Source organism: Thermithiobacillus plumbiphilus, assembly GCF_038070005.1.
Classification (GTDB): Bacteria; Pseudomonadota; Gammaproteobacteria; order Acidithiobacillales; family Thermithiobacillaceae; genus JBBPCO01.
The window spans coordinates 56,404-112,556 of sequence record NZ_JBBPCO010000001.1 but is presented as its reverse complement, the minus strand read 5'-3'; the positions used below and the strand labels follow the sequence as shown (position 1 = coordinate 112,556).

52 protein-coding genes, 4 tRNA genes and 1 pseudogene (2 of these 57 only partly in view) are annotated in these 56,153 nt (G+C 60.9%); 13 read left to right on the top strand and 44 right to left on the bottom strand.

Annotation, left to right across the window (positions count from 1 at the left end; genetic code table 11):
• Both WOB96_RS00570 and WOB96_RS00565 read left to right on the top strand, forming a co-directional pair.
• A protein-coding gene (locus WOB96_RS00570; RefSeq protein ID WP_341369311.1) for an FIST C-terminal domain-containing protein crosses the window boundary here: on the top strand, window positions 1-1,023 show its 3' portion. The gene continues 57 nt to the left of window position 1, outside the view; 1,023 of the gene's 1,080 nt are visible here — the last part of the coding sequence; the start codon falls outside the window, past its left edge; it ends in the stop codon at window positions 1,021-1,023.
• Window positions 1,024-1,150: 127 nt separating this feature from the next.
• A complete protein-coding gene (locus WOB96_RS00565) occupies window positions 1,151-2,434 on the top strand; it encodes a L,D-transpeptidase family protein (RefSeq protein ID WP_341369310.1) in 1,284 nt (427 codons plus the stop codon).
• Between the two features lie 87 nt (window positions 2,435-2,521).
• On the opposite strand, the gene WOB96_RS00560 is transcribed toward WOB96_RS00565, so the two are convergent.
• The 7 genes from WOB96_RS00560 to minC all read right to left on the bottom strand — a co-directional run bounded on the left by WOB96_RS00560 (window position 2,522) and on the right by minC (window position 7,975).
• On the bottom strand, window positions 2,522-2,869 hold the full coding sequence (locus tag WOB96_RS00560; RefSeq protein WP_341369309.1) for an Lpp/OprI family alanine-zipper lipoprotein: 348 nt from the start codon (window positions 2,867-2,869) through the stop codon (window positions 2,522-2,524).
• 137 nt (window positions 2,870-3,006) lie between these two features.
• The gene (locus tag WOB96_RS00555) at window positions 3,007-3,651 is read right to left on the bottom strand and encodes a L,D-transpeptidase family protein (RefSeq protein ID WP_341369308.1); all 645 of its coding nucleotides are present in this window, start codon (window positions 3,649-3,651) and stop codon (window positions 3,007-3,009) included.
• A gap of 109 nt (window positions 3,652-3,760) precedes the next feature.
• Complete coding sequence (locus tag WOB96_RS00550) at window positions 3,761-4,525, bottom strand: PPK2 family polyphosphate kinase (RefSeq protein ID WP_341369307.1); 765 nt, start codon at window positions 4,523-4,525, stop codon at window positions 3,761-3,763.
• A 111-nt stretch (window positions 4,526-4,636) separates the two neighbouring features.
• Entirely contained in the window at window positions 4,637-6,109 is a 1,473-nt protein-coding gene (glgA, locus tag WOB96_RS00545) for a glycogen synthase GlgA (RefSeq protein ID WP_341369306.1), read from the bottom strand.
• Window positions 6,110-6,172: 63 nt separating this feature from the next.
• Complete coding sequence (gene minE / locus WOB96_RS00540; RefSeq protein ID WP_341369305.1) at window positions 6,173-6,457, bottom strand: cell division topological specificity factor MinE; 285 nt, start codon at window positions 6,455-6,457, stop codon at window positions 6,173-6,175.
• Complete coding sequence (gene minD, locus WOB96_RS00535; protein ID WP_341369304.1) at window positions 6,457-7,266, bottom strand: septum site-determining protein MinD; 810 nt, start codon at window positions 7,264-7,266, stop codon at window positions 6,457-6,459. The genes minE and minD overlap by 1 nt, the downstream gene beginning before the upstream one ends.
• A gap of 4 nt (window positions 7,267-7,270) precedes the next feature.
• Window positions 7,271-7,975 (bottom strand): septum site-determining protein MinC, encoded by a 705-nt coding sequence (gene minC, locus WOB96_RS00530; RefSeq protein WP_341369303.1) that lies wholly within the window; start codon window positions 7,973-7,975, stop codon window positions 7,271-7,273.
• A gap of 242 nt (window positions 7,976-8,217) precedes the next feature.
• Between minC and WOB96_RS00525 the strand changes: the two genes are divergently transcribed.
• A complete protein-coding gene (locus tag WOB96_RS00525; RefSeq protein ID WP_341369302.1) occupies window positions 8,218-8,826 on the top strand; it encodes a 3-deoxy-D-manno-octulosonic acid transferase in 609 nt (202 codons plus the stop codon).
• A gap of 46 nt (window positions 8,827-8,872) precedes the next feature.
• Here the strand turns inward: WOB96_RS00525 and WOB96_RS00520 are convergent, their stop codons facing one another.
• Window positions 8,873-10,114: a hypothetical protein gene (locus WOB96_RS00520; protein ID WP_341369301.1), complete on the bottom strand. Its 1,242-nt coding sequence runs from the start codon at window positions 10,112-10,114 to the stop codon at window positions 8,873-8,875.
• A 158-nt stretch (window positions 10,115-10,272) separates the two neighbouring features.
• Here WOB96_RS00520 and WOB96_RS00515 point away from each other — a divergent pair, with 158 nt between their 5' ends.
• Window positions 10,273-10,389: a DUF2442 domain-containing protein gene (locus tag WOB96_RS00515; RefSeq protein WP_341369300.1), complete on the top strand. Its 117-nt coding sequence runs from the start codon at window positions 10,273-10,275 to the stop codon at window positions 10,387-10,389.
• 38 nt (window positions 10,390-10,427) lie between these two features.
• Here the strand turns inward: WOB96_RS00515 and WOB96_RS00510 are convergent, their stop codons facing one another.
• From WOB96_RS00510 to WOB96_RS00500, 3 genes are read right to left on the bottom strand one after another with little or no spacing between them, the layout of a single operon-like run.
• Entirely contained in the window at window positions 10,428-13,118 is a 2,691-nt protein-coding gene (locus tag WOB96_RS00510) for a DEAD/DEAH box helicase family protein (protein WP_341369299.1), read from the bottom strand.
• A gap of 32 nt (window positions 13,119-13,150) precedes the next feature.
• A complete protein-coding gene (locus WOB96_RS00505; RefSeq protein WP_341369298.1) occupies window positions 13,151-13,336 on the bottom strand; it encodes a hypothetical protein in 186 nt (61 codons plus the stop codon).
• Entirely contained in the window at window positions 13,333-13,815 is a 483-nt protein-coding gene (locus WOB96_RS00500; protein WP_341369297.1) for an ATPase, read from the bottom strand. The genes WOB96_RS00505 and WOB96_RS00500 overlap by 4 nt, the downstream gene beginning before the upstream one ends.
• Between WOB96_RS00500 and WOB96_RS00495 the strand changes: the two are divergent.
• A pseudogene (locus WOB96_RS00495) lies at window positions 13,753-14,555 on the top strand (IS5 family transposase). The gene WOB96_RS00500 and the pseudogene WOB96_RS00495 overlap by 63 nt on opposite strands.
• Window positions 14,556-14,668: 113 nt before the next feature.
• Here the strand turns inward: WOB96_RS00495 and WOB96_RS00490 are convergent.
• From WOB96_RS00490 to WOB96_RS00480, 3 genes are read right to left on the bottom strand one after another with little or no spacing between them, the layout of a single operon-like run.
• Window positions 14,669-16,393 (bottom strand): site-specific DNA-methyltransferase, encoded by a 1,725-nt coding sequence (locus tag WOB96_RS00490; RefSeq protein ID WP_341369295.1) that lies wholly within the window; start codon window positions 16,391-16,393, stop codon window positions 14,669-14,671.
• 36 nt (window positions 16,394-16,429) lie between these two features.
• Window positions 16,430-18,706, bottom strand: a complete 2,277-nt coding sequence (locus WOB96_RS00485; RefSeq protein WP_341369294.1) for an AAA family ATPase — start codon at window positions 18,704-18,706, stop codon at window positions 16,430-16,432.
• Window positions 18,707-18,736: 30 nt separating this feature from the next.
• Complete coding sequence (locus tag WOB96_RS00480; protein WP_341369293.1) at window positions 18,737-21,619, bottom strand: SNF2-related protein; 2,883 nt, start codon at window positions 21,617-21,619, stop codon at window positions 18,737-18,739.
• 135 nt (window positions 21,620-21,754) lie between these two features.
• Here WOB96_RS00480 and WOB96_RS00475 point away from each other — a divergent pair, with 135 nt between their 5' ends.
• Together WOB96_RS00475 and WOB96_RS00470 are read left to right on the top strand one after the other, a co-directional pair.
• Window positions 21,755-22,027, top strand: a complete 273-nt coding sequence (locus tag WOB96_RS00475; RefSeq protein ID WP_341369292.1) for a BrnT family toxin — start codon at window positions 21,755-21,757, stop codon at window positions 22,025-22,027.
• Window positions 22,011-22,262 carry a BrnA antitoxin family protein gene (locus WOB96_RS00470; protein WP_341369291.1) on the top strand — a complete coding sequence of 84 codons (252 nt, stop codon included), beginning with the start codon at window positions 22,011-22,013 and terminating at the stop codon, window positions 22,260-22,262. The genes WOB96_RS00475 and WOB96_RS00470 overlap by 17 nt, the downstream gene beginning before the upstream one ends.
• A gap of 48 nt (window positions 22,263-22,310) precedes the next feature.
• Here WOB96_RS00470 and WOB96_RS00465 read toward each other — a convergent pair.
• The 6 genes from WOB96_RS00465 to WOB96_RS00440 form a co-directional block, all read right to left on the bottom strand.
• A tRNA-Leu gene (locus tag WOB96_RS00465) sits at window positions 22,311-22,396 on the bottom strand.
• Between the two features lie 18 nt (window positions 22,397-22,414).
• Window positions 22,415-22,488: transfer RNA gene (locus tag WOB96_RS00460), tRNA-Cys, on the bottom strand.
• A gap of 47 nt (window positions 22,489-22,535) precedes the next feature.
• A tRNA-Gly gene (locus WOB96_RS00455) sits at window positions 22,536-22,610 on the bottom strand.
• Between the two features lie 51 nt (window positions 22,611-22,661).
• Window positions 22,662-23,231, bottom strand: a complete 570-nt coding sequence (pgsA, locus tag WOB96_RS00450; protein WP_341369290.1) for a CDP-diacylglycerol--glycerol-3-phosphate 3-phosphatidyltransferase — start codon at window positions 23,229-23,231, stop codon at window positions 22,662-22,664.
• Window positions 23,232-23,242: 11 nt separating this feature from the next.
• Window positions 23,243-25,060: an excinuclease ABC subunit UvrC gene (gene uvrC, locus WOB96_RS00445; RefSeq protein WP_341369289.1), complete on the bottom strand. Its 1,818-nt coding sequence runs from the start codon at window positions 25,058-25,060 to the stop codon at window positions 23,243-23,245.
• A gap of 2 nt (window positions 25,061-25,062) precedes the next feature.
• Window positions 25,063-25,377 carry a gamma-butyrobetaine hydroxylase family protein gene (locus WOB96_RS00440; protein WP_341369288.1) on the bottom strand — a complete coding sequence of 105 codons (315 nt, stop codon included), beginning with the start codon at window positions 25,375-25,377 and terminating at the stop codon, window positions 25,063-25,065.
• 102 nt (window positions 25,378-25,479) lie between these two features.
• On the opposite strand from WOB96_RS00440, the gene efp reads away from it, so the two are divergent.
• Window positions 25,480-26,040: an elongation factor P gene (gene efp / locus WOB96_RS00435; protein WP_341369287.1), complete on the top strand. Its 561-nt coding sequence runs from the start codon at window positions 25,480-25,482 to the stop codon at window positions 26,038-26,040.
• A gap of 45 nt (window positions 26,041-26,085) precedes the next feature.
• The gene (locus tag WOB96_RS00430; protein WP_341369286.1) at window positions 26,086-27,537 is read left to right on the top strand and encodes an NOL1/NOP2/sun family putative RNA methylase; all 1,452 of its coding nucleotides are present in this window, start codon (window positions 26,086-26,088) and stop codon (window positions 27,535-27,537) included.
• Here the strand turns inward: WOB96_RS00430 and nagZ are convergent.
• The 12 genes from nagZ to WOB96_RS00370 all read right to left on the bottom strand — a co-directional run bounded on the left by nagZ (window position 27,534) and on the right by WOB96_RS00370 (window position 39,867).
• Window positions 27,534-28,565: a beta-N-acetylhexosaminidase gene (nagZ, locus tag WOB96_RS00425; RefSeq protein WP_341369285.1), complete on the bottom strand. Its 1,032-nt coding sequence runs from the start codon at window positions 28,563-28,565 to the stop codon at window positions 27,534-27,536. The genes WOB96_RS00430 and nagZ overlap by 4 nt on opposite strands.
• 11 nt (window positions 28,566-28,576) lie before the next feature.
• Complete coding sequence (locus WOB96_RS00420; protein WP_341369284.1) at window positions 28,577-29,386, bottom strand: ABC transporter permease; 810 nt, start codon at window positions 29,384-29,386, stop codon at window positions 28,577-28,579.
• Window positions 29,383-30,312 (bottom strand): nickel ABC transporter permease, encoded by a 930-nt coding sequence (gene nikB / locus WOB96_RS00415; RefSeq protein ID WP_341369283.1) that lies wholly within the window; start codon window positions 30,310-30,312, stop codon window positions 29,383-29,385. Before nikB ends, WOB96_RS00420 begins: the two co-directional genes overlap by 4 nt.
• 6 nt (window positions 30,313-30,318) lie before the next feature.
• Window positions 30,319-30,792 carry a L,D-transpeptidase family protein gene (locus WOB96_RS00410; RefSeq protein ID WP_341369282.1) on the bottom strand — a complete coding sequence of 158 codons (474 nt, stop codon included), beginning with the start codon at window positions 30,790-30,792 and terminating at the stop codon, window positions 30,319-30,321.
• Window positions 30,782-32,275, bottom strand: a complete 1,494-nt coding sequence (locus tag WOB96_RS00405) for an ABC transporter substrate-binding protein (RefSeq protein WP_341369281.1) — start codon at window positions 32,273-32,275, stop codon at window positions 30,782-30,784. Before WOB96_RS00405 ends, WOB96_RS00410 begins: the two co-directional genes overlap by 11 nt.
• The gene (rlmD, locus tag WOB96_RS00400) at window positions 32,272-33,597 is read right to left on the bottom strand and encodes a 23S rRNA (uracil(1939)-C(5))-methyltransferase RlmD (RefSeq protein ID WP_341369280.1); all 1,326 of its coding nucleotides are present in this window, start codon (window positions 33,595-33,597) and stop codon (window positions 32,272-32,274) included. Before rlmD ends, WOB96_RS00405 begins: the two co-directional genes overlap by 4 nt.
• 2 nt (window positions 33,598-33,599) lie before the next feature.
• On the bottom strand, window positions 33,600-34,415 hold the full coding sequence (locus tag WOB96_RS00395) for a 3'-5' exonuclease (RefSeq protein ID WP_341369279.1): 816 nt from the start codon (window positions 34,413-34,415) through the stop codon (window positions 33,600-33,602).
• Between the two features lie 4 nt (window positions 34,416-34,419).
• Complete coding sequence (locus tag WOB96_RS00390; RefSeq protein WP_341369278.1) at window positions 34,420-35,067, bottom strand: YdbL family probable chaperone protein; 648 nt, start codon at window positions 35,065-35,067, stop codon at window positions 34,420-34,422.
• Window positions 35,068-35,111: 44 nt separating this feature from the next.
• Complete coding sequence (locus tag WOB96_RS00385; RefSeq protein ID WP_341369277.1) at window positions 35,112-37,424, bottom strand: translocation/assembly module TamB domain-containing protein; 2,313 nt, start codon at window positions 37,422-37,424, stop codon at window positions 35,112-35,114.
• A complete protein-coding gene (cysM, locus tag WOB96_RS00380; protein ID WP_341369276.1) occupies window positions 37,376-38,266 on the bottom strand; it encodes a cysteine synthase CysM in 891 nt (296 codons plus the stop codon). The genes WOB96_RS00385 and cysM overlap by 49 nt, the downstream gene beginning before the upstream one ends.
• 50 nt (window positions 38,267-38,316) lie before the next feature.
• Entirely contained in the window at window positions 38,317-39,735 is a 1,419-nt protein-coding gene (locus tag WOB96_RS00375) for a M20 family metallopeptidase (protein WP_341369275.1), read from the bottom strand.
• 47 nt (window positions 39,736-39,782) lie between these two features.
• Window positions 39,783-39,867 (bottom strand) — tRNA-Ser (locus WOB96_RS00370).
• Window positions 39,868-39,974: 107 nt separating this feature from the next.
• Between WOB96_RS00370 and WOB96_RS00365 the strand changes: the two genes are divergently transcribed.
• Window positions 39,975-40,733, top strand: coding sequence for a BPSS1780 family membrane protein (locus tag WOB96_RS00365; protein ID WP_341369274.1), 759 nt, complete (start codon window positions 39,975-39,977; stop codon window positions 40,731-40,733).
• Here the strand turns inward: WOB96_RS00365 and WOB96_RS00360 are convergent.
• The 9 genes from WOB96_RS00360 to WOB96_RS00320 form a co-directional block, all read right to left on the bottom strand.
• Entirely contained in the window at window positions 40,730-42,520 is a 1,791-nt protein-coding gene (locus tag WOB96_RS00360) for a bifunctional diguanylate cyclase/phosphodiesterase (protein WP_341369273.1), read from the bottom strand. The genes WOB96_RS00365 and WOB96_RS00360 overlap by 4 nt on opposite strands.
• An 88-nt stretch (window positions 42,521-42,608) precedes the next feature.
• Complete coding sequence (locus WOB96_RS00355) at window positions 42,609-42,836, bottom strand: Rho-binding antiterminator (protein WP_341369272.1); 228 nt, start codon at window positions 42,834-42,836, stop codon at window positions 42,609-42,611.
• Window positions 42,833-44,101 carry a serine--tRNA ligase gene (serS, locus tag WOB96_RS00350; protein ID WP_341369271.1) on the bottom strand — a complete coding sequence of 423 codons (1,269 nt, stop codon included), beginning with the start codon at window positions 44,099-44,101 and terminating at the stop codon, window positions 42,833-42,835. Before serS ends, WOB96_RS00355 begins: the two co-directional genes overlap by 4 nt.
• 10 nt (window positions 44,102-44,111) lie before the next feature.
• On the bottom strand, window positions 44,112-44,429 hold the full coding sequence (locus WOB96_RS00345) for a DUF190 domain-containing protein (protein WP_341369270.1): 318 nt from the start codon (window positions 44,427-44,429) through the stop codon (window positions 44,112-44,114).
• A gap of 8 nt (window positions 44,430-44,437) precedes the next feature.
• Window positions 44,438-44,812 (bottom strand): fluoride efflux transporter CrcB, encoded by a 375-nt coding sequence (gene crcB / locus WOB96_RS00340; protein ID WP_341369269.1) that lies wholly within the window; start codon window positions 44,810-44,812, stop codon window positions 44,438-44,440.
• On the bottom strand, window positions 44,812-46,137 hold the full coding sequence (locus tag WOB96_RS00335) for a replication-associated recombination protein A (RefSeq protein ID WP_341369268.1): 1,326 nt from the start codon (window positions 46,135-46,137) through the stop codon (window positions 44,812-44,814). Before WOB96_RS00335 ends, crcB begins: the two co-directional genes overlap by 1 nt.
• A 5-nt stretch (window positions 46,138-46,142) precedes the next feature.
• On the bottom strand, window positions 46,143-47,336 hold the full coding sequence (locus WOB96_RS00330; RefSeq protein WP_341369267.1) for an OmpP1/FadL family transporter: 1,194 nt from the start codon (window positions 47,334-47,336) through the stop codon (window positions 46,143-46,145).
• Between the two features lie 50 nt (window positions 47,337-47,386).
• A complete protein-coding gene (lolA, locus tag WOB96_RS00325; RefSeq protein WP_341369266.1) occupies window positions 47,387-48,064 on the bottom strand; it encodes an outer membrane lipoprotein periplasmic chaperone LolA in 678 nt (225 codons plus the stop codon).
• A gap of 8 nt (window positions 48,065-48,072) precedes the next feature.
• Window positions 48,073-50,463 (bottom strand): DNA translocase FtsK, encoded by a 2,391-nt coding sequence (locus tag WOB96_RS00320; protein WP_341369265.1) that lies wholly within the window; start codon window positions 50,461-50,463, stop codon window positions 48,073-48,075.
• A 183-nt stretch (window positions 50,464-50,646) separates the two neighbouring features.
• Here WOB96_RS00320 and trxB point away from each other — a divergent pair, with 183 nt between their 5' ends.
• Window positions 50,647-51,591, top strand: coding sequence for a thioredoxin-disulfide reductase (gene trxB / locus WOB96_RS00315; RefSeq protein WP_341369264.1), 945 nt, complete (start codon window positions 50,647-50,649; stop codon window positions 51,589-51,591).
• Between the two features lie 2 nt (window positions 51,592-51,593).
• Window positions 51,594-52,205, top strand: coding sequence for a Smr/MutS family protein (locus WOB96_RS00310; RefSeq protein ID WP_341369263.1), 612 nt, complete (start codon window positions 51,594-51,596; stop codon window positions 52,203-52,205).
• On the opposite strand, the gene WOB96_RS00305 is transcribed toward WOB96_RS00310, so the two are convergent.
• On the bottom strand, window positions 52,206-53,648 hold the full coding sequence (locus tag WOB96_RS00305) for an Nramp family divalent metal transporter (protein ID WP_341369262.1): 1,443 nt from the start codon (window positions 53,646-53,648) through the stop codon (window positions 52,206-52,208).
• A gap of 80 nt (window positions 53,649-53,728) precedes the next feature.
• Window positions 53,729-54,637: a manganese catalase family protein gene (locus tag WOB96_RS00300; RefSeq protein ID WP_341369261.1), complete on the bottom strand. Its 909-nt coding sequence runs from the start codon at window positions 54,635-54,637 to the stop codon at window positions 53,729-53,731.
• 145 nt (window positions 54,638-54,782) lie between these two features.
• On the opposite strand from WOB96_RS00300, the gene WOB96_RS00295 reads away from it, so the two are divergent.
• Window positions 54,783-55,328 (top strand): pyridoxamine 5'-phosphate oxidase family protein, encoded by a 546-nt coding sequence (locus tag WOB96_RS00295; protein ID WP_341369260.1) that lies wholly within the window; start codon window positions 54,783-54,785, stop codon window positions 55,326-55,328.
• Window positions 55,329-55,901: 573 nt separating this feature from the next.
• On the opposite strand, the gene tilS is transcribed toward WOB96_RS00295, so the two are convergent.
• Window positions 55,902-56,153, bottom strand: the 3' end of a protein-coding gene (tilS, locus tag WOB96_RS00290; protein ID WP_341369259.1) for a tRNA lysidine(34) synthetase TilS. Its footprint extends 1,122 nt past the window's final position; the window shows 252 of its 1,374 coding nt (coding positions 1,123-1,374); the start codon falls outside the window, past its right edge — the gene reads right to left on this strand; the stop codon is at window positions 55,902-55,904.

The following is a 56,153-nucleotide window of genomic DNA, read 5'->3' as shown; positions in this document are numbered from 1 at the left end:
GCCCTGGCAGCGCTTGAGGAAGCTCTGGAAAAACTCGGCGAGCGCCAGGCGAACAGCATCCTGCTCTTGCTCACCCCGGATTTCCTGCCCATGCTGGATGCCACCCTGCGCAGCTGTGCGCGTCGGGCAAGCTGTACCCGGATCCTGGGCGCGAACTGCCGCGGGGTGCTCACCGAGGCAGGCGCCATCCTGGATCAGGCTGGCTGTGCGGTCATGGTGTTTACGGATCCCTACCGCCTCGATCCACCGCAGACCGGCAGCGATGGCGAGACCCAGCTCAGTTTCGCCACGGCGGATGCCTGTGACTGGGGATGGCTGCAACAGGGCCATCCACGCATCGGCATGCTGACCAGTCCCGGCCTGCGTGGCGGGCGGGCCTGGAGCGGTATCCGCAGTACCGCATCAGGACGCATACAGGCCCTGATCAGCGGCATCAGCGATTCCGGCACGGTATTGTCACGCGGACTTCGTCAGCTCACACCCCTGCTGCACGTGAGCCGGAGTGAGGGTAGCCGGATTCTCGCGCTCGACGGGCGCCCGGCACTTGAATGGCTGGCCCGCTGTCTGCCTTACAGTGCCCGGGAATCCGAGAAGATCCCATTGCACCATCTGATGCTGGCCTGCCCTTTGGACGAGGCTGGCACCTTGCAGAACGGCCGCTTTCGGTTGCTGCACATCACCCGGACCGATCCTGCGGATCAACGCCTGGAACTGAGTGAACCCGTGGAATCCGGCCAGGGTATCTATTTCGTCCTGCGGGACCCGGTTGTGGCTGAGCGGGATACCCGTAGCGGACTGGAACTGCTGCAGGCCCGCCTCCCGGAGCCAGCCTTTGCCTTTCTGTTTGCATCCTTTGGGCGGGGTCCTGAGTTTCATGCTGGCAAGAATCGGGATCTTGAACTATATAAGGATTACTATTCACATACGCCTTTGATCGGATCCTACGGGCTTGGGGAAATTGGTCCGCTGGAAAACGAGACCCATTTGTTCCAATATACGTCCGTGTTTTCCGCCTTCGTCTAACAAATACCCAGGTAGAAGAGCTGTTAAGCCACGCCTTGAGGAAGGGTCTTGCGTTATCACGCATCTCCACAAGATCACTGAAAAGGAACATACGTTGCTCGGACAGAAACTTTCACTTTCAATACGATTGTCGATAGCCTGCAGTCTGACGCTTGCCACACTGGCTGCCGTACCCGCTGATGCCGAAACCTTTGCCTTGCCACCGGCAGGCGAGGACGTCGTTGGCAAGCCGCAGATCATCATCACCCGCGAGAAGGACACCCTGCTCGATATCGCCCGCAGCTACGATCTGGGCTACGACGAAATCGTCAAGGCCAACCCCGGTGTCGATCCCTGGCTGCCCAAGCCTGGGACCCGGATCCTGCTGCCAACCCAGTTCATCCTGCCCGAGGGGAAACGCCAGGGCATCGTGCTCAACATAGCCGAGATGCGGCTCTATTTCTTCCCGAAGGCCAAGGCCGGGCAGACTCCGGTGGTCGTCACCCACCCGGTCGGGATCGGCCGCGAGGGGTGGTCGACGCCGCTTGGCGAAACCAAGGTGGCCTCCAAGCGGGCCAATCCCAAATGGTACGTGCCGCAGTCCATCCAGAAAGAGCATGCCGAGAAGGGTGATCCCCTGCCCCGCGTCGTACCGGCCGGGCCCGATAATCCGCTGGGCAACTATGCCATGCCACTGGGCATCCCGGGCTATCTCATCCACGGTACCAACAAGCCCTTCGGCATTGGCCGGCGGATCAGCCATGGTTGCATCCAGCTCTATCCAGAGGACATCGAGGGCTTGTTCAAGGATATCCCGGTGGGTACACCGGTACGCATCATCAATCACCCCTACAAGGCGGGCTGGCTGGGTGACAAGATCTACCTGGAAACACATCAGCCACTAGAAGAAGACGCGAAGAAGGGCGTCAATCTCACGCCGATGGTGAACATCATTCTGGATGCCGCCAAGGACCGCAAGGTGGTGAACTGGGACAAGGCAACGGAAGTTGCTTCCCGCCATATCGGCATACCCATGACGGTCTCCGTCAATACGCCGTCCATTGACGAGGAATTGCTGGCCCTGAACCAGCTCGAACCCTCTCCCAATCTGGCCAAGCGGGATGACGCGCATGAGCCGAGTCTGGCGGAGGTGACCGGCAAGTGGTTCATCAAGGTGGGGGGCCTGGATAATCAGGAAAACGCTTACAGGCTTGCCGCCATGCTCAGGCACCTGGGCCCGCCGATCCCGGCGATGGCCACTCAGGATGGCGGCGCCTATCAGGTCCTCTCAGGTCCCTACAGTAATCGTGCAGAGGCGCTGAAAGCCAGCCGTCGCATCAACACCAATCTGGAGGTAACGGCCCAGGTCATGGCCCCGCTGGGCGGCAACCAGAAAACCGGCCAGTCCATCGTGAAGGACAGGAAAGGCTGAGGCGCGCGGGCCTTCGGGCCCGCCTGCCGGACCCAAGGCACAAAAAAGCCCCGCAGAATCTGCGGGGCTTTTGCCGTTGTAAGCGGCTTACTTGCGCATGGAGCGGTCGAAGCTGCCTTCGGAACCGCCGCCCATGCTGCCACCCATGTTGCCACCCATCTGGGGCTGCGGCTGGGAAGCCATCTGCTGCTGAATCTGGTTGACCCGGTTCACTGCGTCATTGGCAGTGGTCTGGGCGGTGTTGGCGCGGTTCAGTGCCTCGTTGGCAGTGGACTGGGCGGTGTTGGCGGTCTGGTTGGCCTGCTCCGCCGTGGTCTTGGCGGTATTGGCAGTGGCTTCGACGCGGCGCAGATCACCCGTCGATGCGCATGCGGCCAGTCCCATGGGCAGGAGGATAGCAGACAGTTTCAACCCATTTACCAGCATTTTCCTCATGGTATTTCTCCTTATGTGTTAGCAGCAAGTTGAGTGTAGGCGCACAGCCTTCCTCTTTCCAGCCTTTGATTCTGACATCCGCCAAAGGTCTGAATCAATGAAGATACTGCAAATAGGGTCAATAGCATATCAACCCTTCATCGGATAACGACGGTGGTTCCGATCTCGACCCAGCTGGCAAGTTCCTCGACTTCCTCATTGTCCAGGGCAATGCAGCCATCCGTCCAGTTATAGCGGCGGTGGAGATTGACATCGCGTGGCCCCAGACCATGAATCCCGATCGACCCACCAAGTGCCGTATTCTGCATCGGAGCCATCCCCCTTTCAACCCGCATCATGTTGCGGCCATAGACCTCCCGGTTGATCATGCTGTTCTGGTAGGCACGCGCCAGATCGGCACCATTCGGAAAATCCAGACCGAAGAAGATGTGGAAGCGGCTGTCATCGTTGATCCAGGCGATATGATAGGTACCCAGCGGGGTTTTTCCATCCCCCATTCGACGCAATGGCGCAGCGCCACCACGCCCTATCGCCACATAGCCAAACCGTTTGAGCAGTGCCCTGTCTCGGCGTATCTCCAGAATCTGCTGACGGGTATCGATCAGGATCCAGGGCTTGCCATGGGCATCCGCAGGTACCTGCAGGTCCGGCCAGGGCAAGGGTTTGGCCGGCTCGACCGGCGGCAGCGTCACGGGCGCGACCTTTTGCACCATCGGCGTTTGCACCTGGGGAGTGGTCTCTGCATGCAAGGCAGTGGCGCTCATCAACAGCAGCAGGATCATCCCGAAAATATTATGAAGGAAAGCGGTATTCATGTGATCCATCGAGTCCCTTGAAAAAATGATTCATACCCATGCAGGCCGCGATCCGGACCAGCGTCATGGCGCTCACTCAGGGTACCGGGGCATCCGGCCAGCGCAGGTCGAGACTTTCCAGGGCCAGCGCCAGCTGACGGGCGATCACGCAGTTTCGGTACCACTTGCGGTCGGCCGGCACGATGATCCACGGCGCATCCGCGGTGTGCGTGGCCTGCAGGGCTTCATTATACGCCAGTTGATATTTGTCCCAGTGCGGCCTTTCGGACAGATCGGACGCGGAAAGTTTCCACATCTTTTCCGGATTGCGTATCCGGGCGGCCAGCCGCTCGCCCTGCTCCTCGCGGGATATGTGCAAGAAGAATTTCAGCAGCACGATCCGGTTCTGCACCAGGTAGGATTCAAAGTTGCGGATCTGCTCGAGTCGCTGATTACGCTCGGCCTCATCGATCTGCCCGTGCACATAGGTAATCACCACGTCCTCATAATGCGAACGGTTGAAGACACCGATGCTGCCACGGGGCGGCACGTTCCGATGAACGCGCCACAGGTAGTCATGAGCGCGTTCCTCATCGTTGGGCGTCTTGAAGGAAAAGACGCGGGTGCCCACGGGATTCAGGCCAGAAAGCACGTGACGCAGGGTGCCGTCCTTGCCCGAGGTGTCCATGCCCTGCAGGATGACCAGCACAGCGTAACGTCGGTCGGCATACAGCAGTTCGTGCAGATGCAGCAAGCGGCTGCGAAAGTCGGTAAGACAGTCCTGGGCCTCGGCCTTGTCCATATCCCCGGTAAATGCGGGGTCGATCTGGTCAAGACGTGGCAGAATCTCCGGCTTATCCATGCAGCACCATCTCCTCTGCTACAACGCATCAAGGCTCGCGTGCCTGGGCTTGGTTCAGACCTCCAAGAAATAGCCGGTTTTCGCTGAAATGCACAGCGTCTTTGGGCCTGCCTAGAAGCGGATGATCTGGCTATAGAGATGCGCGTACTGCTGGGCCGCGCGATCCCAGCTGAAATCCTGGGTCATCCCGCGCTGTTGCAACTGACGCCAGAGATCGGGTTTCGAGTAAGTCGAAACGGCGTGCGAAAAGGCCTCCAGCAGAGCGACGCTACTTGCATCCTCAAAAACGAAACCATTGGCGGTCCCATCAGCCAGGGCCACGGGACTGGCGTCGATCACGGTATCGGCCAGCCCGCCAGTACGCCGGACCAGCGGCAATGTGCCGTAGGCAAGGCTGTACATCTGGTTCAGGCCGCAGGGCTCGAACCGCGAGGGCATGAGAAAGAGGTCCAGCCCCGCTTCGATCCGGTGTGCCAGGCCCTCATCGTAGCCCAGCCTGACCGCAACCTGCTCCGGGTACTCCTGAGCCAGGGCCTGGAAACGACTTTCAAGCTCGCGGTCACCACTGCCCAGCAGCACGAACTGTCCACCGGATTCGCGCAGCATGGCAGGCAGGGCATCGGCAACGAGATCCATCCCCTTTTGCGTGACCAGCCGGCCCACTGATCCGAACAGCAGGCGATTCGCATCGACGGGCAGCCCCATTTCCTGCTGCAGGGCCGCCTTGCAGGTCTGCTTGCCAGCCAGGTCAGCCGCGCTGTAAGTGGCCGGCAGATTGGAATCCTGCGCCGGATTCCAGTATTCGGCGTCGATGCCGTTGAGAATGCCGGAAAGCACGCCTGATCGGGCCTGCAGCAGACCTTCCAGTCCCATGCCATAGGCCTTGGTCTGAATTTCGCGGGCATAAGTCGGGCTCACGGTCGTGATCCGGTCGGCGTAGAGCAGTGCGGTTTTCATGAAGGAGAACTGACCGTAGTACTCCGTGCCCAGCGGGTGGAAATCCGCTGGCGGCAGGCCCAGTTTTGCCACGCTAGAGGGCGGGAAGATGCCCTGATAGGCCAGGTTGTGCACGGTGAACAGTGTCGCCGGGCGACTCGCGCCCACACGCGCTTCGAGCTCCAGCAGATAAGGCAGCAATCCGCTCTGCCAGTCATTGGCATGCACCACCTGCGGCCGCCAGTCAAGCTCGCTGACCCGCGCCTGTGCTATCTCCTGACCAATCCGGGAGAGCAGCGCAAAACGCAGGTCATTGTCGGACCAGTCCTTGCCGAAAGGGTCCTGGTAGATATTGCCGTAACGCAGGTAATAGGGGGGATAGTTGAGCAGGTAGATCGGCACGCCATGCCTTGGATCGACGTACAGGCGCAGTTCCACCGGTTCCGAGAAGCCCGGCATCGGCAGAGCTGCCACCAGGTCTCCGGTACCGATCCCGGCCTGCAGCACCGAACCATAAAAAGGCGTGAGCACGCGAACGTCATGCCCAAGCCGCCGCAGCGCTGCCGGCAGTGAGAAGGACACATCGCCCAGGCCACCCGTCTTTGACAGGGGCATCATTTCAGAGCTGACAAAGAGAACGCGCAGCATAGCTGGTCCTTTTTCGGTTAGCGCAGGCTACCGGGCGCTGACTGATGCATCATGCCACCGGGATCAGCGACCGGACCGGGCCTTCTCTTCCGCGGCGGCATTCAGGGAAACATTCAGCTCGAAGATCTCCACGGACCCCTGGCGTGCCAGATTGATATTCACGTCATCCTTGCTGATGGGCAGATAGCGCGTCACGACCTCCAGGATTTCCTGCTGCATGCGCGGGATGAAGTCGGCGTCGATGGCACGATCCCCCACCCCGCGCTCATGCGCCAGGATGATCTGCAGGCGCTCCTTGGCCACCGTGGCCGTCTTTGGCTTCTGGAAAATGAAATCGAGGATACCCATCACTTACCCCACTTGAAGAGTCGGGAAAAGAAACCGCCCTCGACGTTCATGAAACGCAAGGGAACGTCTTCGCCGAGATAACGCCCGACGATGTCCTTGTAGGCCTCGCCGGCCTGGCTCTTGCTCTGCACCACCGGTTCGCCGGAATTGGAGGCCTGTAGCACGTCCGAGGATTCGGGGATGACACCCAGCAGCTTGATGCGCAGGGTATCGATGATATCGTCCGCCGACAGCATCTCCCCTTCGGCCACCCGCTTGGGCTGATAACGGGTCACCAGCAGGTATTCCTTGATTGGCGGCTCGCCCATCTGCGCCCGCCGCGACTTTGCCGTCAGCAGCCCGATCATGCGGTCGGCATCGCGCACGGAGGAAACTTCCGGATTGACGACCACGAAGGCGTCATCGGCATAGTACATGGCGTGCATGGCACCCTGCTCGATGCCGGCGGGAGAATCGCAGACGATGTAGCTGAACTCTTCGGCCAGTTCGGCAATGATGCGCCCTACACCATCGAGGGTCAGCACATCCTTGTTCTTGGTCTGCGAGGCCGGCAGGATGGCCAGATTCTTCTCGCGCTTGTCGCGGATCAGGGCCTGGCTCAGACGCGCCTCGCCCTGCAGGACGTTCACCAGGTCATAGACCACCCGGCGCTCGCAACCGAGCACCAGATCGAGATTCCGCAAACCGATGTCAAAGTCCACCACGCAGGTCGGATGCCCCCGCCGCGCCAGTTCAAAGGCTATGTTAGCACTGGTGGTCGTCTTGCCGACGCCACCCTTTCCCGATGTCACAACAATCACTCTTGCCATACTGTCAATACCCCAAAGGTTCGAATACAAGATCTTCCGACTGCAAGCGGATACTCACGCTCTTGCCCTCATGCTGCCCCACCAGCGGGTGGTCGGAAAGCATGAAGTTGCCGGCAATGGAAATCAGCTGCGGCAACGCGAGTTGGGTCGCGAAAATGCGTGCCCCGGCATCGCCGACAGCTCCGGCCAGGGCACGCCCTGCGAGACGGCCATATACAAAGATGTTGCCATCGGCGAGCACTTCGGCGCCGATGTTCACGCCCTGCAAAGCAACCAGATCCCGGCCCCGGGCATAAACCTGCTGGCCAGAGCGTACTGGCTGTTCGAGCACAAGCGCGCCCTGGACCGGCACTGGCGCTGCCGCCTGCGGCTCGGGCGCCACTTCCGGCTCGGCCTGGCGGGCGGCATGCAGCAGGGTGATGCCCTGGGCCCGAGCCCGCGCCGCCAGCGTTTCCGGGGCATTACGCAAGCCAATGATGTGCAGGCCCTCGGCCTCGATGAACTGCAGGAGGGTCGCAAAGCTCTGGGCATTGACACTCTGCCATTCGCCAAGATCCAGTACCAGACTGGCGCTACGCAGGAAGTCCCCGGCCATGGCCAGCTTTTCGCGCAGGGCGTCGCGCAGGGCGGCCATGTCGGCGGAGACAGGGAAAATCACAGGAAACAGGAAACGGTCTGCCTTGATGCGCAGGGGAGCTGCTGAAGACATGAAAATCCTTTTGACGATATCCTGACGGGCATCAGGCCCTCAGGACACAGGAACACCCTGGCACGGGTTCGCCTCAAGCGAGCCGAGCTGCCAGGAGTCATGGTGAAACACTGCACAAAATATAGCGGATTTCCGCCAGGGGGCAAGGTCCCGCCAGCAGTTGAAGCTGTACCCGTGTTATCCTAATGTACCTGCTTGCCGCTGGCATGAAAAGAAATCTATCAATTTTTTGACGGGGATCTATGGACCAAGCTCAGGAACAACGACTTGAGGGCCTCTGCAGCCGATTCAAGGAGCAACGAGATGCCAGGCGCTGGATCGGCTACTTTGCCAACCTGCACGAGGGGGAGGATGCCCTTGCCTATCGACTTTTCGGCGCGCTGATGCGCGTCAAGATGGGGCTGATGATCATCGCGCCTGACCGGGAGGAGCGGTTTGAACCCGTCTATCGTGACAGTCTGAAATACCATCTGCAGACCATCCGTCATGGACGGCTGGCAACCAGCTTTGCGCCCCTGAAAACCCGGGTCTATTTCATAGAGACGCCGGGCATGATTGAAGCTTTCTACCCCTGCGCGAACTTCTGCATTCCGGGTGGGACGCTGGCAGGCGGCGAAGTGGATCTCGTCTCGCCCATCGAGGCCAACTGCCCGCTGATACTTGGGCCGGCCATGCCGGAGAGCGCATTCAAGCGGGGCCTGCTGGAAGCCGGTGGTGCCGTGGCCGCCAACACGCTGGAGGAAGTGGTGGAGCTTGCGAGACCCTGGATCACCGATCCCGAAGACGCCAGAGCGCATGCCCGGCGCGCGGCGGAATGGCTGGCGAAGAACCCGCAACTGGCAGGCCGCTAAACCAGACAGCCCCCTTTCGGGGGCTGCTCATTTCCAGTCTCAGCGCTTACTTCTTCTGCATCTTCAGGTCGTTATAGAAGAAGCGGATCAGGAAACGCAGCACGTACTGGGTATCCTTGGAAAAGATCATCCGCATCAGGCCCATGAAGCCACCGGTCTTGTTCTCGATGCCCTTCATTTCATCCTGGGCCTGGGCCAGGGCGTTCATGGCGATGCCTACCTGCGGCTGATAGCGCGTGGCCAGCACCATGCCTTCATCGATCCAACGCTGCAGTTCGGCATCTGAAGGCATATAGGGCTGGATCGCGGTGATGGCGGTATTGGCGCGCTTGAGCAGACCGCTACGGTGCACGGCGCCGGCGATGTTGATCAGATCCGGCAGCATTTCGTCCAGATGGGCGGCACGCACCCCGGCCAGCATGCGGCGGACTCGCTCGGCCAGATCCGGGGCATCGCCAATCAGCAGGGTCTGGCCGTCCTGGGCAATCGCGAGCCACTCGGCAGAGGCGGTCTTGACCTGTTCCATGACAGTCGCGACGTCCAGGCTCTGCATGGCTTCCGGCGCCATGTCCTTGAGCGTGCCGAGCACGATGCCGAGCTGGGCGCTCCAGTAGTCTGCCTGATCCAGCAAGCCATTCATGCGGCCGGCCATGTCCTCGGCATCGCCCTGGGCCAGGGCCTTCACGCGCATGGCAATCTTGAGCCACTGGTCAGCAGCTTCCTGCAGCTCATCCACCTTATCGGGCAGGTTCAGGGCCACGACCTGATCCCCCACGACCGTGATCAACTGCTTGACGGTGTCGATCCAGTAAGGCGCCTGCGCCTGCAGCGCGCCGACCTTGTCGACCAGGGCCTGGAGTGACTCGCCCTGGGGCAGGCCGGCGCTTGCGCGCAACAGCACCTGTACCCGGCTGAGCATGCCGCTTTCGTGCAGGGCGCTCAGGGTATCGAGCAGTTCGGGCATTACGACATCGAGCTGGGCGCGCTTGAGTGAACGCAGCATTTCCTGCACGCGCTCATTGGCATGCGCGGCGTCATCGATGTGCAGCAGGTCCAGGGCTTCCTGGGCGGTTTCCCGCAGCGCCAGCAGCTTGGGCCGGAAGGCGGCAATGACCTTGTCCTCGTCCACCGCCTCGGGCAACTCGGTCAAAACGTCCTTGGCAAGCGTGAGCAGGCTATCGATATGAAAAGCCCATTCACTTACCTTGGCCAGCCCTTCCCACTGCTTGGGGCTTAGCGCATCCGTCGAAGAGTTCTGTCCATTGATGCTGACGATCGAATTGCCCATACCGAGTCATCACTCCGCTAGTTGGCCATAAAATAATTAAATGGCAAGATAACCAAATACTTAGATTGTATTGCCGAATGTTTCTTTTTAACATAAGCCCGGCTTTTTTCCTACTACGGGGCTTATGTCTTGAACAAGGCCGTGAACTTCCGTGGGGCGTGATCAGTGGCCGCGGGACCGGACTACACTGGGATGAACTGGACGAGGACATCAGCGTCGAGCACCTGCTCATGGGGATCGGCGACCGCACCCGCAGGGGACGTTCTGCGGCCTGATAGAGCATTTCATGTTGCCCTACTAATCCGGCCCCCGCCTAGGCTGGCGCCTCGAAGCGCAAATAGTCGGACAAGCGCTTCGACTCGCTGATCTCATCATGCGGCAGCAACAGATACTTCCAGGGCTTGCCACCGACCTCTGCCGTATACCTGGATGCCCGGCTACACCAGAGAGCTGCGGCAGCCGCCTTCGCCTGCACTTCCTGGGTATCGGTGTCGTTTCGCGCCTTGGTCTCCACCATCAGAATGCCTGAGTCCGTTTCGGCAACGAAATCCGGGATGTACTCCGGCTGACCGGTACCCAGCTTGTAGTAGATCTGGAACTGGCCCTTGGCGGGCTTGAACCACTTCACCGCATCCCGCTCCAGGATGATGGCGAAACGTCGCTCGGTATCCGAATCGAACTTCTGCAGCGGATACAGGCAGCGCGCGAAGCCGCCGAACAGCATCTGCTTGATGCGGCTCGTCTCAGTCACCGTCTCCCGGAAGTGGTGGGCCGTCTGGCCCGCAGTGGCCGTGTAGTTGCAGGACTTGAGTTCGGTAAAGCCGCGACTGACTTGCACCTCATAGTCCGTGGATTTTTCCCAGAAGTGCTCCATCATTCCCGCATGGATCAGGCGGGCCAGCTCCCCGCCGAAGGTATCCAGGATTTCATGCAGATCACTTTCCGAGTAGCTCTGGGACTGGTAATGCTCGACCGCCTGAGCAGCCAGATCATAAAGAAGCTCTGCCTGGGTGAAGTAATCGACGTCGTCAAAATCGATCAGTTTTTTGACGATGTAATCTTCCAGCCGCTGCTCCCGCACGCCACTTTCCCGGCTCAACATGAACTGCCGGTTGGTACGCAACTCCTGACCAAGAATTTCTCGCTGGCCCGGCTGAAAATTGGGCAGCATGCCCAATTTGAACGGATGGAAACCCGTCGTGACCTCGCCCGTGGGCACTACCGCGATGCGCGGGATGTCGATGGTCTGCTGCACCAGGACCTCGGTGGTCTTGGCCACCACGTCGGAAAGGTCCAGCGCAGGCGCCAACTCATCCGTATCCGCCAGTAAGCTATCCTGCATCGGTTTCAGCCGTGCGGCCACTTCCGCCACGATCTCCTGCCGCACTTCCGGTTTCAGCAGTGCGCTGCTTGTTGGCGCCAGATCGCGCCTGAGCTCGTATGTGCCGATAACATCCATGACCACACGCGCCGCCTGCTTCTCCGCCTCGGTGGTGAACACCGGCGCTTGCACGACGATGGCAGCCGACCCGTTGCCCGCACCTGATGCACCCGTCTGCATAACTGGCATGTCCGTCAAGCCGAGACGAGCCGCGGCCCCCGATTCAACCTGCACGCTGACTTTTTTGTCGTCACCACTTGGGGCATCGAGGATCACCTGCTGGAGGCGAATCGGCGAGTCGGCCCGGTTCGCTTCATCGATGATTTCCTGAAACTTATCATGCGCAACAATATTCAGCCGGTCCACCGTCGCCACGCCGGTGCGCTTGCCATAAGGCAGACGCAGGCCGCGACCGATGCTTTGCTCGATCAGCGTGCGCGCATTGGCGGCGCGTAGCGGCACGATGGTGTAGAGGTTGGTCACATCCCAGCCTTCCTTGAGCATGTTGACGTGAATCACGATCTCGGTCGGCTCATCCACGCTCTCCACCGCGAGCAGACGCGTGATCATCGCCTCTTCTTCCGCACCCGTGCGGCTCGAATCCACCTGGATCACCTTGCCCTGATAGCGACTCTCAAAAAAGGCCTGTGACTCCAGAAGCGCCAGAAGCTGCCCTGCATGGGTGGTATCCCGGGCGATCACCAGCATGAAGGGCTTGACCTCTTTCACGCCATTTTCGCGGGCGTAGGTCAGCAGCTCGACCTTGGTGGTTTCATGCAGGCGCACGCCGTCTTCGAGCTTGATCTTCTCGACCTCCTGCGGCGTATGCGCCCTGGCGTCGAAGTTGCGCTGGGTGACGACGGCAGGCTCCTTGACAAAGCCGTCCGCCATGGCCTGCGCCAATGGATAATCCATCACCACATTCCTGAACGGCACGGGCCCACGAGACGATTCCACGAACGGCGTCGCTGTGAGTTCCAGCCCGAACAACGGCTTGAGATCGTTGATCGCCCGCATCCCCGCCTGGGCGCGGTAGCGGTGCGACTCATCCATCAGCAGGACCAGGTCTGGCAGATTCGCCAAATGGTTGAAGTAGCTGTCGCCCAGCACCTCGCGCATGCGCTTGATGCGTGGCTCCTTGCCACCGCGCACCTCGGAGTTGATCTTCGAGATGTTGAAGATGTTGATGCGCACCTCGCCGAACAGTTCGCCGACACCGATGTTCTGCTGGTCGTAATTGTCGCCGGTGATGACTCTCGGCGCGTTGATGGCGAACTCGCCAATACCCTTGAAGACATATTTAGGTGTATTGGGCGTGAAGTCTGTGATCAGCTTGTTATAAATAGTGAGATTCGGCGCCAGCACGAAAAAATTGTTGATGCCACGCGCCAGGTGCAGGTAGGAGACAAAGGCCCCCATCAGGCGCGTCTTGCCCACGCCCGTGGCCAGGGCAAAGCACAGCGAAGGAAAATCGCGCTCGAAATCTTCCAGCGTGCTGAATTCAGCTTTCAGCGTGGAAAGGATGGCCGGGACATCCCGATCGAGCCGGAGCATTTCCGGCGCGGCGCCGAGCGCGCGCACAAGCCGTGCGAGGGATTCCAACTGCGGCGGGCGCAGAGACAAGCGGCCAGATACATGGTTCTGAACGCGGATTGTCATGCTTTGTGCTCGATGCGCAACTGCTCAGCCGAAACACGCACGAGTTTGTCATCCTTCATGATCACGATGCCGGTATCGGTTTGCACGGCAATCTTGCGCGCCATTGCAGCCGCCCTTTTTATCGCCTGGATCGAAGCCACTAGTTCTGGGTCTTTGGCCTTGGACAACTCTTCCCGCGTCATTCGTTTTCTCCCCATTCCACCATGGCCGGCTCATCCCCGGCATTGTCGTACAGCACCCAGGCATCAACAATGACACGATAATGCTGCTCGAAATTGCGTAAGCCCGCGGCAAAGCGACGTCGGATCGTCCGCTCTGGAATGTCATGCCCGCCCTGTTTCACCCGCTCCGCCACGCGAGCGATGGCAAGCTCTGCGGATGGCAATGACAGAAAGAACAGGATGATATGATAACCCTGCTTTCGCCATTGCTCGATATGGCGTACATAGGCCAGACCCGCCAAGGTGGTTTCAAAGGAAAAATTCTCCTCCCTTGCCACGCATTCATCGATTTCCTTCAGCATCAGCCGCCCAGCTTTGACGGCAGCGGCTTCAGGCGCAAAGGGAGAGAGGCCGGCAGCGATTAAGAGGAGTGTGTCATGGCCAAGCCCCTGCTGGATGATGCATTGTGGTCGAAGATCGAGCCCTTGCTGCCGCCCCATCCGCCGCGCCTGAAAGGGGGACGGCCCCGGCTGCCGGATCGCGCCGCATTGACCGGCATCCTGTTCGTACTGCGCACCGGCATTCCTTGGGAGTATCTCCCCAAGGAGATGGGCTGCGGCTCGGGCATGACCTGCTGGCGCAGGCTGCGCGACTGGCAGGCGGCCGGGGTCTGGCAACAGTTGCATCAGGTCATGCTGGTCCACTTGCAGTCCTATGCCCAGATCGACTGGACACGTGTCTCGGTGGATGGCGCCAGCATCCCTGCCCCCCGGGGGGCGCGGAAACCGGCCCGAATCCGACCGACCGGGGCAAACTGGGCTGCAAGCACCACCTCGCCGTCGACAGCCGGGGCCTGCCGCTCGCGGTAATACTCTCGGGCGCCAACCGGCACGATTCCAAATGCTTCATCCCGGTACTCGAAGCCATTCCCCCCATCCGCGGCCTGCCGGGTCATCCTCGCCGGAGACCCGAGAAGGTGCATGCCGACAAGGGCTATGATTTCCCCTATCTGCGCCAGTATCTGCAACGCCGAGGGATTCGCCCCCGCATTGCCCGCCGGGGCATCGAATCCCGTGAACGCCTGGGCAGATACCGCTGGGTTGTCGAGCGCACCTTTTCCTGGTTGCACCGCATGCGCCGTCTTCGTATCCGCTACGAGCGCCGCGCCGACATCCACCAGGCTTTCCTTCAACTCGGCTGTGCCCTCATCGCCTGGAACTTCATCCAAAGGTTTTGTTAGAGGCACTAAATCCGCATTGATGAAACGTGGACACTGCGCTTCCGCGGGCAGGAACGAGCGGGCAAAGGTTGTCTTCCCCGCGCCATTGGGTCCGGCGATGATAATGATCTTCTTCACGTATCATCCTCGCCAAACAAGCCGCCCTGACCAGAAATCACTTTCCGGACTTTCGAGGTCCTGGCAGCAGGCTCCGGCTCTTCAAGCTGGGCCATCGGCAAGTTCGCCACATTGAGGCTGTAGTCGTCATGCCCCCATTCGCAACGAGCCAGCACCATCTTAGGGATCTTCTTCAAGGTCAGGTTCGGCCAGCGTTCCGAGGCCTGGGCAGCCGAGACACCGTGGAATGCAGCACAACATACCAGGAGGCTCTGCTCGCTGCCCACTTCATCGGACAATGCCTGCAAAGCTTCGGCGGACAGGTTTTGCGTGGTGACGAACAGAAAATCGCGCTCGCTGGAATGGCCGTGCTGCCACCAGCGCGTTTCCGATGGCGCATAGCTGAAGCCTTCCAGCTTGCACAGCGCTTCGGCAAGTTGCGCGGGGTTGTACTCCGGGTTGATGACCGGGTTGCCCCAGCGGTCGTTGATGATCAGGGAAGGCGCAAGTTTGAAGTAGCGAAAACCACCGCCGCCCCGCCAGTTCACCGCCTCGCTGATGCCGCCCTTATCCTCGCCGTCAATAACCTTCTTCAGGCGTGGAATGATGTGGGTGTGGCAGTGCTCGCCCAGTTCGACCATGATCCAGCGGCGGCCCATCTTGTGAGCGACGGCACCGGTGGTGCCTGAGCCGGCGAAGGAATCGAGAACGAGGTCGCCGGGGTTGGTGGCGATCTGAATAATGCGCTTCATCAAGCCCTCAGGCTTTGGAGTCTCAAAAGACGCTTTCTCGCCGAAAAGAAGTTCAATTTCACGCGCCGCATGCTGATTCAGTCCGACGTCATCCCATATCGTTGGCGCCGACATTCCCGGCTTCGCCTCTGATTTAAATAGCTTGCGCATGGGAGTAGTAGCCTTGCCATCTTTTCCCCAGAAGAAACGGCGATCAGCGACCATCGCAAGCATTTCCTCCTTTCTATAGACCCAGCATCTGCCTTTGCGGGGATACACGTCTTTCCCAGTAAATGGATTGGTTACCGGATAAATCAGGCTTTCGACAAAGCGGCCACCCTTCGCATTTCCAGTCGAATCAACTTTGCGAAATGGTCCTCGCTCATCATACCCAAAAGGTTCTTGGTATAGCTGATATTGAGAGTCCGCCTTCTCCGTTCGCTCCATCAAATTGAATGCTTCCTCGGCGAGAGTTTTCTTGGCAGACCCAATTCGGGTTTTCGCGTAGACCAGAACATGATCGTAGGTCGAACCAATTTTGCGGTCATTGGGCGCGCCGTCTCTACGTTTCCAAGCAATATCAGCGATGAAACATGCCCGCCCAAAAACCTCATCGCACAATACCTTCAAATAGTGCGCCTCGTTGTCGTCGATGGTGATCCACAGCGATCCATCCTCCGACAGCAAGCGCCGAATGATCTCCAGCCGGTCGCGCATCAGCCTCAGCCAGATCGAGTGCTCCAGCCCGTCGTCGTAATGAGTGAATGCACTACCGGTATTGTAGGGCGGGTCGATGAACACGCACTTCACCTTGCCGGTGAATTCCTGCTCCAAGGCCTTGAGCGCCAGCAGGTTATCCCCGAAGATCAGCCTGTTATCGAAGATGTCATTCTCTGTCACTCGACTCTTAGCGTGGTACGACTTCTTAGGGCCTTCGAGCAGGATGCGCGGCTCCAACTTGGGCCGCTTCTCCTTCCCGACCCAGGTGAGTTCAAGTTTCTGTCTTGTCATTCTTTTGCTTCCAGCTTGCTCTATGACTTCCGCCGATCATGGGGTGCCCTTGTGAACAACAGACAATGCGCGACTCACATAGGTCTTCAATTCGGATGCTGTAATAGCTACCGTGTCCGCGCCATCATGATGAAACTGACCGGCGTAGTCGTTTATTTCATTCAACTCATCCACCAGATTCTTTGCATAGAACAGCGGACTCAGATGAGTGGATTTACTAATAAGTGATATTATTTGCCCAAACATATGATCTTTAGGGAGAATCCCAGGGAATCTACGATGCAGGTAACCCTCAAGCATTGGGCGAATTGAAGTAGCCACCAATTTTAAATCCAAGGCAGACCCACTAGAAAACTCACTTAGCAATCTGTGATTTTTCAGATACCTAGACTCGCACTCTTTCTCGATATCATGCAAAGCAATGTTTGTATAGTTGCTTTGGGTATGTTGGAGACTCAATAGTGTAATGGAAACATTTTTATCTTTCTTCCTAAGCATATCACGAAGATCGCGGAGGAAGTAGGGATCATGCGCAAGGACTATCAGCTGCAAAGCCTTTGAGTGAAGTCTCTTCAAAACAGTTCTAGTATATTGTCTTCGATTCAAATCTAGGCTACACATAGGATCATCAATAACTACTATTTTCTTTCCTAGATCTGGATCATCAACCAAGCTAGCAATAAAAAACGCAAAAGCCAAGGTCCTCTTGTCACCTTCGCTAAGAGCCGTTGCAAAATGTGGCAATGATCCATCCAAAGCCACGCTCTTCCCTCTAAGCTCTAAACCGTATTCACTGCGGGGTGCATGCCCTCTAAAATTCGCACCCATATCTTTAATTGTAAACTTTGCGCCGAATTTATTAAGCAGATCATTAATTTTGTCCTGATATCTTTTGAGGATATCCATCATTAGACCATTGAGACAGTCTCTCGCTTCTTTTTTATCCTTTTCTGCCTTCTTGTAAGCATCCTCAGCTTCTGATAACTGTTCTAGGAGCGCAATAGCTGCAGGGCCATACCGCACCTTTGTAACCTCCAAGTGTTGCAAGTTCTTTCGAAGTTCGCTTACATTTTCAACATTAAGCTGTGTCTTGTAACTTTCAATGCACTTTATTGAAGAGACTATTGACGAATTAGCAGATCGAATGCAGCCGATAAATCTATCTAAGAGTTTTTCAGCTTTTTCTTTATCTTGTTTGCGGCCTACCGAAACAAGAGGGGCAGCCAACTTTATACTAACCAAGCTATGCAGAAACTCCCGTAGCTCAGATAAATCACATGATGCGGAATCGGCATCATACAAGATTGGATCTGACTGAACATAGTCAGACCAAGCGCCTGCTGTTGTAGAGGCCAATACGAAGTTATTGGCAACACCATCCAAAATGCTATCTCCGCTCTTTATGATAGTGCATGTTTCAAGGGCTGCAACTTTTTTCTTTAGTTCAGCATAGGCAGCATTAAAATGTGTCCGATATGCTTGAATGAGATCATTAGTTGAAACATCTTGATTGCAGTATGGGCAATGTGTCCCGGTTTCAAAATATCCACCCTGACTAAGCCAGGTTTCTGCCCCACTTCCACTCAACCTAGCTACATGCTGTTTTACTACCTGCTCAGCATTTTCATGTACATCTTCTACAGACAACATCAAAGTAGAAAATATATTTTCAAGATCTAATCTTGGCTCAACAACAGTTTGTGGGATAGGCCGAGACGTCAAAGCAGCAACATTATTGGCACCGGCGATCTTTTTTTGGACTTCATCAATTTTCAGCTCAACATCGTTGATAAAACTTAACCCTTTAAACTCCGCGAGAGTCAGTCCTTGTTGCAGTTCCGAAAGACGTACCTTTATATTTTTTATATTCTCTAATTCATTGCCAGCTTGGTTAGTGGTATCTTCAACGCCCTTCCGAGCCGCAACAGCTGCCTCCCCTAGAGCGAATTCCAGTAGATTTTTTCGGTGGTCTGTATTGACAAAGCCGCCGGAATGCACATTCGTTTCTACGAAATCAGCATCAAATACCAGCAACTCACCTCTCCTCTCAGACCATTTCCCATCCTCAAACTTTACCTTATGCCCGCTCCCGAATTGTAAGTCTATCTTAATAGGGTTGATTCCGTCGATCGTCTTCCTAGTGACCAGGAGACGTTCGTCATTCGTCGACAGTGATCGGAATATTGTTGCCAAAGTTGACTTTCCGCGACCATTATCTGCATATATGAATGTCGCTTTATTGCATTTCCACTGCTTTCCACTTGCATCATGCAACAAGCCGACCCCTTGGATTTCATTTATCCTTTCAAGCATACCCCCTCCTTTTGGATTATTTCTGCATAATTACACTAGCGCCCAGCCCGCGTCGAAAACTTTATGCTCTTTAATTTGCTGCTTCAGTTGCACCTCCAACTGACTGATGAGGTCGTTGCGCTGCGCCTCAACCTCATCCTGCCGATCAAACAACTCCCGCCGCAATCTGCTGCGCTTGCCTTCCAGCTCGCGTTGTTTTTTCTGCCACGATAACTTCTCTTCCAGCGTCACCGATATCGCGGCAGTGCGGCGCACTTCCTTGATCTCGGCATCAAGATCCTTGATTTCCTGCTCCAGCCCCAGTTTCAGGTCATCCGCCCAGGCATCGAGCTTTTCTAATTCCTGCTCGAAGTAGCCAAGATTGCGCTGGTTGATCTCGCGCAGGAGCCGCTGCTTGCGGGTTTCGAGATCCGCTTCAAGTGACTGCGAGGCAGCTTCTTCAACGGTACCATCTGCTTCCAGGCTTGATGCCACGGCAGGCAAGCGCAGCAATTTCTCGGGGTCGTCGTCCGCAAGACATGCCCCATCCTGCGTGCAGGCGGCCACGACAAGGTGCTGTTCCTCTGTGCCCAGGGCTGCCACGCTGAGCAGAATGACCTTGAGCCAGCCACGTTGCCCTTGATAGGCCTTGAGTGTGCTGAGCTGCGTGCCGTAGGCAGCATAGTCGAAAGTCAGGTGCGCAGGGGGCAAGTCGCGGCTTTTGGCTTGCTGGAGGACCCATTGGGCCAGGGGGTGTTCGAGGCGGTAGAGGTGCGCGTCACCACTGCGCCGGGGCAGTTCGTAAGCCCCCAATTCGATCTCTTGCAGGTTCGGACCTGGCTTTCGTAGCAGGGTAAAGCCTTCCTGACCGAAGGTGGCAAAGCCATCGAGTTCGGCGCGGGTCAGATCCATCAGCATGCGCTCATAGCGATTCAATGCAGCCAGGCTATCCGCAGCGCGCATGCGTAGTTTTTCCTGTACCTCTTCGTCAAAATTTTCCAGGAGGATCTGGCGTGTCTTGACCATCGCTTCGTTGATCTCGCCGGAAAGATCAAGCTGCAACTGCTCGAAGCTGGCGCGGATTTCGTCCGGGTCGCGACAGTTCTGATAGATCTCGGCAATGCGCCGCTCAAAATCCACACCCGAACCAATCGCCCCCAGCACCTCGTCGCTGGCGCCAAACACCCCTTCGAAGAGCTGGAACTTCTGTGCCAGCAACTCGTAGACACGCGCATCGGCCTCGTTGCTGCGGTCGACGAAGTTTACCACTACCACGTCGAACTTTTGCCCATAGCGGTGACAGCGCCCGATGCGCTGTTCGATGCGTTGCGGGTTCCAGGGCAGGTCGTAGTTGATGACGAGCGAGCAAAACTGCAGGTTGATGCCCTCGGCGCCGGCCTCGGTGGCGATCATGACCGTGCCGCGCTCCTTGAAGTGCTCGACCAGCGCGGCACGGATGTCGGCGGTCTTGGAGCCGGTGATACGGTCGCTGCCTTCGTGGCGTTTGAGCCAATCCTTGTAGATAACCTGCGCGCGGGCATCACTGTTGGTGCCGTTGAACAGCACGATGCCGTCCCCGTAAGGGGTATCGACAAGCAATGAGAGCAGATATTCCTGCGTGCGTTTGGATTCGGTGAAGATAATGGCCTTGCGGGCTGCGCCGAGCCTATCGAGCTCCGCGAAGGCGCGGCCAAGTGCAGTGAGCAGCGCCATGCCCTTGGCATTGTGGCGGATACTGGTGGCAAGGTCCTTGAAGTGGCGCAATTCTTCCACTTCCCGCGCGAGGGCTTGGCGATCATGCCGAGTGGATGATGCATCCTGCTCATCGTTTTCTCGCCACTCTTCGGCCGTTTCATCGAGGGCTTCATAGTCCTCGTCCAGCGCTTCAGCAAGCTCCGGCAGCGCCGGCATTTCATCGAGCACGGCCTGCAGACGCCGGGCCATGGTCTCCAGCGCGCCGGCAATGGCGTGGGTGGATGAGGCAAGCAGCTTCCAGAGCACGAGCGAGATGAGTTGGCGCTGGCTATCGGGTAGCGCCTTGAGATCTGGACGGCGAAGATAATCCGCCACTAGGCCGGACAGTTCCCTTTCTTCAGTGCTGGGGGTAAATTCCTGGACGATGGCGCGGCGAGCCGTATAGGGCACATATTGCTGCACCTGGCGGCGCAGGGTGCGCTTGCAAACCGGGCCAATACGGGCGCGCAGGCTTTGAAACGCATGCTCTCTGTGGGCCAGGCTGAACTGGGCGCGGAAGCTGTCCACATCGCCAAAGACCCGATCGTCGATCATGCTGACGAGGCCATAGAGTTCCAGCAGAGAGTTTTGCAGAGGGGTGGCAGTCAGCAGCACCTTGGCATGCACGTGCGCCAGCGCATCCTTGATCGTCCGGGCAATGACATTGCTGGGTTTGTAGACATTGCGCAGGCGATGCGCTTCGTCCATGACGACCAGATCCCAGTCGATGGCCTTGATGTCTTCGGCCTTGGACTTGGCGAACTGATAAGAGCAGATTACCGGGCCCTGCGGGTTCAGAAAAGGATTGCGGTGCCCGGCCTTGCGAAGGGTGTTGTAGTTGCGGGCTTCGAGAATCAGGCCCTGCAGGCCAAACTTGTCTTGGAGTTCCTGGTGCCACTGCTTGCGCAGGTTGGCCGGGACGATGATGAGGATCTTGCGCCGGCGTTCGGCCCAGCGTTGGGAAATGACCAGGCCGGCTTCGATGGTTTTGCCGAGCCCCACCTCATCAGCCAGGATGACGCCACGCGAAAGCGGGTTCCGGCAGGCAAACAGGGCAGCCTCAACCTGATGCGGATTGAGATCCACCTGGGAGTCCACCAGGGTGGAGGCCAGGGACTCAATGGAATCACTGGCCGCGCGGCGCGTGAGCTGCCATGCGTAATACTGGCTTTGATATGTGGTGAGGAGCTGCCGCGTCATGCCTTTTGTGACTCTTGGGTGATGGCGTTAGCCATTATCACCCAAGTAGAACAAAAGTCGTAGTCCCGAAATGCTTTCCTGAGTGAGACAGAGAAAGGGTTGGCATCTTGCTCACTACATACATATAATGTATGCATGTTAGTGACTTGGGACCCTAGGAAGGCTGAAAACAATCTGCGCAAGCATGGCATTCGGTTTGCCGATGCGGAGGTGGTACTTTTTGATCCCCTTGCACTGACGCGTGAGGACGCGAATGCCGAGGGAGAGCAGCGGCATGTGACCCTGGGATTGGATGCCCTGGGGCGGGTTCTGGTCGTAGTCTATACCTATCGCGGCGAGCACATCAGGATCATTTCCGCTCGCAAGGCGACAACGAAAGAGGCACGCACCTATGAAAGCGGAATATGATTTCAGCCAGGCCAAGCGCGGCGCGGTCATTACGCAGCCGGGCAAAACCCGGATCACGATCTATCTGGACAATGACATCCTGGAAGCTTTCCGCACCCGCGCGGACGAGGTGGGCCGCGGATATCAGCCCTTGATCAATGACGCCTTACGAGCCGCTTTGTCGCGCACGTCCGCACCCGTGGATGAAGCCACCTTGCGCAAGGTCTTGCGCGAGGAATTGCACGCCACGGGTTAGCAGGCGATCAAGGGACAAATTGCTGTAAGATTTACCCGGTGATTTTACTGGTGCCCGAGGCCGGACTCGAACCGGCATGACCGATGGTCGAGGGATTTTAAGTCCCTTGCGTCTACCGATTTCGCCACTCGGGCGGCGGGCAAGGAAGGAATTGGAGGCTGGGGTCGGAATCGAACCGGCGTACACGGCTTTGCAGGCCGCTGCATGACCACTCTGCCACCCAGCCGAAGGTGAAAGCAATAATGGGGAAAGCGGTGCTTTCCCCATGCAAACTGGAGCGGGAAACGAGATTCGAACTCGCGACCCCAACCTTGGCAAGGTTGTGCTCTACCACTGAGCTATTCCCGCGTAACGTGAGTGCTATTCTATGTATTGGGCGGCCTTTGTCAAGCCTTGCTGCTAGAGCTTGCCACGCGGCGGGGCCAGGTCGAAGTTGGGCCAGGCGGCGCGCAGGTAGAGCAGCATGCTCCAGATGGTGAGCACGGCGGCCAGCAAGAGCAGCACGAGCCCGATGGTATGAACCGGCAGGCCGAACACCGGCAGATCATAAAGCAGAAAGACGATGGCGAGCATCTGCAGGGTGGCCTTGAGCTTGCCCATGCCGGAGACCGCCACCTTGGCGCGCTGGCCAACCTCGGCCATCCACTCGCGCAGGGCCGAGACCGCGATCTCGCGCCCGATGATCACCACCGTGAGCAGTCCCGGCGCCCGGTCGGCGCCGGTCAGCAGCACCAGGGCCGTGGCCACCATGAGCTTGTCGGCAACCGGATCAAGAAAGGTGCCCAAGGGAGAGACCGTGTTGTATCTGCGGGCGAGATAGCCGTCCAGCCAGTCCGTGATTGCCGCGATCGCAAACACAATCGCCGCGCCGACTCGACCCCAGAGTCCGTCGACAAAGAAGAAGGCGACGAATACCGGGATCAGGGCGATACGCAGCAAGGTCAGATAGTTCGGCAGTTTCGCCAGCATGGCGCGGCTTCCTAGGCTCGGTTGGGGTGGAGCTCATCATAGATGCGCTGCGCCAGATTGTGATCGATCCCCGGCACGCGGGCAAGGTCTTCGACACCGGCGTTGCTGACCCCCTTGAGTCCGCCGAAGGCCTTCAGGAGCGCCTGACGCCGCTTCGGTCCGACTCCGCCGATCTCGTCGAGACTCGATCCGGTGCGTGCCTTGGCGCGGCGCGCGCGGTGCCCGGTGATGGCGAAACGGTGCGCCTCATCCCGAATCTGCTGGATGCCGAGCAGGGCGGGCGAATCCGGCGGCAGGATCAGGGGTACGGCGCGATCGGGCAGGATAATCTCTTCCAGGCCCGCCCGCCGCCCGGCCCCCTTGGCCACGCCAGCAAGCTGGGCATCATGCAACCCAAGTTCAGCGATGGCCTCCAGCGCGGCATTGAGCTGCCCTCGTCCGCCATCGATGAGGATCAGGTCCGGCAACTCGGCCTCGCCGCTTTGCACCTTGCCGTAACGGCGCATCAGCACCTGGCGCATGGCGGCATAGTCATCGCCCGGGGTGATATCGTTGATGTTGTAGCGCCGGTAATCCTGTTTGCGCGGGCCCTCGGCATCAAACACCACGCAACTGGCCACGGTGGCCTCGCCCATGGTGTGACTGATGTCGAAGCACTCGATGCGCTCGGGCGTTTCTGGCAGGTCCAGGGCTAGGCCGATGGCCTCGAAACGTGCCGTGACGGTGGCGTGCCCGGCGAGCCGGCGTCGCAGGGAGTCGAAGGCGTTCACCAGCGCCATATCGAGCCAGCGACGGCGCGGACCCCGCTGGGGATGGCTGATGATCACCCGGCTCCCCTCCCCGGCCAGCGCCTCGCCGATCCATTGGGCGTTGCGTGGCATATGGCTGACCAGGATGTTGCCGGGCACGGCCTTGTCGAGATAGAACTGCGGCAGGAAGGACGCCAGGACATCCGACTCGCCCAGGCCTTCAGTATGCTGCGGAAAGAAGGTCTTGCCACCCAAGTGCCGGCCCTTGCGGATGAAACCGACGTGCACGGCGGTAGCATCCTGTTCGCGGGCAGCGGCGATGATGTCGAAGTCCCCGCCGCCGGACTGGTCCACATACTGCCGCTCCTGCACCTTGGATAGGGCCGCGATCTGGTCGCGCAGGCGGGCGGCGCGCTCGAAATCGAGGTTTTCGGCGGCGGTCTGCATCTGCCGGCCCATTTCGTCGATGATCTCGTGGGTGCGGCCTTCGAGAAAGCGGATGGTATTGTTGACATCCTCGGCATAGCTTTCGGCATCCACCAGACCGACGCAGGGCGCGGTGCAGCGGTGGATCTGATGCTGCAGGCAGGGGCGTGTGCGGTTTTTGTAAAAGCTGTCCTCGCACTGGCGGATGGGAAAGACCTTTTGCAGCAGGTTCAGGCTCTCGCGCGCGCTGGCGGCCGCCGGATAGGGGCCGAAATATTTGCCCTTGGCCTTGCGCGCACCGCGATGATAGCTCAGGCGCGGGAAGGCGTGGCTGGTGTCGAGATGCAGGTAGGGATAGCTCTTGTCATCGCGCAGCAACACATTGTAGCGCGGCCGATGCTGCTTGATGAGATTGCTTTCCAGCACCAGGGCCTCGGTTTCCGTATGCGTGACGGTCACCTCGACATGATCCACCTGCGCAAGCATGGCGATGGTCTTGGGCGCATGCTTGGTCTTCTGGAAATAGGAACTCACCCGGCGCTTGAGATTGCGGGCCTTGCCGATGTAGATCACCTCGTCGGCGCGGTTGTACATCAGGTACACGCCGGGCCGGGTGGTGAGATTCTTCAGGAATTCGGCAAGATCAAATGCCATGCTCAGTCCTGGCGCTCCTCGGGATCGATGCGGCGCAGATAATCCCAGGAAAAAATGCCGGTGTTGTGGCCGTCCTCGAAATCCAGCTTGACGGCATAGTTGCCGACCGGCTCGATATTGGTGATGCCGATGCCTTCCTTGCCGGTGATGACCTTGGCCTGGTCCGGGCTGTGGCCCTTGCAGTCGGCACAGGGGCAATCGACCCGCAACTGTTCGAAGGTGTAGCGGCTGGTGTGGCCGTCGGCCCAGTCGACTTCCATGACCTTGCTCACCATCAGGGGCCGGATTTCCAGGGGCTGGGTACGCTTGTCTGCCATGTGTGCTCCAAGAAAGGAAAGAGACGGCCGCTAGGCAGTCTAAAGAGTAATGGGGTACAATCGCGCGAATTTCAAATCTTGGCAACAGTAAGGAGTCGGTACATGAAGATTTCCGCTTTCGACATCCGTCCGGGCAATCTGCTGGAGTACGAAAAGGGCCTGTGGCGCGTGGCCAAGACCCAGCATGTCAAGCCGGGCAAGGGCGGCGCCTTCATGCAGGTGGAAATGAAGAACATCGAAGTCGGCACCAAGACCAATATCCGCTTCCGTTCCGAGGACAAGGTGGAAAAGGCCATGGTGGAGCCGCGCACCATGCAGTATCTCTACAATGACGGCACAGGCTACGTGTTCATGGACACCAGCAGCTACGAGCAGATGAGCCTGGACGCCGATGCCCTCGAAGGTCAGGTGGAGTTTTTGCTGCCCAACACCGAGGTGCAGATCAACTTCCACAACGAGCGCCCGATTGGCGTGGAACTGCCGCCGGCGGTGGTGCTGACCATCGTCGAGGCGGACCCGGCCATCAAGGGCCAGACCGCCACCAGCTCCTACAAACCGGCCAAGGTCGAGACGGGCCTGACTGTCATGGTGCCGCCCTTTGTCAACAGCGGCGAGAAGATCCGGGTCAATACGGCCGACGGCAGCTATATCGACCGCGCCTGAAAACAGTGAGGCCAACGGGGCGCCTGCGGGCGCCCTTTGCATTTCATGAGCAGACAATTTACTCCCAGCCAGGACCTCCTGGATTTCGCGGCCCGCTACTTTGGTGCGCGCGCCGGCGAATACCTCGCCTGTGCCGGTCAGCCCACCCAGACCCTGATCCGGGTGAATACCCACCGCATCAGGGTGGAGGCCTTGATCAGCCGGCTGGCAAAACGTGGCATCACGTTGCATCCGTCCGGCATGGATCCCGCCCTGTTCAGTTATACGCCCGCGGGCGCCAATCCCGGCGGCCTGTTGGAACACGCCATGGGACTTTTTTATCTGCAGGACCTGAGTTCCTTTGCGCCAGTGCGGGTGCTGGACCCGCAGCCCGGCGAGCGTGTGCTCGACATGTGTGCCGCGCCCGGCTCCAAGACCACCCAGATCAGCCAGGCCATGCAGGACCAAGGCGTGCTGCTCGCCAATGACGTGTCATTGGGCCGGGTGCGTGCCTTGGCCTTCAATCTGGATCGCCTGGGCAGCATCAATGTCACGCAAAGCCAGTTTGATGGGGAGCGCCTGGGCCGACTGCTGCCAGATAGCTTTGATCGCGTGCTGCTGGATGCGCCTTGCTCGGCGCTTGGCATCATCGGCAGTCAGCCCGAGGTGATGAACTGGTGGAACCAGGGTGAGGTGGTGCGGCTGGTGCGGGTGCAGGAAAAGCTCTTTCACTCGGCGGTCAAGGCCCTGCGACCCGGCGGGCGGCTGGTCTATTCCACCTGCACATTAACGCCTGCGGAAAACGAGCTGCGGGTGGACTGGGCGCTCAAGAACCTGCCTCTGGAACTGGAAGCCCTGCCCGAGCTGCCGGGGCTGGTGATCGAACCCGGCTGGACCGAGGTGGATGGTTTGAGGCTGGATGATCGCGTGGCGGGATGCGCGCGGGTGTTTCCGCCGGACAATGCCGCGCAGGGCTTTTTTATTGCGGCGTTTCGCAAGAAGGCTGGTCAGGGAATTGCAATCGCCAGACCCCGCCCCAACCCCTTGCGCCCGACCATGCGCCTGCTCTCGGCCGATGCCCCGGAAATCCGTGATATTTTACACCGCATGGAGACGGAATACGGGCTGCCAATGGGCCAGCTCAATAATTACCGTTATGTGCTGGACAAGGATCTCTGGATCGTCAGCCCGGATCAGTGCAAGGAGATCGCAAGGATTGGCCAGCGCAGCGGCATCCGCATGGCGCGCCTACATCCGGATGGCCGCTTCAGCAAGGTCACCAGCGTGTTTTTGCAGTGGGCCTCGCCCTGGGTCCGCAAACGCCGCGTGGACCTGCCGGATTCTGCGGCTATCGTCCAGCAACTGCTGGATGCCGGCGAAATCCCCTACTCGGGCGCCGAGAAGGGCCAGGTCGCCATCTTCCATGAGGGTATCTGCCTGGGTCTGGGCTTCGTGCAGAACGACAGATTGATCAGCCGCATCCCGGACAGCCGCCGGAACATGGTGCGGATCGCTTAAGCCAGGGCTTCGATCCGGGCGCGCAGTGCCTGATAATCCCTGACCGCGAGCAGAGAGGGCCACTCGCTTTCGCCCCGCCCGCGCATGCCTTCCAGCCGCCCGGCATTGACCGCCAGCCGCATATTTTCCGCCGCCTCCAGAGCTTCCAGGGCGGCTGATGGGTCATTGCAGACCAGCGCCACATCCGCACCGGCCTCCAGGGCGGCGCGCACCCGCTCGGCCGGTCCGCCCACCACGCCAGCACCAGCCATGGACAGATCATCGCTGAAGATGCATCCCTGAAAACCCAGCTTTCCGCGCAGCATGTCCTGCAGCCAGAAGCGCGAGAAGCCGGCTGGTTGCTTGTCGATTTGTGGATAGATGACGTGCGCCGGCATGATGCCCGGAATGCCGGCCCCAATCAGTGCCTGAAAGGGCGGCAGGTCCTGCGCGGTGATGCTCTCCAGTGGGCGATCATCCACGGGAATGGCGACATGCGAATCCGGCGCGGTGCTGCCATGCCCCGGAAAGTGCTTGCCCACGCCCCGCAGGCCGGCCGCCGCCATGCCCTGCCAAAACGCCGTGGCCAACTGGCCGATGGCAAGCGGATCATGGTGGAAGGCGCGGTCACCGATCACGCTCGATACCCCGAGCCCGAGATCCAGCACCGGCGCGAAACTCAGATCAATCCCGAGACTCCGCATTTCCATACCCAGCAGCTGCCCCGTCTGTTGCGCGAGTTCCAGCCCCTGAGCGGCATCCCGATCGAATACCTCGCCCAGACGCGCCATGGCGGGCAGGCGGGTGACGCCGGCACGCAGCCGCTGCACCCGCCCGCCTTCCTGATCGATGCCGACCAGCAGGGAGGGACTGCGCAGGGACTTGATTTCGGCCACGAGGGCCACGACCTGTTCAGGCGTTTCGCAGTTGCGCCCGAAGAGGATGATGCCGCCGAGCATGGGGTGCAGCAGGCGTTCGCGCTCTTCGGCGCTCAGGGACAGGCCGGCGACATCGGCCATGATGGGTCCAAGCGGCAGGGAAACAGACATAAACACTCCGTTTAAGGAATCCGGTTCACGTCCAGCCGGTCACGCAGGACGTCTCCGAGAATATTGGCGGCCAGCACCACGCTCATCAGTAAAAGGCCGGGAAAAAGCACCAGGTGCGGGGCCACCAGCATATACCGGGTGCCCTCGCGAATCATCTGCCCCCAGGACGCCGCAGGCGGCTGCACCCCGAGCCCAAGGAAGGACAGCCCCGCCTCGCTCAGCACCGCGCCGGCCACGGCGAAACTCGCCTCGACCGTCAGCGGAGCAAGAATCAGGGGCAGCACATGGTGCAGCAGGATGCGCACGCGGCCCACGCCAAGGGTCAGGGCGGCGGCGACATGTTCGCGATGGCGCATGGCCAGGGTCTGGGCCCGCGCCAGCCGCGCAAAGCCGACCCAGCCCATCACCGTCAGGGCGATGATGACGTTATTGATGCCCGGCCCGAGAATGCCCGCCAGGGCGATGGCCAGCAGGATGCCCGGAAAGGCCAGGAATACGTCCATCACGCGCACCAGCAGGTGATCGAGACGCCCTCCCCAGTAGCCGGCCAGCATGCCGATCAGGGTGCCGACGATGGCCGAACTCAGGGCGGCAACCAGGCCGACCAGGAGCGAGGTTCGCGCCCCGAGCAAGAGCCTCGGCAGCAACGGCCGGCCCAGTTCGTCATGGCCCAGCCAGCCGGCCACGCCCTGCCCCAGCGCCGGCGTGGACAGAATGTGCTCCAGTCGCACCTGCATGGCGGCCTGGGTCCAGAGGGGTGCGAGCAGGGCCGCCAGGGCTAGCAAGCCGAGCCATCCCGCTGAAAGCCAGCCACGTCTCATGTGCGCAACGCCCGGCGCACGCGCGGATCCAGCAGACCGGCCGCGATATCTGTGACCGTATTGACCAGCACGTAGCTGATGCTGATGAGCAGCACGCCACCCTGCGCCAGGGGATAATCGCGGCTCTGGATGGCATCGATGATGAGGCTGCCGAGCCCCGGCCAGCTGAATACCACCTCGGTGATCACCGCGCCGCCGAGCAGGGTGCCAAGTTGCAGGCCAAGCACGGTCAGCACTGGCAGAAAGGCGTTACGCAACGCGTGCTGGCCGATGACCTGCGCCCCCGGCAATCCCTTGGCGCGGGCCGTGCGGATGTAGTCCTGCCCGAGCACTTCCAGCAGGCTGGCCCGCACCATGCGCGCCAGGATCGCCGCCATGCCAAGCCCAAGCGTCAGGGCCGGCAGGATCACGGAGGTGGGATTCTCCCGGCCACTGACCGGCAGCCAGCCAAGCATGACGGCAAAAAGCAGGATCAGGAGCGGCCCGAGCCAGAAGCTCGGTATGCTCACCCCGGCCAGTGCCAGCAGCATGCTGCCCCGATCCCAGGCGCTGTCCTGGCGCAAGGCCGCGAGCACGCCCAGGGGCAGCGCAATCAGCAGCGCGAGCAACAGGGCCACAGCCGCAAGCTCGATGGTGGCCGGCAGGCGTTGCAGCAAAAGACTGGTAACACTTGCATCCTGGCTCAGGGATCGGCCCAGATCAAGCTGCATCAAGCCATCGAGATACTGGAAATACTGGACATACAGGGGCTGATCGAGACCAAGCGCTTGTCGCAATGCGGCGCGGTCGGTGCTGGCGGCGCTCTCGCCCAGCATGGCGTCCACCGGGTCGCCGGGAATCAGGTGGATCAGCAGGAAAACCAGACTCACCACGCCCAGGATGACGATGCCGGCGCTCGCCAGCCGACTGAGCAGAAATTTCAGCATGAAAGCCTAGTCGATCTGCACGAGCGTGCCGGGCGCCACGCGATCATAGAGATCCAGCACGTCCCGCGAGTCCATGCGCACGCAGCCATGCGAAGCGGGTTGGCCGAGCAGGTTGAGATCCGGCGTGCCGTGAATGTAGATATAGCGGCGAAAGGTGTCGACATTGCCGCCGCGATTGCGCCCGGGCTCCAGGCCACAGAGCCAGAGGATGCGCGTCAGGATCCAGTCGCGCCCCGGATGCGCCCGGCCAAGCGCCGGCGTATAGATCTCGCCGGTCCAGCGACGACCCACCAGCACGGCACCGAGCGGAAGACCGCTGCCGATCCGCGCCCGCACATAGTGCGCGCCACGCGGTGTCTGATAGCTGCCCCTGGCTTCTCCCATGCCCCTTATCGCGGTCGAAATCGGGTAATCGGCCAGACGCCGATCCTCACCCCACAGGGAAAGCCGCTGCTCACGGCTGGAGACTTCAATGTGCATGCTCATCGTCCAAGGTAATCAGCCCGTCAAAATCGCCCTGCATGTTGATGCTGTAATGGCGCAGACCCGGCCGCAGCACCGCCACATTGTCCTCGAACCACAGCGGCGCATAGGCCTGAACCGCCTGCAGGCGGGCCTGCACGGCCTGGTAAGCCGCCGTGCTCTGGGGATTCTGCGCCAGGGCCTGCTCGATGTTTGCATCAAGTTGAGGATCACGAAGCTGCCCGCGGTTCGCGCCCTTGGGCGGCACGGACTGGCTGTGATAAGCCTCGCGATAGAAATCCGGCGACTCGATGCCCACCCAGAACAGGCTGTAAAGCTGAAAGCGGCCGGCCTTCACATCCCCATAAAAAGTGCCCCAGTCGAGGCTGCGAATGTGCAACTGCACGCCAATTTGTGCAAGCTGTGATTGCAGCACAGTGGCCACGCGCAGACGCAATGGATCGGTGCTCGTTTTGTATACCAACGCGAAACGCGGGCGTGGCCCGGGGCCATCCGGGTCCTTGAGCCCTGCCGCATCGAGCAGGGCGCGGGCCGGATCATATACCGGTACTTGACCTGATAGCGGGCCCGCCCAGTGGCCCAGCGGCATGGGCCCCCAGGCGGGGCGGGCGTAATCTGCAAAGAGATAGTGCGTCAGACTCTCGCGGTCAATGGCCAGACTGATGGCCTCGCGCACCGGTAGCCGCGACAGTAGCGGATCGCGCAGATTGAATCCCAGATAGCTGTAACGGCTGCCGGGCCCATGCTCCACCTGCATGCCCTTTTGCTCAAGGTAGCGCAGCAATTCCACCGGCAGATCATTCTGCAAAAGATCGATCTCGCCACGCTGCAGCTTGAGCGCGCGCACGGTCGGGTCGCTGACGGTCAGGAACTCGAATTGCCGCCCGTCGCGGCGGCGCTCCAGAATTACCCGCTCTGGGCTGGGCCAGGCCACAAGGCGAAACGGTCCGCTGCCCAGAGGGCTTTTCGAAAACACCCGCCCGCTGGCAACCCCCTGCGCCGGCAGGATGCCGACATTCAGACGCATGGGAAACAGCGGATCGGGGCGCTTTAAAGTGAAATCGACATGGCTCTCGTCCGGCGCCGAGATGCTTTCAACGACTTCGAGCTGCCCCTTGAGCGGTGAGCGGCTGTTTGCTGCCAAAATGCTTTGATAGGTGGCGAGCACGTCGCGCGCGGTCAGTATACTACCGTCACTGAAGCGCGCCGGGCGCAACTGGAAGCGATAATGCGTGGGGCTCAGCAGCACCCAGCCTTGGGCCAGTTCACCTTTTGGGCGGTATTGTGCGTCGATGTCCACCAGTCGCTGATAAAGCAGCCGGTTGATGCGCGCGGAATTGGCATCGGTGGAATAGCGCGGGTCCAGCGTGATGACAGCCTGCGCCAGCCCCATGCGGATGGCCGGTGTGGCTGCTTGCTCTTTGCCGCAGGCGCCGGTCAGCAGACCAAGCGCAAGCAGCGGCAGCAGCCAGTGCCTCACGGGCGTTCGAAAAGCGCGATGGATTCCACGTGCGCGGTATGCGGAAACATGTTGAAAATGCCGGCCGCGCGCAAGCGATAGCCCTGCTCATGCACCAGCACGCCGGCATCGCGCGCCAGGGTGGCCGGGCTACAGGACACATAAACGATGCGCCGCGCCTTGAGCACCGGCAGCAACCTGATGATCTCGATGGCCCCGGTGCGCGGCGGGTCGATGAGGATCTTGTCAAAGCGTCCCCAGTCGCGCACCACTTGCTGGTTCAGCTTGGCCAGATCCGCCGCAAGGAATCGGGCCAGCTCGCTCAAGCCGTTTTCCGCGGCATTCTCCTGGGCAAGACGCACCAGGTCGGCATCGCCCTCCACGCCCAGCACCTCCGCGCCAAGCCGTGCGATCGGCAGGCTGAAATTACCCAGACCACAGAAAAGATCCAGCACCCGCTCGCCAGGCTTTGGCTCAAGCAGATTCATGGCCCGGCGCACCATGATCTGGTTCATGGCCTGATTGATCTGGATGAAGTTCGTCGGGCCAAAACGAAAGGCCAGATCATACTCCGGCAGACGATAACGCAGGGCTTGCGGCTGGGCGGGAAACAGCGGTGTGACTGTCTTCGGGCCGCCGGACTGGGACCAGACCTGCACCTGATGCCGGTCGGCGAAGGCCTGTAAATGTTCGAGATCGGCGGCGCTGAAAGGCTCGAGATGGCGAAACAGCAAGACGACACTCTCAGGACTGGTGGCGACCTCGACCTGCGGGACGCGATCCCGCACGCTCAGACCACTGACCAGTTCCCTTAGCGGCAACAAAAGCCGGTCCACACGCGGATCCAGCACCACGCAGTGCTGTATGTCGGCAACAAAGCTCGTGCCTTTCTCATTGAAGCCCACCAGCACGCCCTTGTTTTTCAGGCGACGCACCGACAGGCGCGCGCGACTGCGATAGCCCTGGCTCGGTCCGGCGATGGGCGGCAAAATCCGCTCGGCCTTGACCTTGCCGATGCGTGCCAGGCTGTCTTCCAGGATGCGTTGCTTGACCGCCACCTGCCCACCCGGCTCCAGGTGCTGCATGCTGCAGCCGCCGCAGTAGCCAAAGTGTGCGCAGGGTGCTGTGGTTCGCAGCGCGGAAGGCTCCAGCACCGCATCGAGTTCCGCCTGATCGAACTGCGGGCCAACCCGGGTACGCCGGGCCCGCACCTGCTCGCCGGGCAGGGCACCCTCGACGAACACGACCTTACCCTCGACCCGGGCGATGCCGCGCCCCTCGGCATCGAGATTGGTAATGTCAGCGGTAAAGAGATCCAGTAGCTTCTTTGGGGGTTTTTTCATACTCAGGCAGCGGGCGCTTCACCCGCCCATAGGTCAAGAAATTCGCGGAAATGCGGCGCACTGTCAGCCTGGGATTCCAGACAGACACGCAACCGGGCTTGTTCATTAGCGTATTGCGCCGGGCTCAGGCGACCTCGGCTGAGCTCCCAGCGCAGATAGACCAGATAGGTGTTGATCACGTCCACCTCACAGTAACGGCGGATGCCCTCGATGTTGCCCGCCCGATACTGCGTCCACACCTCGCCCCCATGCATGCCGAGCTTGCCAGGCAGGCCCAGCATCACCGCAATGTCCTGCAAGGGCGCCACCGCCCGGCTCTGAAAGCCCGAGAGGATGTCCATCAGATCAAGATGGCGAAGGTGATAGCGATTCAAATAATTATTGTACCGGAAATCCTGGCGGCTTTCGCCCTGCTCCCAGTAACAGCGCGAGCTCACGCCATGCAGGAGCGCCCGGTAATGCAGGACCGGCAGGTCAAAACCGCAGCCGTTCCAGGACACCAGCACCGGCACATGGCGGTCGATGAGCTGGAAAAAGCCCCTGACCAGCAGTTCCTCCGGATCTCCCGCATCACAAAGCGAGCGGACCTTGATGCCGCCGTCCAGATGATCCCCGCGAAATACCACGCTGATGGCCACGATCCGGTGCAGATACGAGCGGATGAAATCCGAGCCGCCCTGGGTCTGGGCCAGGCGCTGATGGATCATCAGCTCCGCGACTTCCTCGTCGCCCAGATCCCCGAGATTCTCGATGGCGCGACAGCTCTCGACATCGGGCACCGTTTCGATGTCGAAAACAAGGACCTTACCGAGATCCATGCGCTTATTTCTGCTTCCAGGCACCGTCCGGCGACTGCACCCACCAGCCGCTCTGGGCATTCTTGATCCAGCTCGCCGCAAAGGTGCGCTGAATATCGCCCGCCCACTCCGGGTGGCCGTTGGCCGTGGCAATGGCCTGGTAAAGCTGGCGCCGATCGGCGTTCTCCGCCTGCACCAGGGCATTGGCCTGGGCGCGTTGCGCCAGCGGCAGCTTGGTGGCGTCGCGAACGACCACCAGCCCGTCATTGCTCAGGCCAAGCGCACCGCTGGCCAGCAAGGGCTGCAACTGGGTGGCACGCGCTTCGAGACTCTGCCGCAACTTGCGGATGGCCGGCGATTCAATATCCAGATTCGCTTCCACCGCCTCGGCCGAACCACTGATGGCCGAGAAAGCAGAAGTCAGCAGCGCTTGGGCCAGCAGCTCCACATGCGGCAGCGCGCTTTGCGGCGGCACTTGTCCCGGCGCGGGCTCCGCGGGCTTTGGCTGGCCAGGCTGGGAGTTTTTGTTCACCGCACCCGCCTTGTAGACCTCCTGCACGATCCTGTCGGCCACCTTCTCGGCGGCGGCAGCAGGGAAATAGATGTTTACCGTCACGCAGGCGGTACTGGTCAGGGCCAGCACCGGCATGGCCCAAAGCGGATGCACACGCATGTCAACTCCTTTGAATTCGAACGATTCCGACCCATGAAGCCGGATTATTGTACCTTCGCGCCGCCTCGCTGCACGGCTTCCTGCACGCGGGTGACGAAGTCCTGCCAGTCCACCTCGCGGTTGTAGCCGATGATGTCCACCCGTGGCAAGCCCTTGCCTCGTAATATATAGAAGCCCTGGCGCGCTGGCGCCACGCCATCGAGCAAGGCCCGCTCGCCCTGTAGCCGCACCTGCAGGCCAAGATCCGCATAGCCAAACTCCTTGAACAGGCGCAGAAAACTGCGCTGCAGCGCCGCAGCCGCCCCACCGCCACCCAGTCGGGTGAGGTTCTCAACGGCACGCTGACTGATGCGTTGACGAATGCCCGGTGTTGGCACATTGCGAAAGGCGGCCTGAAACGACGCCGGCTCCCAGTTTTCCAGCCGAAGGTCCTGCACCTGCCCACTCAGGGCACCAGTAATCCGCCCAAAGTCAAAGGCTTGGGTGAACTTCTCAAGGTTGAGCCTCTGGAAGTCCAGCTTGGCCGTCAGCACCGGCAAGGCGCCAAAGGGCTCACTGACATGCAGATCCCGGACCCGGATCTGCCCGTCAAAGGCCGCTACCCACAAGGCGCCGCCCAACTGCAATTCGCCGGCCTGGTAGCGCAGGTCCGGGATCTCGGCGGAGAACTGCCCACCGAACACCGGCCAGCCGAGTTTTTTGGTCAGTGCTGTCATGGATACCGGGCTCAGCACTGTGCTCAGCCGCCATTGCGGATCGCTCAGAAGGTGATTGGCCCGCAAGGTATCAATGCGGATCTGGCCATCCAGAAACGGGATCACGGCTGGGCGATCCAGCGCAAGCTGGTCATCCCGCATGGTGGCGTCCAGCGCCGTCGGTCCAAGCTGCAGACGATAGAATCCGAGTTGCCGCCAGCCCAGATGCAGGGGCCGGGGCTGACCATCCCGGCGCCAGTCCAATTGCGCGTTGAGATCCTCGGCCATGAAGCGATTCGCCTGATCGCGCAGATCCAGGCCCGCCAGCCGCAGCATCAAGGCCTGCGCGCGGCCCTGCTGGATCTCCGTTGAAAAACTCAATTTTCCGCGACTTTCCAGATTGCCAAGCAGGGTTTGACTCTTGAGGAATGGCTGGAGAATCTGCTCGTATGCCGTTGTTATATTGATATTTTCCCCGGACACATGAATGTCGCTCTGGCGCAGCGCCTGGGGCCTGAGCCTGGCCTGGAATTGCAGGCTGCCAATCGATGGCCAGTCCAGCCCGCCCTGCTCCAGCACCAGCGCTCCCCCCGGGCGCCAGGCACCCGCATAGCGCAATTGCACCGGTTCTACGCCAGCCTGGCCATACCAGGGATCAAACAGCAGTTCGCCTTTTTCCCATTGCAGCAGCATGGTTTGCCGCCAGGGCCCACCTGTTGCGCGACTGATCTGCGAACTGGCGGAAAACTGCAGATTCTCGGCGGCCTTCAGACCACTGGGATCACTGAACCGGGCGTTTTTCAGACTCGCGTCGACTTTCATGTGGAGGGCGTCGCGCGTTTGCTCGCCAGCGAAGGCAAATTGCAGGGCGCCATCAGCCGTCCAGCCCTTGGGCCAGGCCTTAATCAGTGGTTGCCAGGTCGCGAGCTTTGGCAGGATGGCCTCTCCCGCCCAGCGCCATTGGGTCGCCTGCCCCTGTGCGCGCAGATGAAGCCGATCCCCCGCGCGGGAGCTTGCAGTGGCAACCAGATTGCCTTTCTTATCAGAGAGTTGGTAGCCACCCTTGAAGTTGACCGTCAGGGGCTGCGTGGCTGGCACATTCACCAGCATGGCGGGCAACTGATCGCGCCAGGGACGCAGATCACTGATCAATCCCTGGCCCTGCACCTGAATATCAGGTCCGTTCAAAGCCAGCTTCAGATCAAGCTGATTGCCCCCCGCAAGTTTCAGGGTAATGCTGCCGCTGCCGCGTTGCTCAGCACTCGCATAATTGCCGGAGAACTGTCCCGCCAGCGGGCCCAGGCGCTCGCTCAGGGCCGTGAAGTTCCCGCCGGCACACTGATAATCCGGCCGATATTGGGCTTGCGGGCAGTTGAGCTTTACATCTCGAAGGCTGCCCAGCGGGGCCGGGAGCTTCAGTTCACGGATGGATAGTTGCAGGGACAGGGCCTTGCCGGCGGGCAACAGCCGGCCGTGAATATTACGGGCAGTCCAGCCCGGCCCATCGAGCCGTTCGAGATCCAGCGAGAGGACATTGATGGCCGCGCTCGGCGCGCTCAGCCCTGCCAGCAGGACCAGGCCACCCAGCGCGCGCCCAAAATGAAACGGCGGCTTCAGGCGGGAAAGACCCCGGTGGAGAGATAACGATCGCCGCGGTCGCAAATGATGACCACGATCAGGCCGCTGTCGAGTTCATCGGCCAGTTGCAGGGCGGCATGCACCGCCCCACCCGAGGAAATGCCGGCGAAGATACCTTCCTCGCGAGCCAGACGGCGGGTGGTGTCCTCGGCTTGCGTCTGGCTCACCGAGAGAATGCGGTCCACCTCTTCGGGGTGATAGATCTTTGGCAGGTATTCCTCGGGCCAGCGGCGAATGCCGGGAATCCTGGCGCCCTCGGCCGGATGCACGCCGATGATCTGGATATCAGGCTTCACTTCACGCAAATAGCGGGAAGTACCCATGATGGTGCCGGTGGTTCCCATGCTGGAAACGAAATGGCTGATTTCCCCGGCGGTATCGCGCCAGATTTCCGGCCCGGTGCTCTCGTAGTGGGCACGCGGATTGTCCGGGTTGGAAAACTGGTCGAGCATGATGCCCTCGCCTGCCGCCACCATCTTTCTGGCCAGATCAATGGAGCCTTCCATGCTGGCCTGGGCCGGGGTCAGGATGATCTCGGCGCCATAGGCGGTCATGACCTGACGGCGCTCGATGCTCATGTTCTCGGGCATGATCAGGGTCATCTTGAGCCCCCGGATGGCCGCGGCCATGGCCAGCGCGATCCCGGTATTGCCGCTGGTGGGTTCGATGAGACGGTCACCGGGGCGGATCTCGCCGCGCTCTTGGGCGCGCCGGATCATGCTGATGGCCGGACGGTCCTTGACCGAGCCACCGGGATTATTGCCTTCGAGCTTGGCGAGGATCTCCACCTTCGGGTTGCGCGGCAGGCGCTGCAGCCGACACATGGGGGTATTGCCAATCAGCTCTTCGATGGTTTTGCTGCTCATTCGCTTGTCCCCTATCCAGTCAGCATCCGGCCACACTGCCGAAACAATCATCAGTTATTGGGAAAATCCGTCAGAATCTCCGCCACGCAGCAGGTCAGGCGCTTGGCGGTCGGGATATGCAGGAACTCGTTGGGGCCATGGGCATTGGATGCCGGACCGAGCACGCCGGTGATCAGAAACTGCGCCGCCGGAAACATGGCGCCGAGCATGCCCATGAAGGGGATGGTCCCGCCCTCGCCCATGTAGGCCGCCGGTTTGCCGAAGTAGCCTTGCGAGGCGCGATCCATGGCCTCGGCAAGCCAGGGCGCCAGTGTCGGGGCATTCCAGCCGCTGGCGGCCTGACCCACTTCGAAATGCACCTGGGCGCCATGGGGCGGGTCAGTTTCCAGCAGGGTTTTCAGATGTGCCGCCGCCTTCTCGGCATCGACGCTGGGCGGCATGCGGCAGGCGAGCTTGAGCGTGGTATAGGGGCGCAGGACATTGCCGGCATCGCTGATGGCCGGCAGGCCCTCGGCGCCGGTCACCGCCAGCGCCGCCCGCCAGGTACGATTGAGGATCAGCGCATAGGGATCACTGTCCTGCGGCTGCACGCCCTCGACGAAGGGAAAGGCATTCGCGACCTCGTCACCAAGTATGCCGGCCGCCAGGCGCGCCTGTTGCAGCCGGTCGGCCGGGATCTCCACCTGGAAATTCGCATCGGTAACGCGACCACTCTGCACATCCTCGAAGCGATCCAGCAACTGGCGAATGATGCGAAAGCTCGATGGCACGATGCCGCCGGCATTGCCCGAATGCGCCCCCTCGCGCAGCACATCGACCCGCAGACGCCCTTCCACCAGGCCCCGCAGGGAAGTCGTGCACCAGAGCTGCTCGTAATTGCCGCAGCCGGAATCAAGGCAGATGACGAGCGCGGGACTGCCGATGCGCGCTTTCAGTTTTTCCACGTAATGCGGCAGGTCGGGGCTGCCGCTTTCCTCGGAACACTCGATGAGGATGACGCAGCGGGCATGTGAAAAGCCTGCTTCCTGCAGGGCCCGGATGGCGGTCAGCGAGGCGAACACGGCATAGCCGTCATCGGCGCCACCACGGCCATAGAGCCGCTCCTCGCGCCGCACCGGGGTCCAGGGCCCCAGCTCCGGCGCCCAGCCGCTCATTTCCGGCTGCTTGTCGAGATGACCATAGAGCAGCACGGTCTCGTTACCGCTGCCCGGCACCTCGATGTACAGCAGCGGCGTGCGGCCGGGGTCTTCCAGTACCTCGACCTGTATGCCCGGGATGGCTTGCCGCAGGCACCAGTCGCGCGCCAGCGCCACGGCCCGGTCCATGTAGCCGTGCGCCTTCCAGTCCGGATCGAAATGGGGTGACTTGTTGGGGATGCGGATGTATTCGGTGAGTTGCGGCAGGATGTCCGTTTCCCAGCAGGCATCGACGAAATCCCAAAAACGGCCTGGCTGGTTCGAGACATGCATCGGTATTCACCCCCGGGGATGAAAGCGGCGACTGGATGGAATGGATTCGGAGAGGGTGGGATTCGAACCCACGGACCCTTGCGGGTCAACGGTTTTCAAGACCGCCGCAATCGACCACTCTGCCACCTCTCCATGGCCGCCAATGATAGCCCAGGCACTCTGCCCCGGTCCACAGTCCCTATCAGATCAGGCCCAAAGCGGCTAAAATCAGTCATCGGCTCGCCAATAAGGATAAGAACATGGCTTACAGAAAGGTAGAGACAGGTCAGGGTGTCGCCTGGTTCAAGGAGAGTTGGCGGCTTTTCATGCGCGCGCCCCTGCTGGTCTTTGGTCAGATCCTGCTGATTCTGCTATTGGGCTTTGTGACCAGCATGCTCCCGCTGTTTGGTTCCCTGGCGGCGTCCATCTTCGGGCCTGTCCTGCTGGCCGGGTTCTTTTATACCCTGGCCGATCTCGACCAGGGGCGAACGCCGCTGTTCAGCCGTCTTTTCGATGGCTTTCAGGCCCCTTTCAAGCCGCTCGCCATACTGGGCCTGATCATGCTCGGTATTCAGATCCTGGCAGCGATGCTGTTGATGCTCGGCATCGGCGCCCTGATGGGATTCCGGGGCATGCCTGAAGATTTTGGCGGGTCGAACACCATGTTCGATCCAGACATGATCATGGGCTTGGGTGGCGGGGCCATATTGTTCTTTCTGCTGCTCCTGATCCCGCTGGCCATGGCCTTTTACTTTGCCGTGCCGCTGGTGGCGCTTGCCGGCAAGCCGTCGGTCGAGGCCCTCAAGGAGAGTTTTTACGCAGTGCTTGCCAACTGGCCGGCCTTTCTGGTGTTCAGCCTGGCGTATCTGGTACTGGCGGTGCTGGCCAGCATCCCCTTCGGCCTTGGCTGGCTCCTGCTCGGCCCGCTGCTGCTGGTCAGCATTTACGTGGCCTTTCGTGACATTTTCAGGCTGGACGCCACGCCGCCGCCTTTGCCCGAGCAGTCCAGACCGTTTTAAGGTGCGCGGCGATCCATGAAGTAACAGTTACCCGGCAGCTTCTTGGCCTGGCTCTTGACCATGCTGGCTGCCTGCGAAATTTCCTGGGGATGGGAAAAGCGCCCGACCGGGCAGGGCACTACGCCAATCGACAGGCTCGCAATGGGAAAGAACTGCACAATGCCGCGCCGATCCACGCTGGTGATGCCACCGACCTCCCGATCTACTGGATCGTAAAGGCTGGGTGCCATGCGGGCAAAGCGATCCAGGATCTCATCCCAGAGGGCTTCATACTTCAGTCCCGACAGGATGAGCACGAAGTCATCCCCGCCAATGTGCCCGACGAAATTGTCCAGGGTATCCTGATGCAGGGCGCTGACATCGATACCGGTCACCCGGATCAGGATGCGCGCCAGTTCGCGGAGCAGTTCATCGCCACGGGCATAACCGTACACATCGTTGAAGGGCTTAAACTGGTCGATATCACAGTATCCCACGGTGAAATCGACCTGCTGGGCCAGTTGATCGCTCAAGCGGCGCTGGATCGGGATGTTGCCGGGCAGCCCAGACAAGGGATTGGCATGACGCGCCAGATCCATCTGGGCTTCCGTGATCTTGCGCAACAGATTGCGGGTACTGCCCACGCCGGCGTAGCGCCCCTGACTGGTTATCAGGAAGTGATCGAGCGGATAACGACTGGACGACGACTCGTGCCGACGTGTCAGTTCATGGCTGATCATGTCGAGCGACTCATGCTTGTCCACGATCAGCGAATCCGAGGCGACGAAGTTTTCCAGGGTCTTGCGCCCCAGCAGCTCCCGCGCATACAGGCGCGACATGCGTTCCTGAAAATCCGCGCGGGAGATGAGCCCGAGCGGCTGCTCACCACGCAGTACCGGCAAGGCGGTGGGCAGGTTCTCGTCCCGTCCCAGGTAGTCCAGCAGTTCGCTGGCACGCATCTCGCCGGGAAAGGTCGGCACCTGCTGCAACAGCAGGGCAGCACTGCCAAAGGTCAGCTCCCGGGAGGGCTGCAGGTTGAGCGGCTCCGGCCAGGCAAAGCCCTTCAGCTTTTCCAGCACCGGTTCCCGCTCGGGGCGCGCCAGCAGAAAGCCCTGCACGTGGTCCACGCCCATGTCCATCAACACCCGCAACTGCTCAAGCGTTTCCACGCCTTCGGCAACCACCTGGGCCCCCACGGCCCGTGCCATCCCGAGAATCCCGCGCACCACCTTGCGCTTGACGGCTTCCTGTTCGATGCCCTGGCTGAAATATTTGTCGATCTTGAGAAAATCAGGCTTGAGTTCACACAGCAGCCGCATGCTGGCGTGGCCGGCCCCGAGATCATCGATGGCGATCATCAGCCCCTGCTGGCGCACGGAGTTCACGGCTGCCGCCAAGGCACTGAAATCCTCGATCGGCTGATGTTCGGTCAATTCCAGCACCACCTGACGTGGTGAGATATCCTGTTCGGACAGGCTGAAGAGCAGATCATCCAGGGCAAAGCCCTGGCGCATCAGGCAGGCGGGATTGATATTGAGAAACAGCTTGCCGGGAAACCCAAGCTCCGCAAAGCATAGCAGGGTGGTGCTGCGCGCCATCAGTTCGAGTTCAGACCCAAGTCCTTCGCGCTCGGCCGCGCCAAAGAGTTCGGCAGGGTGCTCCAGTGGATGCCCCCTCGGCCCGCGAATGAAGGCTTCCAGGCCCAGCACCTGGCGGTCGGTAATGCTGACTATGGGCTGAAAGACGCTGTGCAGCTTGCGCTGTAGCAGCAAGGCCCGAAACGGTGTGATTTCCCGCTGGGCTTCCATGCATCCCCCTTTTGTTGGATTGCCTGGATTGTCACATTAAATTGTGACTGTTTGATGACGGCCAGTAGACTTTTGGGCGGGATTTCTTTTAGAGAGCCTCTTCAAGCCTTGCCAGAAGATCCAGACGCAAGGTCACTGGCTCGTTTCCTGCTTTCAGGCGCAGATATTCCGCGCCCTGCGCCGTCCAGACATCCTCGATGACTCCCGCCAGCGAGCGCCCGTCCTGCAGATGCAGGATAACGGGCTGGCGCTTGAGAGCGGCCAGTTCAAGTTGCTCGTGAAAGGCGCAGGCAATCGGTTGGTAGGGCTCACTCACCGGAGGATCTCCAGGCCACCCAGATAGGGCTGCAGGGCTTGGGGAATGCGCACGCTGCCGTCGGCTTCCTGGAAATTCTCCAGCAAGGCCACCAGGGTACGGCCCACGGCCAGGCCCGAACCATTGAGGGTATGCACCAGTTGCGGCTTGCCGTCCGGTCCGCGAAAGCGCGCCTGCATGCGCCGCGCCTGGAAGGCCTCGAAGTTCGAGATGCTGCTGATCTCGCGGTACTTGCCCTGGCTCGGCAGCCAGACCTCGATGTCGTAGGTCTTGGCCGCGGAAAAGCCCATGTCGCCGGTGCACAGCACCACGACCCGGTAAGGCAACCCGAGTCGCTGCAACACGGTTTCGGCGTGCCCAAGCAGTTCTTCGAGCGCGGCATAGGACTGCTCGGGCTGCACCACCTGCACCAGTTCCACCTTGTCAAACTGATGCTGACGGATCATGCCGCGCACGTCCTTGCCATAGGCCCCGGCCTCGCGCCGGAAGCAGGGCGTATAGGCCACGTAGCGCAGCGGTAATTGGTCTGCCGACAGGATCTCGCCGCGCACCAGATTGGTGACCGGCACCTCGGCGGTGGGAATCAGGTAATAGGGATCATCGCGCAGGGCGAAGAGATCTTCCTCGAACTTGGGCAGTTGCCCGGTGCCACGCAGGCTGTCGGCGTTGACCATATAGGGCGGCGCGATCTCGGTGTAGCCGTGCGCGCTGCTGTGCAGATCCAGCATGAACTGCGTCAGCGCCCGCTCCAGCCGCGCTCCCAGGCCGCGCAACACGGTAAAGCGCGCGCCAGCGAGCTTGGCGCCCGCAGCGAAATCCAGAATCCCGAGCCCCTCGCCGATCTCCACGTGATCCTTGGGCGCGAAATCCAGCCGGGCAGGCTCGCCCCAGCGGCGGATCTCGACGTTATCCTCCTCGCTTTTGCCCTCGGGCACGGATTCGTGCGGCAGGTTGGGCGTTCCCATGAGAATCTGGTCCCAGTCGGCCTGCACGGCTTCGAGCGCTGCCTGCTTTTCCTTGATGGTCTCGCCCAGGCCCGCCACTTCCGCCAGGATCGGCGCCGTGTCCTCGCCACGCGCCTTAGCCTGCCCCACGGCCTTGGAGACGCTGTTGCGCCTGGCCTGCAGGGCCTCGAGATCCATCTGCAAGGACTTGCGTTGCTGGTCGAGTGCTTCAACGGCACTGGCATCCAGCCTGAAGCCCCGGCGGGCGAGCTGCTCAGTGGTCCAGGACAGATTGCTGCGTAAGGTCTGCGGGTCTAGCACGGGTTCCCCTTTAACAGTTGCAGAAGGCATCCCAGCTCACCATGTGGCCGGGCTTGATCAATGGGCGGATATCCTGCAGGGCGGCCTCGACCCGCTCGGGCGCATCGAAAAACTCCAGCACCAGCGGCAGATCGGCGCTCAGGCGCAAAAGATCACTGGCATGCGACTCGCCACTCTGGCCAAAGCCGGCGATGCCCCGGAACACGGTCACACCATGGACCTGATGGGTGCGGCGCAGGTGCTCGAACAGGTATTCCTTGAGCGTGCCCCGCGGCCCCCGGTCGGTTTCGCTGAAGTAGATACGCACGAAGCGGACTGGCTTGTCCATGCTGCCTCCTAGAACTGCCGCGCCAGGGTGGCGCCGGCCCAGGCCGCGCTCAAACCCAGCACCAGGCTCAGGCCCAAGTATAAACCAGCGCGCAGCCAGGCGCCCTCCTCCAGAAGCGTGAGGCTTTCCATGGAGAAGGTGGAAAAGGTGGTGTAGCCGCCGAGCACGCCGGTCAGGATGCCGGCGCGCAAGGCGGGATCGATGCTGACGCGATCGAGCGTGAGCACGAAGAGAAATCCCATCAGAAAGGAACCCGAGACATTGATGAACAGGGTGGCGTAAGGGAAGAAACGCCCCAGCCAGCCCTGTAACAACATTGTCGTGCCATAGCGCAGCACGCTGCCCAGGGCGCCGCCGGCAGCGACCGCCAGCACTGCGGGCATCACTTTGGTTCACCCTCACGAATGCGCCGCGCCCAGATCATGCGCTCGCCGATGCGCTGCTCGTAGCCGCGTTCGACCGGCTGGTAATAATGCCTTGCTCCCAGCTCCGGCGGAAAATAGTCCTGGCCCGGCGCCACAGCATGAGGATGATCGTGATCGTAGCGGTATTCCTTGCCATAGCCAAGCTCGCGCATGAGCTTGGTCGGGGCATTACGCAGATGCACCGGCACCTCCAGACTGCCGTGCTGCCCGGCGTCGGCCCGCGCCGCCTTCCAGGCGGTATATACGGCATTGCTTTTCGGCGCGGTGGCCAGATAGACCGCCGCCTGGGCCAGGGCCAGCTCGCCCTCCGGCGAGCCGAGATAGTCAAAGACATCCTTGGCGGCGAGCGCGATTTCCAGGGCGCGGGGATCGGCATTGCCGATGTCTTCGGAGGCCATGCGCACCAGCCGTCTGCCAAGGTACAGCGGGTCGACCCCGCCATCGAGCATGCGCGCCAGCCAGTAGAGCGCGGCATCCGGGTCGGAGCCACGGACCGACTTGTGCAGGGCCGAGATCTGGTCGTAAAAGGCCTCGCCGCCCTTGTCGAAACGCCGCAGGGAACTGCCGAGGGCGGCCTGCAGCGCGGTTTCATCGACCCTTGCGGTGCCCTGTGGATCGGTACTGGCCATCTGCACGATGATGTCGAGCAGGTTCAACAGCCGGCGGGCGTCGCCGTCCGCCGCCTGCACCAGCAAATCGCGCAGGGGCTCGGGAAATTCGATCTTCTGGTCGCCCAGGCCCCGCTCGGGATCCGCCAGGGCACGGTCCAGCAGGGCGCGCAGGTCCTCCGGACCCAGGGATTTGAGGACATAGACCCGCGCCCGCGACAGCAGTGCATTATTGAGTTCGAAACTGGGATTCTCGGTGGTCGCGCCCACGAAGGTGACGGTGCCGTCCTCGACATAGGGCAGAAAGGCATCCTGCTGGCCCTTGTTGAAGCGATGCACCTCATCGACAAAAAGCAGGGTACGCCCGCCCTGGGCGCGTCGGACCCGCGCCTCCTCCATCGCCGAGCGCACCTCCTTCACGCCCGCGAAAACGGCCGAAAGCGCCACGAAATGCATGTCACTCTGGGCGGCCAGGAGACCGGCGAGTGTGGTCTTGCCGGTACCCGGCGGCCCCCAGAGGATCATGGAATGCAGCCGGCCAGCCGCCATTGCCCGCCGCAGCGGGCCCTGAGGGCCTACCAGATGCGCCTGGCCGACGTACTCATCCAGCGTGCGTGGCCGCATGCGCGCGGCCAGTGGCTGGTCTTGTGCTGTGGTCTCGAAAAGATCCGCCATATCCCCTAGAAACGGCGCGACAGGCTTACGCCATAGAGCAGGGCACTGTTCTTGTAGGTGCCATTGAAGACTGAAGTGCCGTTGAGATCCGTGCTGGTCGGCGGCGGATTCTCGATGCTGCGTTCCTGCCCAAGCACGTAATTCAAGCCAAGGTTCAGGTCCCAGGCCCCGGAATTCAGCCCGGCCCCCAGTGCCACCATGTGCCGACCGGCATCCGGAATACGTGGACTGAAGTATTCATCCGGCTGAGCGCTAGGATCATAGCTGTAACCCGCGCGCATGATCAGGGCGTCATTCAGGCGATAGGACGTACCCAGACGGTAGGCCAGGGAATCCTTCCAGTTGCTGGTTTCCGAGGCCAGAGTCCCGCCATCCCCCTCGATACGCAGTTGGTCGAAGCTCGACCAGCGCGTCCAGTCCAGATCGAATTCTGCTGACCACTGCGGGCTGATCCGGTACATGACGCCTGCCTGAACCACGTCAGGAAAGGTGATTTGGGTGCTGGCGGCCTGGGCAGTGCCGCCCGAGAGCGTGAAGTCGCCATCGAGGTCGGTCTTCACGCGCGAGCGGTATTGCAGCCCAACATTCATGCGTTCGGTGGTGTACAGGAGGGCCAGCGTGCCACCAAAACCACTGCCCGAACCATCGACATCGGCGCCAACGGTGTTCAGCTTGGCCGAAAGGACATTATAATAGTTCAAGCCCAGGGACAGGCTGAGATTGGGCCGGACCAGGTAGGCGACCGCCGGGTTGACGTTCACCATCCTGATTTCGCTCAAGGTCGGCGCGCCATTGCCTGCTTCAGGAAAGGCGCCCTGGGGCCACTCGGTGGACAGGCCAAAGGGCGCATTAATACCAAGGCCAATCGCCAGAGGGCGGTCCTGCAGGCGGTAAGTGGCATACAAGGCCGGCACATAATCGATAGACTGCACACTGTCGTAGCTTCCGGCGGGATTCGTGACACTGATGCTCGGTGAGACGGCCATCGCCTCGGCACTGGCACGCAGGCCCGGATGAAAGGCCATGCCAGCATTGTTGTAGCCAAAGTTGCCTACGGCTTCGTCATCAGCAACCACGGCATTGGCCTGACCCAGGCCGGCAACCGACATCTCGGGGATGCGGAAACCGGAAGCGGCCGCGGGGCCGGCAAGTACGGCAAGACTGCTGGCAAACAGCAGGGGGATGGACGGGTGGCGCATCTGCTCTCCTCATCGAAGCTGGGCACAGCGCCCACCGCTGTCCCGCTTCCTTATTGTCTCAGTACGTCCACGCCTTTGGGCGTGACAAAGGCGAACTGGCTGGTGCTGACCGGCTTGTTGACCTGGCCATTGTAAAAATTCAGGCGCGTGGTCTGGCCGAAATCGTCACGCAGTTCCAGGCTGTGCAGAAGCATAGCATCATTCGCAAGACCCATCACGATGCGCCGAAATCCATGCTCAGCCTGTCTCGGCAGCAGTTCCACCCAGTAAAGCCCGTTTCGCTGACCAAGATCGCGGATGCGAAAGTCGCTGGGCAGGGCATTCTTTCCAGCAATCAAGGCCGCCGGGGTGTTGCCCAGGGACGCAGCCAGTGGGCGAATGGTAACCTGTGCGAGGTCCTTGTCATAGACCCAGAGCTGCTCGCCATCCGCGACAATCTCCTGGGGCTCGGGGCTGGCATAGACCCAGCGGAACTTGCCGGGCCTCGCAATGGCCACCTGCCCTTCGGCACGCTGGATGATCCGCCCTTTTTCGTTTGCCACTTCCTGGCGGAAGTCGGCCTGCAGCGTTTTCACCTGCGTGAAAAACCGTTTCATCAGCACTTCGCCCTGCTGGCTGGCCTGCACCGCCTTGCCGGGCTGCGAAGGCGTCTGCGCGCTGACGGGAACAGAAAAACCGATGGCACTGCCCATCAGGACCGCGGAAAACAGCGACTGCAGACGATTCATACGATACCTCAATCAATTGGGGGTGGCGGCGCATAGACCTCGCGACTGCCATTGCTCTGCAAGGGGCCGACGATGCCGGCACGCTCCATTTCCTCGACCATGCGTGCCGCGCGGTTGTAACCGACGCGCAGCTTGCGCTGCACCATCGAGGTGCTGGCCTTGCCGGACTGGGTGACGATGGCGACGGCGGAATCATACAGCGGATCCTGCTCGCCGCCCTCATCGCCATCCTCGCTCGAGCCCTCGTCGTCCGACGACTTGAGAATGCTCTCGATGTATTCCGGCTGACCCTGGCTGCGCAAAAAGCCCACCACCCGGTGGATTTCCTCATCACTCACAAAGGCGCCGTGCACGCGCACGGGATGCCCGGTGCCAGGCGGCAGGTAGAGCATGTCGCCATGCCCCAGCAACTGTTCCGCGCCGCCCTGATCCAATATCGTGCGGGAGTCGATTTTGGATGACACCTGGAAGGCAACACGGGTCGGCACGTTGGCCTTGATCAGGCCCGTGATCACGTCCACCGAGGGCCGCTGGGTGGCCATGATCAGGTGAATGCCGGCGGCGCGGGCCTTCTGCGCCAGGCGGGTGATGAGGTCCTCCACCTGTTTGCCGACCACCATCATCAAGTCAGCCAGTTCATCGATCAGCACCACGATGACAGGCAGCGGTTCCAGTGGTGGGGCGGACTCGACGCCGATGGCAGTGGTTGAATCATACAGCGGCTCGCCGGCGGCAATGGCCTCATTGACCTTCCTGTTGAAGCCGGCCAGGTTGCGCACTCCGACACTGGCCATCAGCTTGTAGCGCCGCTCCATTTCCGCCACCGACCAGCGCAGGGCATTGGCGGCTTCCTTCATGTCGGTCACCACGGGTGCGAGCAGATGCGGGATGCCCTCATACACCGAGAGTTCCAGCATCTTCGGGTCCACCATGATCATGCGCACCTGATCGGCACGAGCCTTGTAGAGGATGCTCAGGATCATGGCGTTGACCGCCACCGACTTGCCCGAACCCGTGGTACCGGCCACCAGCAGATGCGGCATGCGTGCCAGATCCGCCGCCACCGGGATGCCGTTGATGTCCTTGCCAAGGGCGAGCGTGACCATGCTTTCCGAGCGATCGAAGGCGGCGCTGTCGAAGACCTCGCGCAGGCGCACGATGCTGCGCTTGGCATTCGGGATCTCGATGCCCATGACGGACTTGCCGGGAATGGTCTCGACCACGCGCACGCTGATTGCCGACAGGGAACGCGCCAGATCCTTGGACAGATTCGAGACCTGGCTGACCTTGACGCCCGGGCCGGGCTCGATTTCAAAGCGGGTAATGACCGGTCCCGGATGCACGGCGACCACGCGCACGGAAACACCGAAATCCGCCAGCTTTTCTTCAAGGAAACGAGAGCGCTGCGCCAGCACGGCGTCTGACTCCATCTCGCCTGGCCCCTCGGCCTCATCGAGCATGGCCAGCGAGGGCAGACCCAGTTCGGAGAAGGTCTCCTGCCTTGGAGCCGCATGGGACCTGGGCGGCGGAGCCGGTCTTACGGTGGGTGGCGCGGCAACGGCAGCCGGGATGATCTCCGCCTCCAGATGCTCCTCGAAGGGCGCGGATGCCAGCATGGCGGGCTCTGGCCTGGGCGCACGCGGCGCGGCGGCGGTCTTTACGAAAGGTTCCTCGGCTTTTTCACGCGAGGGCAGCTTCAGGCCGGAAAACAGGCCCCGCAAACGACCAAGCGGGGGGACAGCCTTGAAGCGCGCCAAGGGACTGGGGGAGGTATCACGCGGCACACGCGGGCGGGCGGCCAGAGTTTGACGCGCATGCTCAAGCAGTTGTGGCAGGGATCGATTCAGTGCCAGGGAAATCCCAGCGATCAGCAGGGCGAGAAAGAATACGCTGGCACCGATCTGATGCAGATAACGCGCTGATACATCTCCCAGCAGGCTACCCCAGAGCCCGCCGGCACCGGTGGCGGGCAACATCCACCAGTCCACCGGCCAGAAATAATGCAGCAGCGCGCCGCCTGCGGATGCGATGAAAACGAATCCCAGCATGCGTCTTGCGAAGTGGGCCTCATAGCCCGCATTGGTGCCTTCCCGATAGAACATGATCGCGCCCAGTGCGACCCCCAGCGGCAGCATGTAGGCAAACAGGCCAAACAGCTGCATGCCGATGTCGGCAAAGTGGGCACCCACCACGCCGCCCAGGTTCTGTACCGTACCCGGACCGCTATGCGACCAGGAGGGATCATCGTGGTGATAGCTCAGCAAGGCCAGCGACATGTACACAGACAGGGCCGCCAGCAGAAAGACCAGCGGTTCGCGGGCGAAGCCTTTCCGGCCCGAAGACCTTGCCGCTGCCCCTGAAGCCGGGCGGGAATTTGAAGCAACTACAGATTTTTTCATTGGAGAGCCAGGGTCATCTTTTTCATTGACTTGGGGCGAGTCATACCGGCCGCCCTGCGGCAGCAAAGGGACAAACTACGCCAGGGATGCTGGATGGGTCAACGGCAGATTGCCGCCTGTCGATCCTGTATGGAATCGTAGTATAGTACCCGTAAAGAGATAGCATAATTACTGGAGAGGCCAATGAGTGAAAAACATTCCCGCCTGTTGATCCTTGGCAGTGGTCCTGCGGGCTATACCGCCGCAATCTATGCCGCCCGCGCCAATCTCAATCCGGTGCTGATCCAGGGCATCCAGCCCGGTGGACAACTCATGACCACCACCGATGTCGACAACTGGCCCGGCGAGCCCGAAGGCATCCAGGGACCGGACTTCATGGAAAAGCTGGAGCGCCAGGCCCGGCGTTTCGATACCGAGATCGTCTTCGACCACATCAGCCAGGCCGATCTGCAGCAGCGCCCTTTCCGCCTGACCGGCGACAACGGTGTCTACACCTGCGACGCCCTGATCATTGCCACCGGCGCCTCGGCCAAGTGGCTGGGCATCCCGAGTGAGGAAAAGTTTGCCGGCAAGGGCGTTTCGGCCTGCGCCACCTGTGATGGCTTCTTTTACCGCAACCAGGAAGTCGCGGTCATCGGCGGCGGCAACACCGCCGTGGAAGAAGCCCTGTATCTCTCCAATATCGCCAAAAAAGTCACGGTGGTGCATCGGCGCGACAGCTTCCGCAGCGAGAAAATCCTGCAGCAGAAGCTGTTTGAAAAGGAAAACATCGAGGTGCTCTGGAATCACGCCATCGACGAGATCCTCGGCGATCAGTCGGGCGTCACCGGCCTGCGGGTCAAGCACACGGAAAGCGGCGAAACCCGCGAAATCGCGCTACAGGGCGTGTTCATCGCCATTGGCCACAAGCCCAATACCGATCTCTTTCAGGGCCAGCTCGACATGGATGCGCGTGGTTACCTCAAGACCCGGGGCGGCAATGAAGGCTTTGCCACTGCCACCAACATCCCCGGCGTTTTCGCCGCAGGTGACGTGCAGGATCATATCTATCGCCAGGCAGTGACCTCCGCCGGTAGTGGCTGCATGGCGGCACTGGATGCCGACCGCTACCTCGAAACCCTGGACTAGACATGAATCGGCGGGTATCCGGCGACAAGCCCAATACCCGCCACCCTGGAAAGGACCGGCGCCAGGCTAGACGGGCCGAGTCGCTGCGGCCCGACGAGCGGGCCGAGTTTCGCGAGGCCATGAAGGATGTGCGTCCGCTCGAGGTCCCTGAAACGGCGCCGGTACAAAAGGAACTCCCCGCCCCCATTCCCCGCCAGAGCATGCAGGACGAACAGGACGTGCTGTTCAGCCTGCTGACCCACGCCTATGATTTCGATGAACTGGAAACCGGCGAGGAACTGCTCTATCTGCGTCCGGGCCTGCAGCAGTCGCTGTTGCGCAAGCTGCGGCGCGGGCACTTCGCCCTGCAGGCAAGCCTGGATCTGCATGGTTTGACCGTGCCCGAGGCCAAGGAGGCCATCGGCATTTTTCTCGCCCAGGCCCTGCAGCGCGACCTGCGTTGCGTGCGCATCATTCACGGCAAGGGCCTGAGCTCTCCCAACCGGGAACCCGTGCTCAAGGGCAAGGTTCGCGGCTGGCTCATGCAGCGCGAGGAGATCCTCGCCTTCGCCCAGGCCAGGCCCATGGAGGGCGGCGGCGGAGCGGTGGTGGTGCTGCTCGGGCGTCCGAAATGATCAGCTGCCTTTCAGGCGCAGACGCGCCTGCACCATCTGACCCAATGGCATGAAACTGATCCAACCCAGGAGCAGGACGGCCATGCTCGCCGGTGCCAGCATTGCCCACCAGATCCAGTCCGCGCCAAGCCTCAGCGTCCATTCTCCTGCCGTGCGCAGCACCAACCAGAGGTTCAGCCCGGTCACGACGAGTGCCACCGCCCAGGCTGCGCTCTTGAGCCATGGGCCACTGACGAACTGTCCCATGCGCTGCGGATCGCTGGTGAAACGGATCAGCGGCACGATGGCGAAAGGCAACTGCAGGCTGAGGATCACCTGACTGAGGATCAGCAGTTGCAGGCTGGCCTGCTCGCCAAAGGTCCAGATGACAGCAACCGCCGGCAGGATCGCAAGTCCCCGGGTCATCAGCCGGCGCAGTACCGGTGACAGACGCACCCGCAGCATGCCCTCCATCACGATCTGGCCGGCCAGGGTGCCGGTAATGGTCGAACTCTGCCCCGCGCACAGCAGGGCCAGACCAAAGGCAATGGAAGCAAGCGTCGTACCCAGCAAGGGCGCCAGCAGTTGCTGGGCCTGAGCGATTTCCGTGACCTCGATTCCCCGGGTGAAAAACACCGCGGCGGCGACGATCAGGATGGATGCGTTCACCAGCAGGGCCAGGTTGAGCGAGATCGTGGTATCCAGCAGATTGTAGCGGATCGCCTGACGCTTGGCCTGCGGTGTGTCACCCAGCCGGCGTGTCTGCACCAGGGAAGAATGCAGGTAGAGATTGTGCGGCATCACGGTGGCACCGAGAATGGCAATGGCGACGTAGAGGCTGGAAGCGTCGATGCGCGGGATCAGGCCGGTCGCCACATTGCCCCAGTCCGGGCGGATCAGAAACAGCTCGATCAGAAAGCAGGCCCAGATGGTCGCCACGAGTGTCAGGATGAAGGCCTCGAGCCGGCGGATGCCATATCGTTGCAAAGCCAGGAAAAGCAGGACATCCAGGCCGGTGATCAGTACCCCCCAGAGCAGCGGAATCTTGAACAGCAGGTTCAGCGCAATCGCCGTGCCCAGCACCTCCGCCAGATCCATGGCAATGATGGCGATTTCCGCCAGCGCCCAGAGCCCGAGCGCCACCGGCCTCGGAAAGCCCTCGCGACAGGCCTGGGCCAGATCCTGTCCGGTCACGATGCCCAGGCGCGCCGACAGGCTCTGCAGCAGGATGGCCATCCAGTTCGCCATCACCAACACCCAGAGCAGCTGATAGCCGAATTTCGCGCCACCTTCCAGATCGGTGGCCCAGTTGCCGGGATCCATGTATCCGATCGAGATCAACAAGGCCGGCCCACTGTAGGCCATGAAGCGCCGCCAGCGCGAGGGCTGGAGATGCACATCCACGCTGCGATGCACCTGATCCAGGGACAGGGGCGTCTGTACCGTCGAGCCACTCAGTGCCATGCTTCACCTGTCATGGGTGTGTTGCCGAAAAAAGGCCGGAACCCATGTGGATTCCGGCAGCTCGGTCGCGCTGAGGCTTGTCAATGCGTACGTTTTGGGTTCATGTGGCTCTTGGTGGATCCGCCCTTGGCAGGCACGTTGCCTAGATTCGATCCGGTCTCGGGGCTGGCATCCGTTCGACTCTTGGTCCGCATGGTCATGGCTTCCACCGCCTCTTTCTCCTGCTCCGAAAGATTGATGGTGGCCATACCGTCCCCGCCATTGACGGGTGGCTGCGGCTGCTCGACATACTCCCACTGCTCGCCCTCATTCCAGGGACCGCGCATGTCACCTTCACCCATGGACATGTTGAAGTACTTGTCCGTGTACTCCAGGTCGCCAGGCAGCTTGCCGGGTGGGAAGTTGCCCTCGATGGCATAGAGTGCGTTCTCGAACATCTTCTGATGAGCAATTTCGCGCGTCATCAGGAAGGTCAGGGCCTGCTTCAGATCCGGATCGTCTGTCGTGTTGATGAGGCGTTCATAAATGATCTTGGCGCGCGCCTCGGCGGCAATGTCCGAACGCAGATCAGCCGTGGGCTCGCCGATGCTATCGACCATGAAGCCATTGAAAGGCGCGCCGCCTGAGGTCATGAACAAGGGACCGGCGCCGCCGAGAATGGACAGGGTATGACTTTCACCGCCGCGGAACACATCGCGCATGACCTCCGCTTCGCCCACGCCTTCGGCCAGCTTGCCCTTGGCGCCCTTGCCAAGCATGCTCACGATGGTGCCGATCATTTCCAGATGGCTCAGTTCCTCGGTAGCAATATCGATCAGCATGTCCTTGCGGCCAGGGTCATCGCAGGCCAGATACTGGCTGAAATAGCGCATGGCCGCGGCCAGTTCGCCTTGCGGTCCACCGAACTGTTCCAGCATGATACTCGCCAGGGCCGGATTGGGTTCCTGAATACGCATGGTGTACATTAACTTCTTCTGATGACAGAACATGAACGCCTCCTGTTGACGATACGTGTGACAGGTAACGGTTTGGAGCCCACCCGTCGGCTGGTGTTCCGTCAGCTGCGCCATTGTTTATCCGACCTTGGTGCCTGACAGCAAGGCCAGCATCCTTCTTGCCACAACATGAGACCCCATGGCCCGCATTTATTCCGAGCTCAACGATTCCCATCTGGCCTTCATCCAGGACCAGCATCTGTTCTTTACCGCCAGCGCGGCATGTGAAGGCCGGGTGAATGTCTCCCCCAAGGGCATGGACAGCCTGCGCGTGCTGGATGCCCAGACCGTGGCCTATCTCGACCTGACCGGCAGCGGTAACGAGACCGCCGCGCACATCCGCGACAATGGCCGCCTGACCATCATGTTCTGCAGCTTCGTGGGCAACCCGTTGATCCTGCGGCTTTATGGTCAGGGCGAAGTGGTCCATCCGCGCGATGCCGCCTGGCCCGACTGGCGCCGGCACTTTGAAGACCTGCCGGCGGAGCGGCAGATCATCGTGCTGCACATCGAGACGGTGCAGACCTCCTGCGGTTATGGCGTGCCTTTGTTTGAATATCAGGGCGAGCGCGAGACCCTGCCGCGCTGGGCGGAGAAGAAGGGAGAGCAGGGCATCCGGGATTACTGGCGGGAGAAGAATCAACTCAGCATCGATGGCTTGCCGACGGGGATTCTGGAGAATTGAGGTTGAGCGGCTGCGCCGCGGCTGGTTGAGTGTCGGGGGCAGCCCGACAGCTGGTCACTTTCTTTTGGGCGGGCAAAAGAAAGTAACCCAAGAAAACCTGCCCCGCTGCGCTGGTCCGCTGGCGCGGACTGCCCTGTGCGCCTTGGGTCTTGGGGGCGCGCGCTAAACTCGCTACGCTCAGACAACGCGCGCGCTGATCCCCGCGCCCCGGCGTTGCACGGCAGCGCAGAAGGGGTCTGATCCTTTCCGGCAGACAGGGATCAGCCCTGATGAGGCGGGTAGAAAGGAAAAGGCAGAAAGCAAAAGACAGAATCAGGCTTTATTTGATTCTTGCCTGTACTCAGATACGAGCTTGGGACGGGGTTCAACCCATTGCACCGGCGCCGGCGCGTGCCGCTCGGGCGGGGGGAGGTCGGCGAGGACTGTCTGAGCCGCAGGCGAGTTCCGCAGCCGCCCCGCACGAGCCAGCAAGCCGGGTAGCCGCAGGCCGCCGGTGCTGGGGGTCTTTTTCTTTGCTCCCTTTCTTTTGGACAAGCAAAAGAAAGGGAGTTGCTGTCGGGCAACCCCCGACCCTCAAGCACCCGCGGGCAACGCCCGCCCCTCCCACAACCGCAACACCACCCCACTCCCTGCCTCCGGCAAGCCCGGCTGGCAAACAAACAAACCCGGCACCGCCAACAGTCGCCCTTTGGCATCGAAAAGCAGGCCCAGGTGCCGGCGTTCGGCAGGCGCCAATCTCGCCTCTTGCAAGGCCTTCTTCAGGGGCCGCCGATGCCCCTGGGGCGTCAGGTAAATCTCCCCGCCTCTACGCGGTGAAAAGCGCAG

Coding starts and splice junctions, on each gene's coding strand:
- WOB96_RS00560 (WP_341369309.1), bottom strand. CDS start 2,869: ATGAGGAAAATGCTGGTAAATGGGTTGAAACTGTCTGCTATCCTCCTG.
- WOB96_RS00555 (WP_341369308.1), bottom strand. CDS start 3,651: ATGATCCTGCTGCTGTTGATGAGCGCCACTGCCTTGCATGCAGAGACC.
- WOB96_RS00550 (WP_341369307.1), bottom strand. CDS start 4,525: ATGGATAAGCCGGAGATTCTGCCACGTCTTGACCAGATCGACCCCGCA.
- glgA (WP_341369306.1), bottom strand. CDS start 6,109: ATGCTGCGCGTTCTCTTTGTCAGCTCTGAAATGATGCCCCTGTCAAAG.
- minE (WP_341369305.1), bottom strand. CDS start 6,457: ATGGGTATCCTCGATTTCATTTTCCAGAAGCCAAAGACGGCCACGGTG.
- minD (WP_341369304.1), bottom strand. CDS start 7,266: ATGGCAAGAGTGATTGTTGTGACATCGGGAAAGGGTGGCGTCGGCAAG.
- minC (WP_341369303.1), bottom strand. CDS start 7,975: ATGTCTTCAGCAGCTCCCCTGCGCATCAAGGCAGACCGTTTCCTGTTT.
- WOB96_RS00525 (WP_341369302.1), top strand. CDS start 8,218: ATGGACCAAGCTCAGGAACAACGACTTGAGGGCCTCTGCAGCCGATTC.
- WOB96_RS00520 (WP_341369301.1), bottom strand. CDS start 10,114: ATGGGCAATTCGATCGTCAGCATCAATGGACAGAACTCTTCGACGGAT.
- WOB96_RS00505 (WP_341369298.1), bottom strand. CDS start 13,336: ATGACGCGGGAAGAGTTGTCCAAGGCCAAAGACCCAGAACTAGTGGCT.
- WOB96_RS00500 (WP_341369297.1), bottom strand. CDS start 13,815: ATGGGGCGGCAGCAAGGGCTCGATCTTCGACCACAATGCATCATCCAG.
- WOB96_RS00490 (WP_341369295.1), bottom strand. CDS start 16,393: ATGACAAGACAGAAACTTGAACTCACCTGGGTCGGGAAGGAGAAGCGG.
- WOB96_RS00485 (WP_341369294.1), bottom strand. CDS start 18,706: ATGCTTGAAAGGATAAATGAAATCCAAGGGGTCGGCTTGTTGCATGAT.
- WOB96_RS00480 (WP_341369293.1), bottom strand. CDS start 21,619: ATGACGCGGCAGCTCCTCACCACATATCAAAGCCAGTATTACGCATGG.
- WOB96_RS00475 (WP_341369292.1), top strand. CDS start 21,755: ATGTTAGTGACTTGGGACCCTAGGAAGGCTGAAAACAATCTGCGCAAG.
- WOB96_RS00470 (WP_341369291.1), top strand. CDS start 22,011: ATGAAAGCGGAATATGATTTCAGCCAGGCCAAGCGCGGCGCGGTCATT.
- pgsA (WP_341369290.1), bottom strand. CDS start 23,231: ATGCTGGCGAAACTGCCGAACTATCTGACCTTGCTGCGTATCGCCCTG.
- uvrC (WP_341369289.1), bottom strand. CDS start 25,060: ATGGCATTTGATCTTGCCGAATTCCTGAAGAATCTCACCACCCGGCCC.
- WOB96_RS00440 (WP_341369288.1), bottom strand. CDS start 25,377: ATGGCAGACAAGCGTACCCAGCCCCTGGAAATCCGGCCCCTGATGGTG.
- efp (WP_341369287.1), top strand. CDS start 25,480: ATGAAGATTTCCGCTTTCGACATCCGTCCGGGCAATCTGCTGGAGTAC.
- WOB96_RS00430 (WP_341369286.1), top strand. CDS start 26,086: ATGAGCAGACAATTTACTCCCAGCCAGGACCTCCTGGATTTCGCGGCC.
- nagZ (WP_341369285.1), bottom strand. CDS start 28,565: ATGTCTGTTTCCCTGCCGCTTGGACCCATCATGGCCGATGTCGCCGGC.
- WOB96_RS00420 (WP_341369284.1), bottom strand. CDS start 29,386: ATGAGACGTGGCTGGCTTTCAGCGGGATGGCTCGGCTTGCTAGCCCTG.
- nikB (WP_341369283.1), bottom strand. CDS start 30,312: ATGCTGAAATTTCTGCTCAGTCGGCTGGCGAGCGCCGGCATCGTCATC.
- WOB96_RS00410 (WP_341369282.1), bottom strand. CDS start 30,792: ATGCACATTGAAGTCTCCAGCCGTGAGCAGCGGCTTTCCCTGTGGGGT.
- rlmD (WP_341369280.1), bottom strand. CDS start 33,597: ATGAAAAAACCCCCAAAGAAGCTACTGGATCTCTTTACCGCTGACATT.
- WOB96_RS00395 (WP_341369279.1), bottom strand. CDS start 34,415: ATGGATCTCGGTAAGGTCCTTGTTTTCGACATCGAAACGGTGCCCGAT.
- WOB96_RS00390 (WP_341369278.1), bottom strand. CDS start 35,067: ATGCGTGTGCATCCGCTTTGGGCCATGCCGGTGCTGGCCCTGACCAGT.
- cysM (WP_341369276.1), bottom strand. CDS start 38,266: ATGAGCAGCAAAACCATCGAAGAGCTGATTGGCAATACCCCCATGTGT.
- WOB96_RS00375 (WP_341369275.1), bottom strand. CDS start 39,735: ATGCATGTCTCGAACCAGCCAGGCCGTTTTTGGGATTTCGTCGATGCC.
- WOB96_RS00365 (WP_341369274.1), top strand. CDS start 39,975: ATGGCTTACAGAAAGGTAGAGACAGGTCAGGGTGTCGCCTGGTTCAAG.
- WOB96_RS00360 (WP_341369273.1), bottom strand. CDS start 42,520: ATGGAAGCCCAGCGGGAAATCACACCGTTTCGGGCCTTGCTGCTACAG.
- WOB96_RS00345 (WP_341369270.1), bottom strand. CDS start 44,429: ATGGACAAGCCAGTCCGCTTCGTGCGTATCTACTTCAGCGAAACCGAC.
- crcB (WP_341369269.1), bottom strand. CDS start 44,812: ATGCCCGCAGTGCTGGCGGTCGCTGCCGGCGGCGCCCTGGGCAGCGTG.
- WOB96_RS00335 (WP_341369268.1), bottom strand. CDS start 46,137: ATGGCGGATCTTTTCGAGACCACAGCACAAGACCAGCCACTGGCCGCG.
- WOB96_RS00330 (WP_341369267.1), bottom strand. CDS start 47,336: ATGCGCCACCCGTCCATCCCCCTGCTGTTTGCCAGCAGTCTTGCCGTA.
- lolA (WP_341369266.1), bottom strand. CDS start 48,064: ATGAATCGTCTGCAGTCGCTGTTTTCCGCGGTCCTGATGGGCAGTGCC.
- WOB96_RS00320 (WP_341369265.1), bottom strand. CDS start 50,463: ATGAAAAAATCTGTAGTTGCTTCAAATTCCCGCCCGGCTTCAGGGGCA.
- trxB (WP_341369264.1), top strand. CDS start 50,647: ATGAGTGAAAAACATTCCCGCCTGTTGATCCTTGGCAGTGGTCCTGCG.
- WOB96_RS00310 (WP_341369263.1), top strand. CDS start 51,594: ATGAATCGGCGGGTATCCGGCGACAAGCCCAATACCCGCCACCCTGGA.
- WOB96_RS00305 (WP_341369262.1), bottom strand. CDS start 53,648: ATGGCACTGAGTGGCTCGACGGTACAGACGCCCCTGTCCCTGGATCAG.
- WOB96_RS00300 (WP_341369261.1), bottom strand. CDS start 54,637: ATGTTCTGTCATCAGAAGAAGTTAATGTACACCATGCGTATTCAGGAA.
- WOB96_RS00295 (WP_341369260.1), top strand. CDS start 54,783: ATGGCCCGCATTTATTCCGAGCTCAACGATTCCCATCTGGCCTTCATC.